Annotated in this window: 58 protein-coding genes and 1 tRNA gene (1 of these 59 cut by a window edge); 40 read left to right on the top strand and 19 right to left on the bottom strand. The window is 53.0% G+C overall.

Annotated elements, in window-relative coordinates; translation table 11 throughout:
* The 17 genes from EKN00_RS01115 to EKN00_RS01035 form a co-directional block, all read left to right on the top strand.
* Positions 1-857, top strand: the 3' portion of a protein-coding gene (locus EKN00_RS01115) for an L-threonylcarbamoyladenylate synthase (RefSeq protein ID WP_127848297.1). Its footprint begins 151 nt before the window's first position; the window shows 857 of its 1,008 coding nt (coding positions 152-1,008); the start codon falls outside the window, past its left edge; it ends in the stop codon at positions 855-857.
* 278 nt (positions 858-1,135) lie between these two features.
* Complete coding sequence (gene upp / locus EKN00_RS01110) at positions 1,136-1,765, top strand: uracil phosphoribosyltransferase (RefSeq protein WP_127848296.1); 630 nt, start codon at positions 1,136-1,138, stop codon at positions 1,763-1,765.
* Positions 1,766-2,178: 413 nt separating this feature from the next.
* Positions 2,179-2,877, top strand: coding sequence for a F0F1 ATP synthase subunit A (gene atpB, locus EKN00_RS01105; protein WP_127848295.1), 699 nt, complete (start codon positions 2,179-2,181; stop codon positions 2,875-2,877).
* A 79-nt stretch (positions 2,878-2,956) separates the two neighbouring features.
* A complete protein-coding gene (atpE, locus tag EKN00_RS01100) occupies positions 2,957-3,169 on the top strand; it encodes a F0F1 ATP synthase subunit C (RefSeq protein ID WP_127848294.1) in 213 nt (70 codons plus the stop codon).
* Between the two features lie 51 nt (positions 3,170-3,220).
* Positions 3,221-3,730 carry a F0F1 ATP synthase subunit B gene (gene atpF / locus EKN00_RS01095; RefSeq protein ID WP_127848293.1) on the top strand — a complete coding sequence of 170 codons (510 nt, stop codon included), beginning with the start codon at positions 3,221-3,223 and terminating at the stop codon, positions 3,728-3,730.
* Position 3,731: 1 nt separating this feature from the next.
* Complete coding sequence (gene atpH, locus EKN00_RS01090) at positions 3,732-4,277, top strand: ATP synthase F1 subunit delta (RefSeq protein WP_127848292.1); 546 nt, start codon at positions 3,732-3,734, stop codon at positions 4,275-4,277.
* Between the two features lie 20 nt (positions 4,278-4,297).
* On the top strand, positions 4,298-5,818 hold the full coding sequence (atpA, locus tag EKN00_RS01085; RefSeq protein ID WP_127848291.1) for a F0F1 ATP synthase subunit alpha: 1,521 nt from the start codon (positions 4,298-4,300) through the stop codon (positions 5,816-5,818).
* A gap of 12 nt (positions 5,819-5,830) precedes the next feature.
* Entirely contained in the window at positions 5,831-6,754 is a 924-nt protein-coding gene (locus EKN00_RS01080) for a F0F1 ATP synthase subunit gamma (protein ID WP_127848290.1), read from the top strand.
* A 135-nt stretch (positions 6,755-6,889) separates the two neighbouring features.
* Positions 6,890-8,314 (top strand): F0F1 ATP synthase subunit beta, encoded by a 1,425-nt coding sequence (atpD, locus tag EKN00_RS01075; RefSeq protein WP_127848289.1) that lies wholly within the window; start codon positions 6,890-6,892, stop codon positions 8,312-8,314.
* A 15-nt stretch (positions 8,315-8,329) separates the two neighbouring features.
* Complete coding sequence (locus EKN00_RS01070; protein WP_127848288.1) at positions 8,330-8,761, top strand: F0F1 ATP synthase subunit epsilon; 432 nt, start codon at positions 8,330-8,332, stop codon at positions 8,759-8,761.
* Between the two features lie 315 nt (positions 8,762-9,076).
* Positions 9,077-9,283, top strand: coding sequence for a hypothetical protein (locus EKN00_RS01065; RefSeq protein ID WP_127848287.1), 207 nt, complete (start codon positions 9,077-9,079; stop codon positions 9,281-9,283).
* Positions 9,284-9,405: 122 nt separating this feature from the next.
* Positions 9,406-9,642, top strand: coding sequence for a DUF1146 family protein (locus tag EKN00_RS01060; RefSeq protein ID WP_127848286.1), 237 nt, complete (start codon positions 9,406-9,408; stop codon positions 9,640-9,642).
* A 138-nt stretch (positions 9,643-9,780) separates the two neighbouring features.
* On the top strand, positions 9,781-10,770 hold the full coding sequence (gene mreB, locus EKN00_RS01055; RefSeq protein WP_127848285.1) for a rod shape-determining protein: 990 nt from the start codon (positions 9,781-9,783) through the stop codon (positions 10,768-10,770).
* A gap of 109 nt (positions 10,771-10,879) precedes the next feature.
* A complete protein-coding gene (locus EKN00_RS01050) occupies positions 10,880-11,044 on the top strand; it encodes a DNA-directed RNA polymerase subunit beta (protein ID WP_127848284.1) in 165 nt (54 codons plus the stop codon).
* Positions 11,045-11,068: 24 nt separating this feature from the next.
* On the top strand, positions 11,069-11,293 hold the full coding sequence (yidD, locus tag EKN00_RS01045; RefSeq protein WP_421825365.1) for a membrane protein insertion efficiency factor YidD: 225 nt from the start codon (positions 11,069-11,071) through the stop codon (positions 11,291-11,293).
* 62 nt (positions 11,294-11,355) lie between these two features.
* Positions 11,356-11,577, top strand: a complete 222-nt coding sequence (locus EKN00_RS01040; RefSeq protein ID WP_127848282.1) for a DUF2969 family protein — start codon at positions 11,356-11,358, stop codon at positions 11,575-11,577.
* 199 nt (positions 11,578-11,776) lie between these two features.
* The gene (locus EKN00_RS01035) at positions 11,777-12,940 is read left to right on the top strand and encodes an FtsW/RodA/SpoVE family cell cycle protein (RefSeq protein WP_479680738.1); all 1,164 of its coding nucleotides are present in this window, start codon (positions 11,777-11,779) and stop codon (positions 12,938-12,940) included.
* Between the two features lie 193 nt (positions 12,941-13,133).
* Here EKN00_RS01035 and EKN00_RS01030 read toward each other — a convergent pair whose 3' ends face one another.
* Positions 13,134-13,553 (bottom strand): hypothetical protein, encoded by a 420-nt coding sequence (locus EKN00_RS01030; protein ID WP_127848280.1) that lies wholly within the window; start codon positions 13,551-13,553, stop codon positions 13,134-13,136.
* A gap of 612 nt (positions 13,554-14,165) precedes the next feature.
* Between EKN00_RS01030 and EKN00_RS01025 the strand changes: the two genes are divergently transcribed.
* The 3 genes from EKN00_RS01025 to EKN00_RS01015 all read left to right on the top strand — a co-directional run bounded on the left by EKN00_RS01025 (position 14,166) and on the right by EKN00_RS01015 (position 17,536).
* On the top strand, positions 14,166-15,002 hold the full coding sequence (locus EKN00_RS01025; protein ID WP_164847982.1) for a MetQ/NlpA family ABC transporter substrate-binding protein: 837 nt from the start codon (positions 14,166-14,168) through the stop codon (positions 15,000-15,002).
* 787 nt (positions 15,003-15,789) lie between these two features.
* Complete coding sequence (locus EKN00_RS01020) at positions 15,790-16,848, top strand: methionine ABC transporter ATP-binding protein (RefSeq protein WP_127848278.1); 1,059 nt, start codon at positions 15,790-15,792, stop codon at positions 16,846-16,848.
* Between the two features lies 1 nt (position 16,849).
* Positions 16,850-17,536: a methionine ABC transporter permease gene (locus EKN00_RS01015; RefSeq protein ID WP_127848277.1), complete on the top strand. Its 687-nt coding sequence runs from the start codon at positions 16,850-16,852 to the stop codon at positions 17,534-17,536.
* 127 nt (positions 17,537-17,663) lie between these two features.
* Here EKN00_RS01015 and EKN00_RS11075 read toward each other — a convergent pair whose 3' ends face one another.
* The 3 genes from EKN00_RS11075 to EKN00_RS01005 are packed head-to-tail and all read right to left on the bottom strand — an operon-like array spanning position 17,664 to position 19,788.
* Positions 17,664-17,789, bottom strand: a complete 126-nt coding sequence (locus EKN00_RS11075; protein WP_277749618.1) for a hypothetical protein — start codon at positions 17,787-17,789, stop codon at positions 17,664-17,666.
* Between the two features lie 39 nt (positions 17,790-17,828).
* A complete protein-coding gene (locus EKN00_RS01010; protein WP_127848276.1) occupies positions 17,829-18,515 on the bottom strand; it encodes a YjjG family noncanonical pyrimidine nucleotidase in 687 nt (228 codons plus the stop codon).
* 37 nt (positions 18,516-18,552) lie between these two features.
* Positions 18,553-19,788 carry an aminopeptidase gene (locus EKN00_RS01005; RefSeq protein ID WP_127848275.1) on the bottom strand — a complete coding sequence of 412 codons (1,236 nt, stop codon included), beginning with the start codon at positions 19,786-19,788 and terminating at the stop codon, positions 18,553-18,555.
* A 374-nt stretch (positions 19,789-20,162) separates the two neighbouring features.
* Here EKN00_RS01005 and EKN00_RS01000 point away from each other — a divergent pair, with 374 nt between their 5' ends.
* A complete protein-coding gene (locus EKN00_RS01000; RefSeq protein WP_127848274.1) occupies positions 20,163-20,768 on the top strand; it encodes a TetR/AcrR family transcriptional regulator in 606 nt (201 codons plus the stop codon).
* 467 nt (positions 20,769-21,235) lie between these two features.
* Here EKN00_RS01000 and EKN00_RS00995 read toward each other — a convergent pair whose 3' ends face one another.
* The gene (locus EKN00_RS00995; RefSeq protein ID WP_127848273.1) at positions 21,236-21,700 is read right to left on the bottom strand and encodes a flavodoxin; all 465 of its coding nucleotides are present in this window, start codon (positions 21,698-21,700) and stop codon (positions 21,236-21,238) included.
* 321 nt (positions 21,701-22,021) lie between these two features.
* Here EKN00_RS00995 and map point away from each other — a divergent pair, with 321 nt between their 5' ends.
* From map to galU, 4 genes are all read left to right on the top strand, one after another.
* Entirely contained in the window at positions 22,022-22,813 is a 792-nt protein-coding gene (gene map, locus EKN00_RS00990) for a type I methionyl aminopeptidase (RefSeq protein ID WP_127848272.1), read from the top strand.
* A 153-nt stretch (positions 22,814-22,966) separates the two neighbouring features.
* The gene (locus EKN00_RS00985; protein WP_127848271.1) at positions 22,967-23,977 is read left to right on the top strand and encodes a YihY/virulence factor BrkB family protein; all 1,011 of its coding nucleotides are present in this window, start codon (positions 22,967-22,969) and stop codon (positions 23,975-23,977) included.
* Positions 23,978-24,089: 112 nt separating this feature from the next.
* Positions 24,090-25,187 carry a phosphomevalonate kinase gene (locus EKN00_RS00980; protein ID WP_127848270.1) on the top strand — a complete coding sequence of 366 codons (1,098 nt, stop codon included), beginning with the start codon at positions 24,090-24,092 and terminating at the stop codon, positions 25,185-25,187.
* Between the two features lie 316 nt (positions 25,188-25,503).
* Positions 25,504-26,418, top strand: a complete 915-nt coding sequence (gene galU, locus EKN00_RS00975) for a UTP--glucose-1-phosphate uridylyltransferase GalU (protein ID WP_127848269.1) — start codon at positions 25,504-25,506, stop codon at positions 26,416-26,418.
* Between the two features lie 86 nt (positions 26,419-26,504).
* Here galU and EKN00_RS00970 read toward each other — a convergent pair whose 3' ends face one another.
* Positions 26,505-27,272: a tyrosine-protein phosphatase gene (locus EKN00_RS00970; protein WP_127848268.1), complete on the bottom strand. Its 768-nt coding sequence runs from the start codon at positions 27,270-27,272 to the stop codon at positions 26,505-26,507.
* Positions 27,273-27,604: 332 nt separating this feature from the next.
* Between EKN00_RS00970 and EKN00_RS00965 the strand changes: the two genes are divergently transcribed.
* The 3 genes from EKN00_RS00965 (at position 27,605) to EKN00_RS00955 (ending at position 30,365) form a co-directional block, all read left to right on the top strand.
* Positions 27,605-28,492: an LCP family protein gene (locus EKN00_RS00965; RefSeq protein ID WP_127848267.1), complete on the top strand. Its 888-nt coding sequence runs from the start codon at positions 27,605-27,607 to the stop codon at positions 28,490-28,492.
* A gap of 480 nt (positions 28,493-28,972) precedes the next feature.
* A complete protein-coding gene (locus EKN00_RS00960; protein ID WP_127848266.1) occupies positions 28,973-29,656 on the top strand; it encodes a VIT1/CCC1 transporter family protein in 684 nt (227 codons plus the stop codon).
* A 10-nt stretch (positions 29,657-29,666) separates the two neighbouring features.
* A complete protein-coding gene (locus EKN00_RS00955; protein ID WP_127848265.1) occupies positions 29,667-30,365 on the top strand; it encodes a VIT1/CCC1 transporter family protein in 699 nt (232 codons plus the stop codon).
* Between the two features lie 918 nt (positions 30,366-31,283).
* Here EKN00_RS00955 and EKN00_RS00950 read toward each other — a convergent pair.
* The 3 genes from EKN00_RS00950 to EKN00_RS00940 form a co-directional block, all read right to left on the bottom strand.
* The gene (locus tag EKN00_RS00950) at positions 31,284-32,189 is read right to left on the bottom strand and encodes a MucBP domain-containing protein (protein WP_127848264.1); all 906 of its coding nucleotides are present in this window, start codon (positions 32,187-32,189) and stop codon (positions 31,284-31,286) included.
* Between the two features lie 159 nt (positions 32,190-32,348).
* A complete protein-coding gene (locus tag EKN00_RS00945; protein ID WP_127848263.1) occupies positions 32,349-32,648 on the bottom strand; it encodes a DUF1827 family protein in 300 nt (99 codons plus the stop codon).
* Between the two features lie 271 nt (positions 32,649-32,919).
* Positions 32,920-35,127, bottom strand: coding sequence for an ATP-dependent Clp protease ATP-binding subunit (locus tag EKN00_RS00940; RefSeq protein ID WP_164847977.1), 2,208 nt, complete (start codon positions 35,125-35,127; stop codon positions 32,920-32,922).
* Positions 35,128-35,628: 501 nt separating this feature from the next.
* Here EKN00_RS00940 and EKN00_RS00935 point away from each other — a divergent pair.
* From EKN00_RS00935 to ptsP, 3 genes are all read left to right on the top strand, one after another.
* Positions 35,629-35,817, top strand: a complete 189-nt coding sequence (locus EKN00_RS00935; RefSeq protein ID WP_127848261.1) for a hypothetical protein — start codon at positions 35,629-35,631, stop codon at positions 35,815-35,817.
* An 88-nt stretch (positions 35,818-35,905) separates the two neighbouring features.
* Positions 35,906-36,172, top strand: coding sequence for a phosphocarrier protein HPr (locus EKN00_RS00930; RefSeq protein WP_127848260.1), 267 nt, complete (start codon positions 35,906-35,908; stop codon positions 36,170-36,172).
* Positions 36,172-37,893 (top strand): phosphoenolpyruvate--protein phosphotransferase, encoded by a 1,722-nt coding sequence (gene ptsP, locus EKN00_RS00925; protein WP_127848259.1) that lies wholly within the window; start codon positions 36,172-36,174, stop codon positions 37,891-37,893. The genes EKN00_RS00930 and ptsP overlap by 1 nt, the downstream gene beginning before the upstream one ends.
* A gap of 95 nt (positions 37,894-37,988) precedes the next feature.
* Here the strand turns inward: ptsP and EKN00_RS00920 are convergent, their stop codons facing one another.
* Complete coding sequence (locus tag EKN00_RS00920; protein WP_127848258.1) at positions 37,989-38,498, bottom strand: hypothetical protein; 510 nt, start codon at positions 38,496-38,498, stop codon at positions 37,989-37,991.
* A 99-nt stretch (positions 38,499-38,597) separates the two neighbouring features.
* Between EKN00_RS00920 and EKN00_RS00915 the strand changes: the two genes are divergently transcribed.
* The gene (locus EKN00_RS00915) at positions 38,598-39,335 is read left to right on the top strand and encodes an MBL fold metallo-hydrolase (RefSeq protein ID WP_127848257.1); all 738 of its coding nucleotides are present in this window, start codon (positions 38,598-38,600) and stop codon (positions 39,333-39,335) included.
* 135 nt (positions 39,336-39,470) lie between these two features.
* Positions 39,471-40,178 (top strand): adaptor protein MecA, encoded by a 708-nt coding sequence (locus EKN00_RS00910; protein ID WP_127848256.1) that lies wholly within the window; start codon positions 39,471-39,473, stop codon positions 40,176-40,178.
* Between the two features lie 276 nt (positions 40,179-40,454).
* Here EKN00_RS00910 and EKN00_RS00905 read toward each other — a convergent pair whose 3' ends face one another.
* The 3 genes from EKN00_RS00905 to EKN00_RS00895 all read right to left on the bottom strand — a co-directional run bounded on the left by EKN00_RS00905 (position 40,455) and on the right by EKN00_RS00895 (position 41,948).
* Entirely contained in the window at positions 40,455-40,763 is a 309-nt protein-coding gene (locus EKN00_RS00905) for an AzlD domain-containing protein (RefSeq protein WP_127848337.1), read from the bottom strand.
* A 4-nt stretch (positions 40,764-40,767) separates the two neighbouring features.
* Complete coding sequence (locus tag EKN00_RS00900; protein ID WP_127848255.1) at positions 40,768-41,484, bottom strand: AzlC family ABC transporter permease; 717 nt, start codon at positions 41,482-41,484, stop codon at positions 40,768-40,770.
* Between the two features lie 68 nt (positions 41,485-41,552).
* Positions 41,553-41,948, bottom strand: coding sequence for a hypothetical protein (locus tag EKN00_RS00895; RefSeq protein WP_127848254.1), 396 nt, complete (start codon positions 41,946-41,948; stop codon positions 41,553-41,555).
* Between the two features lie 468 nt (positions 41,949-42,416).
* Here EKN00_RS00895 and EKN00_RS00890 point away from each other — a divergent pair.
* The 3 genes from EKN00_RS00890 to EKN00_RS00880 all read left to right on the top strand — a co-directional run bounded on the left by EKN00_RS00890 (position 42,417) and on the right by EKN00_RS00880 (position 45,024).
* A tRNA-Gly gene (locus tag EKN00_RS00890) sits at positions 42,417-42,487 on the top strand.
* A gap of 217 nt (positions 42,488-42,704) precedes the next feature.
* Positions 42,705-44,387, top strand: a complete 1,683-nt coding sequence (argS, locus tag EKN00_RS00885) for an arginine--tRNA ligase (RefSeq protein ID WP_127848253.1) — start codon at positions 42,705-42,707, stop codon at positions 44,385-44,387.
* A 178-nt stretch (positions 44,388-44,565) separates the two neighbouring features.
* Complete coding sequence (locus EKN00_RS00880) at positions 44,566-45,024, top strand: arginine repressor (RefSeq protein WP_127848252.1); 459 nt, start codon at positions 44,566-44,568, stop codon at positions 45,022-45,024.
* A gap of 182 nt (positions 45,025-45,206) precedes the next feature.
* Here the strand turns inward: EKN00_RS00880 and EKN00_RS00875 are convergent, their stop codons facing one another.
* The gene (locus tag EKN00_RS00875; protein ID WP_127848336.1) at positions 45,207-46,025 is read right to left on the bottom strand and encodes an RluA family pseudouridine synthase; all 819 of its coding nucleotides are present in this window, start codon (positions 46,023-46,025) and stop codon (positions 45,207-45,209) included.
* A gap of 197 nt (positions 46,026-46,222) precedes the next feature.
* Between EKN00_RS00875 and EKN00_RS00870 the strand changes: the two genes are divergently transcribed.
* Positions 46,223-48,307: a PBP1A family penicillin-binding protein gene (locus EKN00_RS00870; protein ID WP_421825359.1), complete on the top strand. Its 2,085-nt coding sequence runs from the start codon at positions 46,223-46,225 to the stop codon at positions 48,305-48,307.
* Between the two features lie 42 nt (positions 48,308-48,349).
* The gene (locus EKN00_RS00865; protein WP_127848251.1) at positions 48,350-48,688 is read left to right on the top strand and encodes a YlbF family regulator; all 339 of its coding nucleotides are present in this window, start codon (positions 48,350-48,352) and stop codon (positions 48,686-48,688) included.
* Positions 48,689-48,798: 110 nt separating this feature from the next.
* Here the strand turns inward: EKN00_RS00865 and EKN00_RS00860 are convergent, their stop codons facing one another.
* The 5 genes from EKN00_RS00860 to EKN00_RS00840 form a co-directional block, all read right to left on the bottom strand.
* Positions 48,799-50,139: a C1 family peptidase gene (locus EKN00_RS00860; RefSeq protein ID WP_127848250.1), complete on the bottom strand. Its 1,341-nt coding sequence runs from the start codon at positions 50,137-50,139 to the stop codon at positions 48,799-48,801.
* Positions 50,140-50,198: 59 nt separating this feature from the next.
* Positions 50,199-51,521: a C1 family peptidase gene (locus tag EKN00_RS00855; RefSeq protein ID WP_127848249.1), complete on the bottom strand. Its 1,323-nt coding sequence runs from the start codon at positions 51,519-51,521 to the stop codon at positions 50,199-50,201.
* Between the two features lie 277 nt (positions 51,522-51,798).
* The gene (locus tag EKN00_RS00850; RefSeq protein WP_421825364.1) at positions 51,799-52,635 is read right to left on the bottom strand and encodes a YitT family protein; all 837 of its coding nucleotides are present in this window, start codon (positions 52,633-52,635) and stop codon (positions 51,799-51,801) included.
* 49 nt (positions 52,636-52,684) lie between these two features.
* Positions 52,685-53,368 (bottom strand): ribose-5-phosphate isomerase RpiA, encoded by a 684-nt coding sequence (rpiA, locus tag EKN00_RS00845; RefSeq protein ID WP_127848248.1) that lies wholly within the window; start codon positions 53,366-53,368, stop codon positions 52,685-52,687.
* Between the two features lie 50 nt (positions 53,369-53,418).
* Positions 53,419-53,742: a GNAT family N-acetyltransferase gene (locus tag EKN00_RS00840; protein ID WP_277749619.1), complete on the bottom strand. Its 324-nt coding sequence runs from the start codon at positions 53,740-53,742 to the stop codon at positions 53,419-53,421.
* Positions 53,743-53,943: 201 nt separating this feature from the next.
* On the opposite strand from EKN00_RS00840, the gene EKN00_RS00835 reads away from it, so the two are divergent.
* Complete coding sequence (locus EKN00_RS00835) at positions 53,944-54,486, top strand: dCTP deaminase/dUTPase family protein (protein WP_127848246.1); 543 nt, start codon at positions 53,944-53,946, stop codon at positions 54,484-54,486.
* Between the two features lie 27 nt (positions 54,487-54,513).
* A complete protein-coding gene (radA, locus tag EKN00_RS00830; protein ID WP_127848245.1) occupies positions 54,514-55,932 on the top strand; it encodes a DNA repair protein RadA in 1,419 nt (472 codons plus the stop codon).
* Positions 55,933-56,758: the final 826 nt, after the last annotated feature.

Raw genomic sequence — 56,758 nt, 5'->3', positions numbered from 1 at the left:
AGGGTCGCCCCTCGGATAACCCGCTGATTGTCACGGTGGCGGACCCGGAGACCGTCAGCAAGTTTGCCACGGTCACACCCGAAGCCAAGAAGCTGATGGACAAGTTCTGGCCGGGACCGTTGACCATCATCCTACCAATCATTCCGGGCGCACTGAGCATGAACGTCACCGGCGGCCTCAAGACGGCGGCCTTTCGCGAACCTGACAACGACGCCACCCGGGAACTGATTCGCGCGGCGGGCACGCCAATCGTGGGGCCATCCGCGAACCTGTCCGGCAAGCCAAGTCCAACCACCGCGCAGCATGTGCTGCACGACATGGACGGGCGCATCGCTGGGATTCTCGACGATGGGCCTTGCCGGGTCGGCGTGGAATCCACCGTCATCGACATGTCCAGCGACGTGCCGGCAATTTTGCGTCCCGGTGCTGTCGACGAGGAAATGCTTGAACCAATTATCGGCCAGGTTGCCACCGACAAGCACAAGGTCGGCGCCAAGGAAACACCCAAGGCTCCGGGGATGAAGTACAAGCACTACGCTCCGGATGCACAGGTGATTATCGTGGATGAGTTGAGCCAGTTTCCGGCGGCCATTGCGTGGGCCAAGGCGAAGGGTTACGACTTTGGCGTCCTGGCCACAGATCAGGTGCTGGCGGACTACGCGGCGGGTTTGCCGCAGTACTCGCTGGGCCAAGATTTGACCAGCGCCACCCGTGACCTCTTTGCGGGCCTGCGCTACTTCGACCTTCACCCCGACGTGCAGGTTGTCCTGGCGCAGGGCTTTGATGATTCCGGCTTCGGCGCGGCGTACATGAACCGGCTGGGTAAGGCGGCTGGGGGAGAACACTTCGCAGACTAAGAGAGCGGAGTGCACTACTTCTGAAATAAGGACGGCATCAAATTAACTCACCGCACAAAGGCGGGTGCACTCCGGCAGATTCTGCCAGTTTGCACCCGCCTTTGTGTTTAATTAATGGTAGGAAGCAGCAAAACTCTCACGCGGGGTTAACGTTAAACCAAGATATCTGGTAAAGGTTGAAAAAAATCGGGGGTCATTGCTGATTTTTCGCACCCATTACCCTATAATGTTCAAGGGCGTGTGCGTGGCACGCACGATAGATAGGAGAGATATTTAACATGGGTAAATTTACCGTTTTGAACCACCCGCTGATTCAACACAAATTAACGATTATTCGTGACAAGAATGTTGGGACCAAGGAATTCCGTGAGGTTGCTAACGAAATTGCTGAATTGATGGTATATGAAATTACCCGTGATTTACCTCTAGAGGACGTTGAAGTCGAGACGCCAATGGGCCACAGCGTACAAAAGCAGCTCGCCGGCAAGAAACTCGCAGTTATTCCAATCCTGCGTGCCGGCCTCGGCATGGTTGACGGGGTGCTCGAACTGATTCCAGCGGCCAAGGTTGGTCACATTGGAATGTACCGCGACGAGAAGACCTTGAAGCCACACGAATACTTCGTGAAGATGCCAACCGACATCGATCAGCGTGACCTCATCATCGTTGACCCAATGCTTGCTACCGGTGGGTCCGCAATCATGGCAATCGATGCCCTCAAGAAGCGCGGGGCTAAGTCCATGCGCCTCGTTGTTCTGGTTGCCGCTCCAGAAGGCGTTAAGGCTGTGCAAGAAGCACACCCTGACGTGGACATCTACGCCGCAGCCCTCGATGACCACCTGACCGAAAGTGGCTACATCTTCCCAGGTCTCGGTGATGCCGGTGACCGGTTGTTCGGAACCAAATAATCCACCTAGAAAGTCTTTGCCACAAACGGCAGGGACTTTTTTTGCAGCAGCGCGGCGCAGGCAACAACCATTTGCCGCGAAACTTTATGAAAACATAACTGAAAAGGGGGCACGACCAAAAATATTTTTTCGACTTAACACCACATTTATGACAATGTGTCGGAATTATTTTTGCACATTTGCGGGTGGAAACCGTTGTTAACCTTAATCTACGGGGATAGGCGCCGCTTACAAGGCGGATGCGCGAAATCGCCTTGGCGCCGCGCTTTTTCCTTTGTCTTTTTGGGGTTAAGGTGGTAGAGTTATCAGTGTATTTTGTGGGGACTCTACAAAATCCGTATTTAGAAAGTTTTGTCCCACTCAGATGATAAGGATCTCTCTGGGCAACAAGTTTTCGTAAGGAGGTGAATTCTGTGAACGATAAGTATCCCTACCTAGTAGTAGGGCCGGTACGGTTTAACTTAGCCAATGACATTCCGATGTTAGTTTCTGCAATCATCGTGTTTGCGGTTGTCTTCTACCTGTCCCGCAAGCCAAAGCTGCGTCCGGACGGGAAGCAGAACCTGCTTGAATGGGTCATTGACTTCACGAACGGTCTTGTTAATGGCGAAATGCCGGGCAAGCAAGGTGGTTTCTTCCAGCTTTTCGCGTTTACCATGTTCCTGTTTATCTTTGTTATGAACCAATTAGGTCTTTTCATTGATGTGAATATTAACGGAGTATCATGGTTCCACTCGCCAACAGCTAGTCCATTAATCACCATGACGCTTGCGTCTACTGTTTTGTTCTTAGCCCACTACTGGGGTGTCGAGAACAAGGGGTTTGCTGGTTACGCCAAGCGTTACCTGAACCCAATGAACTTACTTGAAGAATTTACCAACTTCATGACGCTCTCTCTGCGTCTGTACGGTAACATCTTCGCTGGTGAAATTCTCATAACGCTGATCCGCAACATGGCGTTATCTGGCGTTGTACCGATTTTGAGCTTCCCAGTCGGGTTTGTCTTTGAAATGGTCTGGATGGGATTCTCAGTTTTCATTGGCAGTATTCAAGCTTACATCTTTGTAATACTCTCAACGGTGTACACGTCTCACCAAGTTGTCTCAGAATAATAGTTTGTAATCGAGTGCGGGCCAACGGGCAAATCCCGACGGTGCATGCCGCACTCACATTTTAGGAGGAAATTGACTCATGAAAGAACTCGCAACAGCTATCGTAGCTGGTATGGCAGCCCTGGCTGCAAGTATTGGTAACGGTCTTGTTATCAGCAAGACCATTGAAAGTATGGCTCGCCAGCCTGAACTTTCCGGTACACTCCGGGGGACCATGCTTCTTGGTGTTGGTTTGATCGAAGCTGTTCCTATCATCGCTATCGCTGTCTCCTTCCTTATCCTCTTCATGTAATTTACGTGACTCAGGGTTACGGATTTTTCAGATAAGAAGGGAGTGGCATAGATGAATTACGGAATGATTAGTGCCGCTGCTGAAGGCCTCACTTATGGGGACACAATCTTCGGGCTCGTCACCTTCATCGCTCTGGTGCTCCTCGTTGGTAAGTTTGCCTGGGGCCCAGTCACCAAGATGATGGCTAAGCGCCAAGACAAGATTACCTCTGACCTGGATTACGCGGATCAGAGCCGTGATGAAGCAGAAAAGCTCCTTGCTCAGCGCAAGAGCGAACTGCAGAACACCCAGGCGGATGCCGTGAAGATTATCAACACGGCCAAGGCCAACGGTGAAACGCAGGGCAAGAAGATTGTTGCTGACGCTCACGCGGAAGCAGCGGACCTGAAGACCAAGGCCGAAGCAGACATTGCTCAGGCCAAGCAGGACGCTTTGAATAGCGCACGTGATCAAGTTGCCGACCTGTCAGTTGCAATTGCAAGCAAAATCATTGGCAAGGAACTGACCGCAGGCGACCAGCAGGCCCTCATTGACGATTACATCAAGGGGCTAGGTGATTAACATGGCGCTAACAAACGCGGTAGTTGCCCCGCGGTACGGTGCGGCTTTGTACACACTGGCCAGCGAGACGAATCAGGTCGAACTGATTAACGAAGAATTACAGCAGCTCCAAGCTGTTTGCGATGCTACGCCTCAACTACTCGCCGCTTTGGACGCTCCCGAGCTGACTCCAGCGGTTAAGCAGGATCTGGTTGACCTCCTCAAAAAGGGCGCCTCCCAGACGGTTCAAAATCTCGTCCAGATGCTGTTCGACTACGGCCGCATTACGGCCCTGCCAGCAGTTATCAACGATTTTGGCCAGCAGGCAAGTGCAGCAGCCGGCATGATCTTCGGGACCGTGACGACTGCCTTGCCGCTGACGGAGCAGCAGGAAAAGCAGCTCAGCGCCGCAGTTGCGGCTAAGCTGTCAGCAAAAACAGCACACCTGACACAAGTGGTTGACGCGAGTGTTATCGGTGGTGTGCGGGTAGAGGCAGCAAACCGCGTGATTGACGGGACGGTATCACACCGCATCGACCAAATCCGCGCGGCATTGCTGGCACATTAGATTAGTTAAGAGGTGAAGTCATGGCTATCAAATCAGAAGAAATTAGTGCGCTAATTAAAGAACAGTTGGCGCAGTACCAGACCGACCTCGATGTTGAGGAAGTCGGGACCGTTACCTACATTGGTGACGGGATTGCCCGCGCTCACGGTCTGGACAACGCCATGTCCGGGGAACTTTTGCAATTCGCAAACGGTTCATACGGGATGGCGCAGAACCTAGAAACAAATGATGTTGGGATTATCATCCTTGGTGACTTTGACGACATTCGTGAAGGCGACACGGTTAAACGTACCGGCCGCATCATGGAAGTCCCAGTCGGCGAGGAATTGATTGGCCGCGTGGTTAACACGCTGGGTCAACCAATCGATGGTCTTGGCGAAATCAAGACCACAAAGACCCGTCCAGTTGAAAGCCCTGCTCCTGGGGTTATGCAGCGTAAGTCCGTTTTCGAACCACTGCAGACTGGGCTCAAGGCGGTTGACGCCCTCGTGCCAATTGGCCGTGGCCAACGTGAATTGATCATTGGGGACCGTAAGACTGGGAAGACCAGTATTGCGATTGATACGATCATCAACCAAAAGGGTCAGGACATGATCTGTATCTACGTTGCTATTGGGCAGAAGGATTCAACTGTGCGTGCACAGGCTGAAACCCTGCGCAAGTTTGGCGCGATGGATTACACCATCATCCTTTCCGCTGGCCCATCCGAACCAGCACCAATGCTTTACCTGGCACCATATGCCGGCGCCGCAATGGGTGAAGAATTCATGTACAACGGCAAGCACGTCCTCATCGTTTACGATGACCTGACGAAACAGGCTTCCGCTTACCGTGAAATTTCCCTGCTGCTCCGTCGTCCACCTTCACGTGAAGCTTACCCTGGGGACATTTTCTACACGCACTCCCGTTTGCTTGAACGGAGCGCGAAGTTGAGCGATGAACTTGGTGGTGGGTCAATGACCGCACTGCCAATCATCGAAACCCAAGCCGGTGACGTTTCTGCTTACATTCCAACGAACGTTATCAGTATCACCGACGGGCAAATCTTCCTGCAAAGCGACCTGTTCTACGCAGGCACACGTCCAGCTATCGACGCCGGGACTTCTGTTTCCCGTGTTGGTGGGGACGCGCAGTTGAAGGCAATGAAGAAGGTTGCCGGGACCTTGCGTCTTGACCTTGCAAGTTTCCGTGAACTGGAAGCCTTCAGCCAATTCGGTTCCGACCTGGATGCGGCAACGCAGGCTAAGTTGAACCGTGGCCGCCGGACCGTTGAAGTACTGAAGCAGCCTCTGCACAAGCCATTGCCTGTGCAGCACCAGGTTGTTGTGCTTTACGCTTTGACCCATGGTTTCCTTGATGCTATTCCTGTTCCTGATATTCAGCGCTACGAATCCGAAGTAGTTGACTACTTCGAAAGCAACGCTGCTGACCTGCTCAAGCAGATTGTGGAAACTGGGAAGTTGCCAGACACTGACAAGATGGATGCAGCACTCAAGGCCTTTACTGATGGTTTTGCGCCTTCTGCTGACACCACCAAGTAGGGGGGCAGGCACATGGCTGATTCTTTAATTGACATCAAGCGGCGCATTGCGTCGACGAAGAAGACCCGCCAAATCACGGCGGCCATGCAGATGGTCTCCGGGGCGAAGCTGTCCCAAGTGGAGAAGAAGTCCAGTGCATATCAGATTTACGCTGACAAGATTCGCACCACCGTTACCCACCTGGCCCAGAGCCAGTTGCTGAGTATGGCGGCCGAAAAGCGGCTCAAGGGTGAAGACGACAACGACCAGGACGACAAGCGCGTCGTGGTTGCTGACCTTCTCCAAGAGCGGCCAGTCAAGAAGGTTGGTTACCTGGTCATGACGAGTGACCGGGGCCTGGTCGGCAGTTACAACAGCAACGCCCTCAAGCCAATGCTTGACGTCCTTGCTAGCGACGAACACCCATCCAGCGTTCTTGCTGTTGGTGGGGTCGGTGCTGACTTCTTCAAGGCACGGGGCGTGGATGTTGCCTACGAATTCCGGGGCATTTCTGATGTGCCAACGTTCAACGAAGTCCGTGAGATTGTTAAGACAGCCGTTTCGATGTACGACAATGAAGTGTTCGATGAGCTTTACGTGTGCTACAACCACCACGTGAACTCACTGACCTCCGTTTTCCGTGTTGAAAAAATGCTGCCAATTAACGACCTTGACCCGGCTGAAGTTGAGGACACACCGGTTTCCTACTTGACTGAACCCGACTTGGACTCTGTCCTCGATGCGGTTCTGCCACAGTACGCGGAGAGTCTGATTTTCGGTGCCATCATGGACGCGAAGACGGCGGAACACGCTGCCTCCATGACTGCCATGAAGAGTGCAACCGATAACGCCGACAACCTGATTGGTGATCTGTCGACCCGTTACAACCGGGCCCGTCAGGCACAAATCACGACTGAACTGACCGAAATCGTTTCTGGTGCCGCAGCGGTTGAATAAACCTCTGCAGTCCAGGATTCGGTCAGGAGAAGCTTTGCAAATAAGCTAGATTAAAAAATACAACGTTCCTGCGTGCCAGAGCTGATCATAACTGGTCAGTTGCGCCGCGCAGGAACCCCAGGGAGGACACAGACATTGAGTAATAGTACAGGGAAAATCGTTACCGTTATCGGCCCTGTCGTCGATGTGGCCTTTCCCATTAACGATTCCATGCCTAAGATTAATAACGCCATGAACATCAAGAGGCCCGACGGTTCAACGCTTGTCGTTGAAGTTGCCGTTGAACTTGGTGACGGTGTTATGCGGACCATCGCGATGGCCAGCACTGACGGCTTGCAGCGCGGAATGGAAGTAACCGATACTGGTGCTCCAATCTCCGTGCCTGTTGGTAAGGACACGCTTGGTCGCGTGTTCAACGTTTTGGGAGAACCAATTGACGGTGGCGAGGCATTCGGTCCCGACCACAAGCGTGACAGCATCCACAAGAGTGCACCTAAGTTCGAAGACCTGTCCACGAGTTCCGAGATTCTCGAAACCGGGATTAAGGTTATCGACCTCCTCGCCCCATACCTTCGTGGTGGGAAAGTTGGTCTGTTCGGTGGTGCCGGTGTTGGTAAAACCGTTCTGATTCAGGAACTCATCCACAACATCGCTGAACAACACGGTGGTATCTCCGTGTTCACCGGTGTTGGTGAACGTACACGTGAAGGTAATGACCTTTACTTCGAAATGAAGGAATCCGGCGTTCTGGAAAACACCGCCATGGTCTTCGGTCAAATGAACGAAGCTCCTGGTGCCCGGATGCGGGTTGCACTGACCGGTTTGACCATCGCTGAATACTTCCGTGATGTTGAAGGCCAGGACGTGCTCCTGTTCATCGATAACATTTTCCGTTTCACCCAAGCTGGTTCAGAAGTATCCGCGCTGCTCGGCCGTGTGCCTAGTGCCGTTGGTTACCAGCCAACTCTGGCTACGGAAATGGGTCAGTTGCAGGAACGGATTACTTCCACCAAGAAGGGTTCCGTTACGTCTATCCAGGCCGTTTACGTGCCTGCCGATGACTACACTGACCCTGCGCCTGCAACGACGTTCGCCCACTTGGATGCAACGACTAACCTTGAACGTCGCTTGACCCAAATGGGGATTTACCCAGCTGTTGACCCACTGGCTTCATCTTCCAGTGCCCTGACCCCAGAAATCGTGGGTGAGGAACACTACGAAGTTGCAACCAAGGTGCAGCAGGTTCTCCAGCGTTACCAGGAACTGCAAGACATCATCTCCATCTTGGGGATGGATGAATTGTCCGACGAAGAAAAGCTGATTGTTTCGCGTGCGCGTCGCATCCAGTTCTTCCTCTCCCAGAGTTTCAACGTTGCTGAACGATTCACCGGGATTAAGGGTGCATACGTGCCCGTTGAAGAAACCGTTAAGGACTTCAAGGCAATTCTCGATGGTAAATACGACGACGTTCCTGAAGAAGCTTTCCGGCTTGTCGGGGGCATCGATGACGTGCTGGCAAAGGCGAAGACTCTTGGGTATGACCCTGAAGCAGCTAAGTAGTAGGAGGGGATAGGCATGGCCGACGAGCAGCAAGTTCTGACGGTGAATATCGTCACTCCGGATGGCATTGTGTATGATCACCACGCAAAAATGGTGGTTGTCCGTTCGGTAGACGGTGATCTCGGCATTATGGCTAACCACGAGCCAATCGTGGCCCCCCTGCAGATTGGTGAAGTTCGCGTTCAACGCCTTGATAACCCTGGTCACGAAGACCGGATTGCGGTGAACGGTGGCTTCATGGAAGTCGCCCACAACACGGCTTCCATCGTAGCCGATTCTGCTGAACGCGCGCGGGACATTGACCTCACGCGTGCACAGGCTGCGCGTGAGCGTGCCGAGCGCAGAATTGAAACTGCCAAGCAAGAGCAGAACAAAAACGATTTGCGGCGGGCACAGGTTGCATTGCAACGTGCGCTTAACCGGATTAACGTTAAGAGCTCAAAATAGTAATATGCAGAACCGGTCTCCGTTGGGGGCCGGTTTTTGTGTGCCCCGGGAACTGACGGAGCGGCGGGCAGCGGCTGCGGTCGTGGGCAGCTTCAATGCGAACAGAGCGGAGTGGGGCGTTTAGAAGGTGAGCATCACTGGCGCTGCCCATTGTACTAACATCGGTAAACCGATGAGTACAAGTGGCAGCGTGCTTCGCGAATTGATGGCGGCTTTTGCCATCGGTTTGCGGAGCGGGTTGAGCGGAACCTTCTGCCCCACGGAGCTCGACTACATCGTGGGTCTGCTATCGTGCTTTACACAGGATGCGGGGAAATGCGCCGGACTGCAGTCAACGAGCTACCTCGCCGTGACGGTGCCCCTGCTGGCGGGCACTTGGTGTACAGCAAGACTAGTTACCGGTCCGCGGCAACGTCGACCTCCCGCTCAAAATTTGGGGTGCAAGAGTATTCCGGGAGCGAAGCCGGGGGTCCGAGCGAGTTCAAGGCCGCCGAGATTAAGGAACTAGGGTATGGCGTTTAGCGCATATAAAGATGGTTGCTCAGGGTTTATTTCTAAAAATACGCATAAGCATACAAAAAACCGCCAAATCGCCTTTAAGCGATGGGCGGTTTTTGCTATGATTGCACCTGGAGGATTTCGCAATGACACAATCGTTTGGTGTTACGGCACTGGTGACAATCATTTCACACATGTTTTTCATCATGCTGGTTTGGCGCACTCTGATTGCGCTGCGACTCGAAAAAATATTCCGGCCGGGCCACACCCGTGAGGTGCAAGTCTTAATGTTATTCATTGCAATTGGTCTTGGGTATCTGGTCTCGAGTTGCTTTCTGTCATTCGTTGGCGCCTTCAAGAATTTACCGTACCTGTATCGCTAGGGGCACGTGCAACGCCGCATTAGTTACGGCGGTTAATTAATTGATTATTCCGGCCTAGCGCTGGCGCCACACTTGTACGGATGGTGGCAACGTATGGTATAATAAAAAGTCTAGTTAAACTCGAGGGGAGCATTGGTAATGGCAAAAGATATCGGGATCGACCTGGGGACCGCAAACGTCCTCATCAACGTGAAGGGCAAGGGTATTGTTCTGAATGAACCTTCCGTTGTGGCAATCGATACCCAGACGGGCAAAGTGCTCGCTGTTGGTGCCGAAGCATACAAAATGGTGGGACGGACGCCGGGGAACATTCGGTCCATTCGCCCACTCAAGGACGGCGTTATTGCCGACTTTGATATCACGGAAGCGATGCTTGAATACTTCATCAACAAGCTGAATGTTAAGGGCTTTTTGAGCAAGCCTAACATTCTCATTTGTGCACCAACCAACATCACGTCTATCGAACAAAAGGCCATTATCCAGGCTGCCGAGAAGTCCGGCGGCGGGAAGGTCTACCTTGAATTCGAGCCCAAAGTCGCAGCTGTTGGTGCGGGTCTCGACATTTTCCAGCCACAAGGGAACATGGTCATCGATATCGGTGGTGGGACCTCTGACGTCGCCGTATTGTCGATGGGCGAAATCGTGACGAGCCAGTCCCTGCGTCTTGCTGGGGATAAGATGGACGCAGCCATTGTGAGCTACGTCAAGGCTAAGCACAAGCTGCTCATTGGTGAACACACAGCCGAACAACTGAAGATTCAGATTGGCGCGGTATACGAAGCCGACAAATCTGTGTCCATGGAAGTTCGCGGCCGCGACATTGCGACCGGTCTGCCACGCGAAGTTGAAGTTACCGCGTTGGAAGTTCAGGAAGCACTCCATGACGTCATGAGCTCCGTGATTGCGGCAGCCAAGGAAGTTCTGGAGAAGACGCCACCTGAATTGTCTGCGGACATCATTGACCGTGGGGTTATGCTCACTGGTGGTGGGGCCCTGCTGAAGGGCATCGCCAAGCTGTTTGCTGACGAACTGCACGTGCCAGTGCTGCTCGCCGAAGACCCGCTGGACGCCGTCGCACTTGGGACTGGTGTCTTGCTCGACAACATCGCGCACCACAAGCAGTACTAATCATTCGGGGTGCGCGTGTTGCAATGGCAGCACGCGCACTTTGCATGCGGCGCGAGTAATTTTGGCGTCATCTTGACCGAACACCGGCCAATTCACAAGGAGGCACCCCATGGATGCATTTTCCCGGGTTATCCGGCGGGCATTATTAATTCTTGGTATCGGGATTATCTTAATGATTGTGGGTTCGATGATTGGTTACGCAATCGGTGGGGGGAACCCCTTTGCCGTTTTCGTGCCCAGCACCTGGGGCCACATCATTGATTTCTTGAAGTAGGCGATTGCAGTGAAAACAGTTGTAATGGCCCTCATCCGGTTCTATCAGCGGGTCATTTCGCCCGCGTTCCCGCCAACGTGCCGCTACCAGCCAACTTGCAGTCAGTACTCGCTGGAAGCAGTCAGCCGCTTCGGTGCCATCCGGGGTAGCTTGATGGGGATTGCGCGCATCTTGCGGTGCAACCCGTTCGTCACTGGCGGCAGTGATCCGGTACCAGACCAATTTAGTTTGAAACGAAACCGCGTTTAAGCGGAGAGTAAATTTTGCGACCGCAGCGGTTAAAGCAGGCGCGGCGGGTAGAAAGGAACGACATGGCTAAAGAGAAGAACATCAACATCACGATGGACAGCATCCAGCGTGCGGGCAAGACCGTCTCAGTGCTAATGGATGGCGAAAGCGAAATCGGTTCAATCGAACCTGCTGACGCAAAGTTCGCGGCATACCTATCAGGCAACGCAGATCCCCAGCTCTTTAAGAGTGAAGAGGAAGCCGTTACGTACCTGTTGTCGGCTTACCACTTGCACAAGCACTAAACAAAGAGGTGGTTACCCCAGGTAACCACCTCTTTAACTAGACATGTAAGTGCCGCGATTATTAGGTTGCGGCGAAGATTTAAGCCCATTAGGAATTGTGCTAATGGACGTAAAAGGATGTGGGCACTTGAATAGACAAGAAGGCAAGAACGAAGCACCGCAGCAGGATCGCATCGATTACGGGATTTTGCTGACGATTATGCTCCTTGGGCTGATTGGGATGGGTGCCATCTACATGGCCACCAAGAACGACGGGTCGCAGGCTGCCGCGGTTAAAGCGGTGGTCATGCAGGTTGTGTGGTACGTTATCGGTGGGATTGGGGTCATCTTCATCATGCGCTTTGACGCGGAGCAGTTGTGGCGGATTGCGCCGATTCTGTACGGACTGGGGATTTTCCTGCTGGTTGCCGTGTTAATTTTCTACGACCGGGGAACCGCCGCGAGCACGGGGGCCAAATCCTGGTTCAAGCTTGGACCAATCACGTTCCAACCCAGTGAGGTTATGAAGCCGGCGTACATTCTCATGCTCAGCCGGGTCGTCACCCTGCACAACTCGCAGTTCACCCACAATTTCCATAACGACTGGGTATTGATTGGCAAAATGGGGCTGTGGACGCTGCCCGTTGCGGTTTTGCTGATTGCTCAGCATGACCTTGGGACCACGCTGGTCTTCCTCGCGATTTTCTCCGGGGTTGTCCTGGTTTCCGGGGTCACCTGGCGCATCATTGCCCCAATTGGTGGGGGCGCGATTGCCATTGGTGGTTCGGCGCTGTACCTGGCCGTGACCGACTGGGGGCAAAAGCTGCTGGAGCACTTTGGGTTCCAGGCGTACCAGTTTGCCCGGATTCAGTCGTGGCTGAACCCCTCGGGAGCCACTGATGGTAACTCCTACCAGATTTGGCAGGCGATGAAGGCCATTGGTTCCGGCCGGATGACCGGGACCGGGTTCGGCAACCTCAACGTGGTCGTGCCCGTGCAGGAATCCGACATGATTTTCTCCGTTATCGGCGAAACGTTTGGGTTTATCGGCGCCGGCATTTTGATTTTGCTGTACTTCCTGCTGATATACCAAATGATTCGGGTTACCTTCGACACGAAGAACGAGTTTTACGCGTACATTTCCACGGGTGTCATCATGATGATCCTCTTCCACGTGCTGGAAAACGTGGGGATGAACATCGGGGTGCTGCCACTGACCGGGATTCCGCTGCCGTTCGTTAGTCAGGGGGGTTCGTTCCTGCTGGCCAACCTGTTCTCGGTGGGGATGGTGCTGTCGATGCGGTACCACCACCAGAGCTACATGTTCAGCCAGACCGAAGAGTTCTCGGGCTCGGGCCAGGGTTCCGATTTGGTGGAAAGGTAGCGGGTTCGCTGCTTTTTCGGGTAAGACAATTTAAAACTGATTCAAAAAATGGCCGTCCGCAATTGATGTGGACGGCCATTTTGGGCTGGCAGAGCGAATATGTTGATTGATTCGTTAAAGGTAGAAAGCACAGTCGATTGAGTTTGCAAAAAAGGGTACTACAACCGCAATGACAGGGCAGCAGTCGCGTTAATTATTGCTTGTTCAAATACTTTGCATACTGATCAGGCGTCTTTGCTTTTGGCTTGGCGCTTTTCGGACTGATGATTGTGAAGGTGAATTCACTCCCGTTTGGTGTGATTTCGTAGTTGTCATTGGCCGTGCGCACCAGGACCAGGGCGTTGTCCGGCGTGATGCCGAAACGCTGCTGCTGCGCCGGGGAAAGCTGGACCAGGGTTCCTGCCTGGGTGCCCACCTTGCTCGAGAAGTCGTGATTGAGCAGGTTGCCGAGGACGCCTTCAATTGCGCCGGTCATCTGCATGAATGGCGAATACGTTTTGTTTCGGAGCATCAGCACCGAGCTGACCAGTTCCGCCGCTGTACCGGTGACATTGAATTCTGGTTCTCCGGTCGTGAGCGCACTGAGCAGTGAATTGACGTCTGTGATTTCCATGACGAACCTCCAAATTATGCGATAAGATTATTATACAGGTTCTTGAAAACGGATTACAGGAATCCAAACTGAAATTTTGTCAGAAAATCGGCCACTTTTTTAATCCAAACCAAATTGTTAACTAATTGCGATTTTCACCGTTGCGGCGGCGATTGGCCGAATATACCAGTGGTTGCGGACTGCAGGAAAATGGCAAAATAATTTTGAATCAGAGGTTTTTGATGATAAATAGTGTTGACACTCAGGAAAAATGTGGTTATCATACAGTCATTGATAAGACGATAAACGAAGACGTGGGAGAGCGAACTAACACGACCTTAACAGAGACCCCGGATGGTGAAAACGGGGAGGTACGGTGGTTCAAAAATGGCCTACTGATCGGTGCACCGAACCTCCGGGTAAGGCTGCAATGGCTGGCATCCATTAAAGTGCACACGGGTTGTTTGACCCGTTAGTGAGGTCCCTGACTGCAGCAGGGACGACTTAGAATGGTACCGCGTTAATTCGCTTCTAACTTTGGTTAGGGGCGAATTTTTTTATTGCCATTGCAGTATCTACTTCCACAACTTCGATTTATCGTTTACCTAAAAAAGCCCACACACAATTTGGAGGATATACATTATGAAGAAAAAGATTATTTCACTCGCAGCCGCAGCATTGCTTATTCCATTGACGCTCGCAGCATGTGGTAACAGCAGCTCCAAGACCAGCAAGGAAACCACCGTTAAGCTTGGGGTTATCGGTTCCGACGCTGACGTTTGGAAGCCAGTTGCTCAGCGTCTCAAGAAGCAGAACATCAACTTGAAGCTTGTTCAGTTCACCGACTACAACAAGGTTAACCAGGCCGTTGTTGATGGTGACCTTGACCTGAACGCAATCCAGCACTACGACTTCTTCAACAACTGGGAAAAGTCCAACAAGGACAACAGCCTCGCAGTTATCGGCCGCACCTACATCGGCCCACTGCGCGTTTACTCCAACAAGATTAAGAAGCTCAGCCAGCTCAAGCAGGGTGCAACGGTTGCTGTTCCTAACGACCCAACCAACGAAGGCCGCGCACTGATTCTGCTCCAGACCGCCGGCATCATCAACCTGAACGGCAACAAGGCAGAACCAACAACCCGTGACATCAAGAGCAACCCAAAGAATCTGAAGTTCACCCCAGTTGACGCTTCACAGACAGCACGTTCCCTGAGCTCCGCCGACGCGGCTGTTGTTAACAACGACATGGCCCTGAACGCAAAGCTCGACCCAGATGACGCTCTGTACGTTGAAAAGATCAACAAGGCAAGCAAGCCATGGATCAACATCATCGTTGCCAAGAAGAGCGAAAAGAACAAGGCTGTTTACAAGAAGATTGTCAAGGCATACCAGACCGACGCTACCAAGAAGCAGATCAAGAAGATTTACGACGGTTCAACGATTGCGGCTTGGGACGCGAAGTTCTAAATAAACACAGTGCGCAGCCGCCTGTTCAGAAGTTGAGGATTAACGGCAAGGTGGCCGTGATTGGCGCACTTTGCCAATCATGGACAGCTTGAGGTTAACCGCAGACTTCTAGGCGGCGGAGCACGACTAAGAAGAGGTTGCGCAGCCGCCTGAACAGAAGCTGAGGATTAACGACAAGGTGGCCGTGATTGGCGCACTTTGCCAATCATGGACAGCTTGAGGTTAACCGCAGACTTCTAGGCGGCGGAGCACGACTAGGGTAAGGTTGCGCAGCCGCCTGTTCAGAAGTTGAGGATTAACGGCAAGTTAGATATGATTGGCGCACTTTGCCAATCACGGACAGCTTGAGGTTAACCGCAGACTTCTAGGCGGCGGAGCACGACTAGGGCAAGGTTGCGTAATCGCCTGTTCAGAAGCTGAGGATTAACGGCAAGGTAACTATGATTGGCGCACTTTGCCAATCGTAGTTAGCTTGTGGTTAACCGCAGACTTCTAGGCGGCGGAGCACGACTAGGACGAGCTTACTCGTCCAGCCAGAAACCACTTTCTAACACATTCACCCCTTTCCGCAAATAGCCCTTCAAAAATTCGCAAGTTATTCGCCGTTAGTGGTAAAATATGCATTGACGATATCGCATCGGGCTTATCCATTTCGGGTAGGCCCGATGTTGGTGTCAGGGCTAAGTTAGCGCTTTACTAATTAGTTAGGGTTAGGCACGAATAAATAGAGTCCGGTTGGGGCGGCTGCTGTCACCAGCAACACTGCCACCAACCCTCAGGAGGAACAATGAGCGAAGAAGTAGTCATTTTCGACGACGTTGACGTCGTCTTCAAAGAAAAGAAAAAGAAGGCCGTCCACGCGGTAAACCACGTTTCGCTGAGCGTTAATCGGGGCGACATTTACGGGATTGTCGGGTACTCCGGTGCTGGGAAGTCCACGCTGGTGCGCCTGATTAACCTGTTGCAGCGGCCAACTAGTGGTAGCGTCACCGTTCTTGGCGATGACATGATGAAGCTTTCGGCCAAGGAGTTGCGGCAGAAGCGGCGGAAGATCGGCATGATTTTCCAGCATTTCAACCTGATGGCAAGCCGGACGATTGCCGATAACGTGGCGTTCCCGCTGCGTGGCACCATGCCCAAGGACGAAATCAACAAGAAGGTTAGCGATTTGCTCGAATTAGTTGGCCTGTCCGAGCGGGCGAACGCGTTTCCGGCTGAATTGTCTGGGGGCCAAAAGCAGCGTGTCGGGATTGCCCGTGCGCTTGCGTCAGATCCCGAGGTGCTCATTTCCGATGAAGCAACCAGCGCGCTGGACCCGAAGACGACCTCATCAATTCTGGAATTGCTGAAGTCGCTGAACGAGAAGCTGGGACTGACCATCGTTTTGATCACTCACCAGATGGAAGCCGTGAAGCAGATTTGCAGCCGGGTCGCCGTGATGGACGCAGGTGCCGTAATTGAACGCGGCAGTTTGCTCGAAATCTTCGCGCACCCGCAGCAGCAGCTGACCAAGGACTTCATCGACACGACGATGCAACTGGACGCCACCCTGAAGGCTATCAGCAAGCAGCCCGCCGTGCAGAGCCTTGGGCCCAAGGAGCGCCTGGTGCGCCTGACCTACGTTGGCGCCAGCACCGACCAGCCGCTCATCGCCACGCTCTATCGGGAGTACAACGTCACCGCCAACATTTTGTTCGGGGACATTCAGAGCCTGCAGAACACGCCATTCGGGAACCTGATTGTGGTGCTGAATGGTGAGGCGGACGATATCGACAAGGCCCTCGCGTACCTGAAGGCCGGCGACGTCACGGTGACGAACGTCAAATTAGCAGCGGAGGAGGATTAACATGAATATTATTGAAAAATTCTTCCCTAACGTTGTTCCGCTTTGGAATGGTGACGGTGGGGTGGTTGAGGCCATCAACCAGACCATTTACATGACGGTGTGGACAACCATCGTGGCTGGAATCATCGGCCTGTTCGTCGGCATCTTATTGCTCTTGACCGACGAACACGGATTGCTCGAAAACCGGCCATTTTACAGCGTGCTGGACAAGCTGGTTAACATTTTCCGGTCGATTCCGTTCATCATCCTGTTGGCGGCGTTGAACAACTTCACGCGCCTGATTGTGCACACGGGGATTGGCCCAACCGCCGCGCTCGTGCCCCTGGTTGTGGGGACGGCTCCATTTTACGCACGGCAGGTGCAAAACGCCCTGCTGACCGTTGATGCCGGCGTCATTGAAGCGGCCCAGGCCATGGGTGTTTCACCCCTCGGCATTGTCTTTCGGGTGTATCTGCGTGAAGGACTGTCCGAGCTGATCCGCGTGTCCGTCCTGACGATTATCAGTATCATCGGTCTGACCGCGATGGCCGGTGTCATTGGTGGTGGTGGTCTCGGGAACCTGGCCATCAATACCGGGTACCTGCGCTACGAGAACGACGTCATCTGGGTCAGCCTGATCTTCATCCTGATCATGGTGTTCATTGTTCAATTCATCGGCGATTTCTTTGCCCGCAAGACGCACCATTAACAAGTAAGCAAAAAGGCATTCCGGCACGGCACATTGGCCTTGCGGGGATGCCTTTTTTGTCTGCACTGATTGTTCCGAAAACCAAAAAGGGCCGCCGCGCGTAAATGCGCAGCGGCCCGAGTTCTTGTTAGCCCTTGGTTCCGTGAATGAGGGTGATGATGCCCGTTGCGAGGGCAAGGCCACTGGCAAGTACGGCTGTGCCCGCTGCGGCAGTGGTGATGATTCCGAGGATGGTTGTTTTGTTATCGTACATGATTCGTCCTTTCCGGCTAATGCGGCCGTGAAGTGCGCGTTAGCCAATCAGTAAATCGCCCAATTGTGTTAGTGAATTAACTTCGTGGGTCGGGGTTAGTTCGGTCAGGTTGGTTTGGTGCTTGCGGTTCACCCAGATTGTCTGCAGGTGATAGTTGACGCCGCCACGGATGTCGGAGTTCAGGCCATCGCCAATCATGATGGTGTCTTGGCGGTCAATCTGCGGTTCACGCTTGAAGATGGCATCGAAGAATCTTGGGTCAGGTTTATCGTAACCGATTTCTTCCGACATATAAACCCCGTCAAACAGGGGACCAAGGTGGCTGTGCAGGAGGCGGTTGTGTTGCGTCGCCGCGTTGCCGTTGGTGCCGGCCAGCACGCGGTAGCCAGCGCCGCGCAGGTGTTGCAGCAGGCTCTTTGCCCCTGGCACCTCATCGAAGCCGTTGTTCAGGAACTGCCGGTATTCCTTCTCGGCTGCGTGGGCGTCCAAATCGGGTTTGTGAATTGCCTCCGCAAACCGTTCGAAGCGGATGTCGAGCAGCTGCGCCCGCGTTAGTTCGCCGCGTTCCAGCGCTGCCCACAAGGAGCTGTTGACCCGCTTGTAGGTCGTGCGCGTCTGCTCGTTGTCAGTGATGCCAAAGTCCGCGAACACGCCGCTCAAGCCCTTCTCCTCGCTCGCAGTGAAGTCGAGGATGGTGTCATCTAAGTCAAAAATCAAAGTGGTCAAACATTTTACCCCTTTCTGATGCCATTATTGTTGCAATTTATGCCCAGTCACCGCCGCGGAAGATTGGGACAATCTGGCCATCCTTGGTGATGCCGTCGACGTCCATCTGGTTCGACCCCATCATGAAGTCAACGTGGGTGTCGGCGTGGTTCAGGCCAACTTTTTCCTGTTCCTCTTCGCTCATCTCGACGCCGCCCTCAACGCAGAACGGGTAAGCCTCGCCGAGTGCCATGTGGTTGGAGGCATTCTCGTCGAAGAGGGTGTTGAAGAAAATGATGCCGGATTGTGAAATCGGGGATGGGTCCGGAACAAGGGACACCTCGCCGAGGGAACGTGCACCGCGGATCTCCAGCAGGCCGTCGAGGGTTTGCTGGCCCTTGTCCGCCTTGCCGCTGATGACCTCACCGTTCTTGAAGGTAAAGTGCATGCCTTCAAGGATGTTACCGGCGTAGGCCAGGGGCTTGGTTGAGCTGACCGTGCCGTCAATGCGGTGGTGGTCCGGCACCGTGAAGACTTCCTCAGTTGGCATGTTCGGCATGAAGTACTCACCGCGCGGATTTTCGGACCCCGCTGCCTTCCAGATGTGGTTCTGCGGCAGGCCCACGGTTAAATCGGTGCCGGGGGCGGTGTAGTGCAGTGCATCCAGCTGCAGGCTTGTCAGCCAGGTTGCCTTTGCGTCCAGCTTGGCCACGTGCTTGGCCCAGGCGTCTTCGGGACTGTCGTTGTAAATACGCGTGGTCTTGAAGATTTCATCCCACAGCTGGTCTTGCGCCGCTTCTGGGGTCGCTGCGTCAGGGAAGACCTTCTGGGCCCACTTGGGGCTGGCGGCCGCGAGGATGGTCCAGCTGATCTTGTTGGTGACAATGGCATTACTCAAGTTGGCGTAGGCCTTCTGGTGGCCGGCGTTGTACTGGGCCACCCGCTTTGCATCGATGCCCGCCAGGTTGTCGGGATCATCGCTCTTGATGGTGATGCGCTTGGCGTTTTTGGCAACCCAGTAATCGTATTGGGCCGCGACGAATGGTGGCTGGCTTGTCAGGCGGTCCTCATCGAGGTTGGCGAGGTCAAGGCGCTTGATGGTGTCGTCGGTCCACTGAACGTCAACCTCAGCGGCTCCGGCCTTGTAGGCGCTGGCCACGATTAGACGGGCGAGTGGTGCCTGGTCAATTGCGACCTGCACGTAGACGGTGTCGCCGGGTTTAACGGCCACGCCAGTTTCGACGGCGAGGTCGGCGTATTTCTTCAGGTTCTCGGCGAAGTTCGGTAATGTCATGTTGATGCCTCCAGAGTTGAATTTTGGTTACCTCAAGTTTAGCATAGCGGGGCCCAGAATGAACTTAAAAAAGCGTTTACGCATTTTGGGTCAGGTTTGGTCGAATTCTTGGCTGGAGCGAACCATTTGGGCAATATCGATAGAAGATTCGTGGTGCCAAATTAGGCGGCCAATTGTCCATTTGGTTATCTTAGTCGACCCTAAATTTTAACAAATTGCCATTTTTCGGACAAAAAGGGCGAATTATACGAAAAAATTTGCATTATGATTCGAAAATAGTATTGTTATCTTTCGTAGGTTTGTTAAAATACAATTAATAACGGTAAGTGTCCGGGGGGATGGCTTACCGCGAATTTATCCGGGGGGATTAACTAATGGCACGTCACAAATCCATCACGCGCGATCAAATTCTGAACGCTGCGTACAAGTTGGTTGTCGCGGAGGGCTTTTCGAAGTTCACCGCACGGAACATTGCTGCACAGATCGGCTGCTCCACTCAACCAATCTACCTTGAGTTCGACAATATGGCCGAATTGCGTAATGCAATTATGGACCGGATTAAGGCCGAACTCACCGAGAAGTTTTACAAGGTCTACACACACGACCCAATCATCGACATGGCGCTCACGTACATTGACTTTGCACTTGAGAACCACAATCTCTACCAGGCGGTCTTCGTTGAAGATCACTTCGGGGTTGATGACATGCGCCAGTTTGCAATTAGCGCTGCATTGAACCGGTTTGAGAGTCGTGAAGAGGCTAAGAACTTGTCGGCCACGCAAAAGAACAACATCATCACCGGGTTGTGGATTGTCGCAACTGGGATTGCCGATTTGATGACGTCCGGTTTCGTCTCGATGAGCCATGCGCAGATGATTGATATCCTGCAGACGGTTATCAATGTCTTCATTGAAAACGGCTCCTTGTCCGGCCACGCTGGCGAAGATATTATCGCTATGGCAATGGCACAAAACAAGTAAATGCAAAGGACTCCAGTAATGGGGTCTTTTTTAGTGCCCAAATTCGCGGTTTTTGCCCACTTTTAAGCAAAAGTTATCTTCGCAATAACGGTTGCATCGCAAAGTTTAGGGCTTAACAAAAGCTGTCAAGACACCGATGCAACGGCATTCGTCCCGGAATCCGCAAACGAAACAAGATTTCAGGTACTAGTGGCTAAACACGAAAAATAGGTGACAAAGTAGGCTTTAAACGAACAAAACGAACAAAGTGTTCATATAGAGCAGAATCAACAATAACATTTAACTTTGTTAACGGTTGGCGGCCGCGTGACGATTTGCTGGTCATATTTATGTTATCTATACGTTGTTTTATGTAAAAGCAGGGGGACAATCGACGTTTTCTCAACGTTTCATGTCCCCCTGAGGTGGTTCTACGGTTGTGCAAGCAACAATAGAAGATTGTGCGTAACTGTTATTATATTTTGACGCTATTTAGATAGTTCTGCCTGCTTATCGACAAGGCTCTGGGCGAATGCCTCAAGGTGCTCAATGTCTTCGGCTTCAGCGGCGAGGTCAATCTTGAGGTTTTCCGCGCCCTTGGTGGCTCCGGTTTGGGCAAATGCGTCGGCGTACATATCGACCGCGGTGGCGAAATCCTTGTAGAACCGGTCACCACTACCAGTCGTGCCGTAGACCTTGCCCGTCAGGTCGATTGACTGCAGCTCATCGTAGAAGTCCATGCCTTCTTCAGGAAGCAGCCCCTCGGCACCGTCGCTGTACGTGTATGCGGCCACGACGCAAATGTCCGCGTCCTGGAAGTCGCCGGCAACGGCCTGTGTGATCTCGGTTAATTCGGTCTCCACGCCGCGGTCTTCTAGGGCCTCCTGAACGATTTCGGCAATCTCCTGGGTGTTCCCCGTCATGCTCGCGTAAACAATTTTTGCAGTAGCCATTTTGTCCTCCGTTATCAATTATTGATAGTGATATTTTAGCATACAACGCAAATGTTGGTCGGGCTCAGGGAAGATAATTACACGTCCAGGACCGGGACAGCGGCAATAAACCTGTGGGGTGCTTGCTGCTTTGGCCGGGGCAATGTGACTGGTGCTTAATTATTGGGAGGCTTTGGTGTATGATTGATTAGGTGTTTTCAGAATCTATTCACGATGCGGTGCCACCCAGTTCAGGCTTCAGCGAACAACGTGGATGTGCACCGCGACGATGTGAAGATAAGTTAGTGTGCAGCATCTGCTGCGCACGCAGGAGGTCAAATTTTGATTACGATTAAGTCAGAACGTGAAATCGAGGGTATGCGTCGTTCCGGTGCCATCCTTGCCGGGATGCACATCGGTTTGCGCGATATCATTAAGCCCGGGATTTCTAGCTGGGAAATTGAAGAGTTTGCGGTTAAGTACTTCGCCGACCGGGATGCAATTCCCGCTGAAAAAGGTTTTGAAGGTTACAAATACGCAACGTGTGTGGCGGTCAACGATGAGGTTGCCCACGCGATTCCCCGCAAGGACCTCATTTTGAAGAACGGCGACATCGTCAAGGTCGACACCGTGGTCAACAAGGATGGCTACTTCAGTGATTCTTGCTGGACATACGCTGTCGGCGAGATTAGCCCAGAAGCACAGCGCCTCATGGATGTGACCAAGAAGGCTCTGTACCTCGGGATTGACCAGGCGGTTGTCGGCAACCGGATTGGTGATATCGGTGCGGCAATTCAGAAGTACACCGAAGAGGAGAATGGTTACGGCGACGTGCGCGACTTGATTGGCCACGGCATTCAGCCAACCATGCACGAGGCACCAAACGTTCCGAACTACGGTGTTGCCGGTCGGGGCTTGCGGCTGAAGGCGGGTATGACCATCACCATCGAACCAATGATTAACATTGGCACATGGCGTATCTCGGTCAAGGAAGTTCCCGATGGCGACTGGGAGTACTACACGAGCGCTGACGGTTCCCTTTCCGCCCAGTACGAGCACACCTTGGTCATCACGAATGACGGGCCAAAGATTCTGACCAGTCAGGATCCCGTTGCGGACGCTAAGTACCTTTAATTCGCGCACGAGCGGTTTTTAGGCTAAAATACAATAGGATTATAAGTGGACCCGGAGACTTTTCGGGTCCATTTACGTGTGTCATTCAGCAAAGCGGCCCCGCGGTGGGTGCGCCCAGCAGGTGACGGTTAGCGGCAAACAGAAGGACTAACGATGAAGAAGCAGACCTTTGTTGCCCGTGTTCGCAGGCACGAACACAGTGGCAATCAATTGGTACCAATTGCACGCCGGAAGATTAGTTTGAAGGCCAAGATGGTTTCGATCCTTGGCCTCTTTTGGCGCAGGTTGGGTGAATCCCAGATTAACGAAACTTCCGCCGCCATGGCGTACTACGCGATTTTGTCGTTGTTTCCGACGATGCTGTTTGCCATCAACGTGGTTGCCCACATCAACATCGATTTTTCGGGTGCCCGCGAAATCATCGACCAGCTAGTGCCGGAAAACGTCGTGAACACCATTTTGCCGATTGTGCATGACCTGCACGTCAACGCCAGCACAACCTGGCTGTCCGTTGGGGCAATTGTGACCCTCTGGGCGGCGAGCTTGGGGTTAGCCGCCCTGCGCAACGGGTTTAATCGGGCGTACGGAATCACCCGCAGCCCGCAGAACTTCATCGTTAGCCGCATGGTGGCAATGGTGATGATGGTCGTGCTGCTGGCGGCGGTGGTGGCCACGATGGTTGCCTTCGCCTTTGGTCAACAGTTCCTTGAATGGCTGATTGAGCAATTGAACTTATCCCCGGTTTGGCTGGCCACCTTCCAAACTTGGCGGTGGCCGATTGCCGTGGCCGTGCTGTTTGTCGTCTTGGTCATTGTCGATTTCTACCTGCCGAATGCGCGCATGCGGTTCTGGACCGTTCTGCCTGGGGTGGTCATCACCGGGGCTGGTCTGCTTGGGTTCACGCAGGTCTTCTCGATTTACATTCGGTATTTTGGTCAGCGATTCACCACGTACGGGACACTGGGGGCGTTTATCGTCATTTTGCTCTGGCTGTTCTTCATGTCCTTCATCGTGACGCTCGGCGTGGTTGTCAACTCGATTATCAATGAGACGTTTTACGGCCGCGCCCAAGCTGTGGGGAGCAAGGTGTGGTCAGCGGTTGGCCGCCTGGTGCGCCGGGTGATTGACCTTGTGCAGGCGCGCAAAACATCACAGAATGGTTAAATTTGGGGTGTGACGCGGGCTTTTGCCTAGCACGGCTAATTGGAAGTAGTATAATTTGTTTCTTGGAGTGTAATAGCACTAATTATGGATTCTGTGGAAGGGGTTTGGCAGTTTGGTAACAGCGAAGGCGCCGGGCAAATTGTATATTGCCGGTGAGTATGCAGTGGTGGAAACGGGGTTTCCCGCAATTTTGGTTGCACTCAACCAGTTTGTGACCGTCACCATTGAAGACGCGGACCAATATGGAAGTATTATCAGTCACCAGTATCAGGAGAACTCGCTGTACTGGCGGCGCGATGGGGATGAGCTGGTCTTCGATAACCGCGACAACCCGTTCCACTACATTCTCTCCGCAATTCGGTTGACCGAAAAATACGCGCGTGAATGTGGCTTGCCCCTTGGTCTGTACAATCTGGAAGTTGATTCGGACCTAGATTCCGACGACGGTAAAAAGTACGGCCTAGGGAGTTCCGCGGCGGTTACAGTGGCCACGGTCAAGGCACTGAACGAGTACTACAACCTCGGCATGGGCCCCGAGAACGTCTACAAGCTGGCGGCCATTGCGCACCTTGATGTTCAGGGTAACGGCTCGCTGGGCGACATCGCAGCCTCCGTGTATGGCGGCTGGCTGGCATACCAGTCATTCGACAAGGAATGGCTGGCCTCTGCCCGGCGCCGGCACAGCCTGACTGATCTGCTGCAAATGCCATGGCCCCAATTAAAAATTGAACTGTTGGATGCACCGGCCGAGATGCGCCTCATGATTGGCTGGACAGGTTCACCTGCGTCAACTTCGCGGCTCGTTGACAAGATTGCCGATGCCAAGAGTGAACAGTGGGGCGAATACTCCAGGTTCCTCGATGGCAGCCGCCAAGTACTTGAGAAGATGGTCCAGGCCTTTCGCGACGGGGATCTTACCGGTATCCAGGATGGGCTGCGGGCGAACCGCGTTTTGCTTGCAAGCCTGGCAGATTTGTCCGGTGTCCAGATTGAAACCCCAGCACTGACCAAGTTGCGCACGCTCGCTGAACAGGCGGGGGGCGCGGCGAAGTCGTCTGGTGCCGGTGGTGGGGATTGCGGCATCGTCCTCATCAACAAGAATATTGATACCACCAACCTTTTGGCCCAGTGGACGGCAGCACAAATTGAACCACTGCCACTGCGGGTCCACGAGGTGTCCGAATCCGAGTTCCATAAGGTTCAGGGGTAGGTCATTTAGCTGACGTGTAGACGTTGGCTATTTTTGTGCGGAAAAGTGGGGCCCTCACCAGCGTGGAGGATGGGTTTTTGCTTTGTTTCTGAAAACGGTCAATAGCGAACTTGAATTCAATGAAAGTAGCACTTACTAACACGTGCTGTTATGCGGCATGGTAGCGTCAAGGCATGGTGCATGGCCACTGAAAAATAACGAAAAACTGTGTCGAGCTCGTTGCAAGTTATCTTTTTGCCTACCAGCGCCGCGTCGAATCGGTTAAAATGGAATTATCAATTGTTACGGGAAACCGCACATAAAAGGAGAATGTCCAATGAAGGTACGTAAAGCTGTCATTCCTGCTGCTGGGCTGGGAACACGATTCTTGCCTGCAACCAAGGCACTTGCTAAGGAAATGTTGCCAATCGTTGATAAGCCAACGATTCAGTTCATCGTTGAGGAAGCCAAGAAATCTGGGATTGAAGACATCCTGATTATCGAAGGGAAGAACAAGCGGTCAATCGAAGACCACTTTGACTCCGCTCCTGAACTGGAACAGAATCTTGAAGCCAAGCACAAGGATGCCCTGCTGAAGATGGTCCACGAAACGACCGATATCGGGGTAAACCTGTTCTTCGTTCGTCAGCCATACCCACGTGGTTTGGGTGATGCGGTGCGTCTGGCTAAGTCCTTTGTTGGTGACGAACCATTTGTCGTTATGCTCGGGGATGACCTGATGGAAGACAAGGTGCCACTGACCAAGCAGCTCATTGACGAATACGAACGGACGCACAGTTCAATTCTCGCCGTTAAGCGCGTGCCGCACGATGAGGTTTCCGCATACGGGGTGATTGACCCAAGTGCAGAGGTGCACCCAGGTTTGTTCAACGTAAGCCGGTTTGTGGAAAAGCCTGCCGTCGAGGACGCACCAAGTGACCTGGCAATCATCGGCCGTTACCTGCTCACTCCAGAGATTTTCGACATTCTGGACAAGCAGAAGCCGGGTAAGGGCAACGAAATTCAGCTCACCGATGCCATCGATACGCTGAACAAGACTCAGCGCGTGTTCGCCCACGAGTTCACGGGTTCCCGCTACGATGTCGGTAACAAGTTCGGCTTCGTGCAGACGACCATCGAATACGGCTTGACTCACCCAGAAGTTAAGGACCAACTGCGCCCTTACATTCTGCAGCTTGCCAAGGAATTGGCCGCTCAAGACGCAAAGGCGAAGACTAAGACCCAAAAGTAACGCGAGGCTTCAGGGTACGACCATAATTTAGAACAAACAAAAATCGCCGTGAACACAAGATGTGTCCGCGGCGATTTTTGTTTGTTCTAGTATTTGGCGAAGAAGCGTTTCTTCTTGATTGGTGTTTGCCGGAAACGTTGCACTGGATCCCCGTTGACCAGGGCTTTCGCGTTGTTTTCGAAGGTGTCCGCGTACTCAGCACCGTGTTCCTTGGTTAAACGGCGGAACGCGGCGCTCATTTCGTAATCGCGATTCTTCAGGTGGTGGGCGTCTGAGGCAAAGACGTGCGCGAGGCCATTGTTGATGATGTCGTCAGCGAAGGCCTGCACACTCTTGCCGAAAGTACCCACGTACGAGCTGGCCGTGACCTGGCTGTAGCAGCCCCGGTTGATGAAGTCGTAGAGGAGCTCGGGGTGCGCCATGAATTTTTCGTTGCGCTCCGGGTGAACAATGACGGGGGTGATGCCGCGCTGCATTACTTGGAACAGCATGTCGGTTGCGTAGGTGGGGATATCATCATGCGGGAACTCAATCAGTATGTAGGTCCCGTTTTCGTCCGTGGTGAGAATGTCTGCGTTATCGATGGCGCTCAGCAGGTCGCCGCTGATGTGGACCTCTTGGCACGGGAAGACGGTGAGGGGGATGCCGGCTTTGGTCAGCTCCTCCTGGAAGGCGTCCGTGCGGTTAATCACGTCCTGCGCGTGGTTCATGTACCGGCCGTTCATGTGGTGCGGCGTCATCAATGCGTGGGTAATGCCATCCGCAACGGCGGCGCGTGCAAGTTCTAGTGAATGCGCCATCGAGCTGGATCCGTCGTCAATGCCTGGCAAAAGGTGGCTGTGTACATCAATCAATGTTTATTCCCCCGATATTTTTTCGTTAATAGGGACATTATACGCCACGAACGGGCGGGGACAAAAGGCGGACGTTGGGAAAGTGGGTCCCGTAAATGATGAATTTTTTGTAATCTTTCAATTATTTTTCTACATAAGGTTGAAAGTTTCACTGCACAACTGGCATAATTAACGCGGTAATGCCGAAAATCAATGGGGATAACGGCGGATATGCAGATATTTTTACATTAATGTTACTAACATGGGGTTATTTAACGCTGGGGTTACCAATCTCGGCATACTTCACGGTATAATGAATTGACAATATTTGAACACATTGGAGAATACTTACGATGAAGAAAATCATTTTACGGGTTTTGGCGGTCTTGCTGGTGGCTGTTGTTGGGGTTGGCGGCTACTTCTACTACCAGGTCCACCACACCGCGTCTGAGGTTTATTCTTGGGACAAGAAGAAAAACAAGACTTCAGACACGAAGACCGGCGAAGGCAAACCAGTCACCTACCTGCTTATGGGGACCGATACTGGTGCCCTTGGGCGTAGTTACAAGGGTCGGACCGACACCATGATTGTGATGGTTCTGAACCCGAAGACCGACACAACGACCATGGTTTCCATTCCGCGTGACACCAAGATTGATATGGATGGCGTCCCAGTCAAAATCAACGCGGCATACTCATACGGTAGTTCCGATTCCGCGGTTAGCGCGGTTGAAAACCTGATTAACGTGAAGATTAACGGTTATCTGCTCGTGAACATGGGCGGGCTAGAGAAGCTCGTTAACGCGGTTGGTGGGGTGACGGTTACGTCGCCACTTTCCTTCACCTATGAAGGCAAGACATTCAAAAAGAACCAAACTTACCAGTTGAACGGTGCAGACGCACTGAAGTTCTCCCGGATGCGTTACGATGACCCAGATGGTGACTATGGCCGTCAGCGCCGGCAGCAACTTGTCATTAGTTCAATTATCGGCAAGCTGAAGGATAACCCTTCAAAGGTGCTTAGTGGTAGTTTCTTGGACGCGGTAAGTGAAAATATCCGGACGGACGTTTCACTTAACTCAGTCAAGAACCTTGCGCTCAAGTACAAAGAAGCAGCTGGTAACATCAAGATGGATCAGATGCGTGGGACCGGCAAGCGCATCAACGGGTCAGACTTCCAGATTCAATCCAGTAAGGAAATTGCCCGTGTGCACAAGATTTTGAACGACGCGGCTAAGTAGGCTTTGCACCGCAGTCGAATAGAAGAGGATGACAAACCGTCACGATTGACGGTTTGCCATCCTCTTTTTTTCTGGGCGCCGTTGCGGGAAGTTATGTGCCAGTGTCGTAATTTTTTTGCTTGAGTGAGTAATTGCTTAGGACCACTGACGACCAGCTATAATGCATATTTGCAGAAAATATATTACTTAGGACAACATAACTAAATCCCGGACGTGGCGCCATTTAGCCAACAACTGGTTATATAATAACGCTGGTGCTTGCAGATATTACTTCAGGTGCTATGATGGTTACTGTAAATTGTCTTGCAATCCAGGGGTTAGGTCAGGATTGAACGTAGCGGACACCGTACTGACTTTGGGTGCGGCGTCCCGAGCAAGCACGCTGCCGAATGTGGGTGATTTGGACCGTGAGTAATTATTGCGGACCTTTCAAGTTTACAAAGGCCAGCGTGCCGCGAAAAATTCTGTGAGGTGGAACAGATGAAGAAACGCAAGATGACTCTTGCTGAACAAATCAACTTAATCCGTGCTGGAGTAATGGGTGCCAACGATGGGATACTGTCAGTTGCCGCGATTGTTCTGGGTGTGGCGGCCGCGAACACGAGCAACGCGACCGTGTTGCTTGCGGGGATGGCGGGGATGCTCGCCGGAACCATTTCCATGGCGATGGGCGAATATGTTTCCGTTCACGCGCAGCGCGACGCCGAAAAGCGGGCGATTGCGGACGAACAGGTTCGGCTCGCAGTGAATGCGGATGGCGAACAAGAATTTGTCATCAACAAGTACATGGAAACAGGCATCAGCCGCGACCTCGCGACCAAGGCGGTAAATGAAATGTTCGCGACGGCGCCACTGAACACGGCGGTGCGTGAACGCTACAACATCGACCCCACAGCCACCACGTCGGCAGTTGGCGCCGCGATTACGTCCATGATTTCGTTCCCACTGGGTTCCCTGCTGCCAATGCTCATGATTACGCTGGCACCGGCAGAGTGGCGCATAATGGGCACGATTGGCGCGGTGATCGTTGCACTGGCGATTACGGGCTCCATCGCCGCCAAGTTGGGTAACGCCAATGCGCTGCGGGCCACGGTCCGGAACGTCATTGCTGGTTTGATTACGATGGCTGTCACGTACGGTGTTGGCCACCTGTTTGCACGTTAGGGGGCGCAACATGGCAGATACAACTGAAAAAGTGGTAAAAAAAGAACAGTCACTAGCGATGCGGGCCAACACGTTGCGTGCCGGTGTGCTCGGGGCCAATGATGGTATTTTGACGGTCGTCGGGGTCCTGTTCTCAGTCGGGGCGGTGACCACCAACTCCTTCACGCTGTTCATCGCAGGCCTGGCTGATCTCCTGGCCGTGGCCTTCTCCATGGCCGGCGGGGAGTACGCCAGTGTTAGCTCCCAAAAAGACACCGAGGCGTCGGCGGTTGCCAAAGAGTCAAAATTACTGGAGACCAACTTTGCCGAAGAGCGCGAGGCGGTTATTGCCGACTATTCAAACCGAGGCGTGAGCAAGGCGACTGCCGCCGAGATTGCGGACGAGTTGCTGGGCAGTCAGCCACTGAAGACGGTGGTCGGGGTCAAGTATGATCTGGACCCGAATGAGCTGATGAACCCATGGATGGCAGCTATTGCTAGTCTAATCTGTGCTGCCTTGGGTGGGGCGTTGCCGCTGCTTGCACTGACGTTCCTGTCCGGGATTATGCGATGGATTGGGACGATTATCGCCACGGTCATTGCCGTTGGGCTAACCGGGCTGTTCTCGGCGAAACTTGGACACGGCTTTGTGCGGGCGGCGGTGGTGCGCAACATCATCATCGGCATCATCACCATGTTCATCCACTACGGCGTCGGCAGGCTGTTCTAGCAGCTGTCGCTGTCCGGCAGCGTAAGTGGTTTTGATGAGCTAGACCAATGAGGAGGCTCCGCGTTGTGGGGTTTGGCCTCCAGGTCCGGGCTGGGCCTCGGGTGTGCCGCCCAGCCGTGGCAACAAGAATAGAGGTTGTGACGACCGCGGTTTTTGCGGTTGGCACACCCTCTATTCTTGTGGGAAAAATTTAGATTTGTGTGAGGAGCTGTCAGGTCTGAATTACAAGATGAAACGAGCGTAAACATGCTAAGTATCGTACACACCTAATACTAACTGCGACGATGCAAAGCTAAATTTTTAGTCTGGAGACGGCGCTTTTCCGGCTCCAGACGACCGCCACAGCGACCACGGCGAAGCACACCCGAGGCCCAGCCCGGACCTGGAGGCCAAACCCCACAACGCTCCGCTGGATAGAAAGTGACATCCAGTTGCCTCGTATCGGTAGACTATATATCTTCTATGAAGCGTGATGGATTCCGGTATGACAGTTATTTCTGTTTTATACGGTGCCGTTGTAAGATTTATATTCTAACCACGTTGTAGCGACTGGGCGGGGTCGGTGCGCGTGTAGTGCGGCTGGGATTTTCCTGTGAAAGCTATGGTGAGAGAAGACCGGTGAGGGTTTTGCATCGGGCTTCTCCACACCATAGCCGGCAAAAATTAAGACCCGCTAGGAGAACAAGGTTTCCCAGCAGGTCTTAACAATACGTATTAAGTTTGTAACCCGAAGAGCGGGCATGCGGGGCTCAATTTTTAGGTTGAAGACCAGGTTTTGGGGGCTTCAACCGGCCGCACGGAAAATCCCAGCCGCACGGAACGCGCACCGGCCCCGCCCAGTCGCGGCCCCTATACCACTCAGCAACTCATACCACCAAAACGACTGACGCTGCCGGACAGCATCAGTGCTTAGCTGATTCATCGTGGCAGAAACGGATTTTGCTGGTGGGCTCTCGTGTTGGTGTTTGTGAGCCACTGTGCGCCGCCTAAGCTGAGCCACACCTGGTGGTCGGTAGTTGTCTGTGCGGCCGCAAAGACGCGCCAGAAGGTTCCCTGGGGCAGGATTGCGGGTAGGGGCACGTTACTGGCGGGGGACTCGTAGACTTCTTTTTCAGTCAGTAGCTCAACGTAGGCAACATCCGGCAACTTAATTGGGACGACCGGGACAATGTGGTAGGTGAAAGTAATCACACGGACGTGTTTTGTGAACTGGCCGCTAATCTGAGCGTCACCTTGAACCAAGCCCTTGAAGTAGTTCAGGCACGATGCCGTGTAGTCCGCGTCAAGTGGTCCCGTGAGATGTTCCGGTGGGCACAAGAGCTGGCCGTCCTGATCGCGGTGGTACACGATTACCGGGGCACCGTTGACCCGCACGTAATAGAGGACAATGGTCAGGCGCCGTTTGGGGAAGGTGGGCGTAAAACCAACAATGCGGGCGAAAATCCAGTCTTCTAGCTGCGGATAATTGAGTGCGAGCCGTTCGCCTGGGTGGCCGCTAATCATGGTTGGATTGGCAATCCGCTTGCCGGTATCCGCATCGTGGTAATCAATGCGCACGCGAATGCGTCTGCTTTTGCGGACCGGCCGTGGCTGGCGCATTTGAACGTGCTGTTGCTCAGGCTCGTTAGGTTGGTCAGACTTTTGCGGTACTGGCCGCATTTGCTCAATTGTTTTGGCTGAATCTGGCTTGAGGTTAACCGCAGCGGGTTCAACTGGTGTCTGCCGAATATTAATTTTCTTATTGCGGTGAACGTGACGACGGTGCCTAATCGAGCGCGGGGACTCGGGACGTGCACGTTGCCACAAGTAATCAGATATTTGCATTGCACATTCCCCAAATGCCCAGTGGACATTGCTTTCTATGAAATAATCGGTGGTGCTTAATCGTAAAATATATGTACGTCAGTCGGTCAGTATGCGAAAATACACACTAAAATAATCCGCGCCACGCGAACTATTTTAGTGTGTATCCCGGCAGATAGTTTAGACTGACGCTGCAGAACTCTCAGGGGTACGAATCGTTACTTCAGCTAAGTGCCGCGAACGAAGTACCTTGACATCCTTGATGCCCTTTCCAGCTAATTCCTTTAAAGTAAAATCTATCTCACCATTCTGGATGTTACGACGTTCGTTAGTGAAGAGTACTTCTTGGTGGTGTGGCGATTCCGTAAAGACGACCGTCGTCTGACCCAGGGAGTAGACTTGCACGAGCTGAGCGTTGGTGTTCGCTAACTGTTGCGAGACTAGGTGTGCGTATGAGTTGGTGACATCGATAAGCCGCATCGTGTATCAGTCCTTTCGATTCCTTTGTATATGTTAAGTATAAGGTAACGCGGACCGACTTTCCAGTTTTTTTGTAATCGGATTCACTAATGTGGACAAGAAGTGGTGAACACCTGCACATGTGGATTGGAATTGGCAGTGGGGCCCATGTGGTGGAAGCCGGTCCGGCCAATTCTCTTTTTAATTTAGATGATTATGTGCACACCTTTTTGATTATTGCGCACAAAAAAAGCCGTCACGACTTTTTCGATCATGTGACGACTTTTTTAATTTATTTCTCAGCAACTGCTGGTGCAGCGGCGGCGGTGACGGTGATATTGCCATCACTCATCCGTGCTTCCAGTGCGGTCACGTCTGGGTGATCGAGGTAGTAGTCCGCAATGCGGTCCTCAATCTGTTCTTGAATGACCCGGCGAAGTGGACGTGCACCCATGGCTGGGTTGTAACCCAGTTCCACGAGCTTCTCCTTGACTGGTGCCGTTACGCGAATGCTCAGCCCCTGCGCCAAGATGTTCTTGTTGGTGTCATCAATCATCAGGTCGACAATCTTAAGTAGACTGTTCTTGCTGAGTGGTTGGAACTCAACAATGTCATCGAAACGGTTCAGGAATTCAGGCTTGAAGTAGTTACCCAGCTGCGCCAGGATGCTGTGGGTGGTGCCGTTGATGCTGGCAGAGAACCCAACGTTGGCTTCGGCGTCCGTTGCCCCGGCGTTCGTGGTCATGATGATAATCGTATCCTTGAAGGAAACCACACGACCCTGACTGTCCGTAAGACGGCCATCGTCCAGAATCTGCAGGAACATGTTCATGACGTCAGGGTGCGCCTTTTCGATTTCGTCGAGCAAAATCAAACTGTATGGGTTACGACGAACCTTTTCGGTCAGCTGACCAGCTTCCTCGTAGCCAACGTAGCCAGGAGGGGAACCGATGAGCTTAGACACACTGTGCTTCTCCATGTATTCCGACATGTCGAAGCGAATCATCGAATCCTCAGTCCCGAACAGGGCGGAAGCTAGCTGCTTGGCGAGTTCAGTCTTACCAACACCAGTTGGGCCAACGAACAGGAAACTGCCGATTGGCCGGCCGGTCTTGTTGAAACCGATGCGGTTGCGGCGAATTGCGCGGGCAACCTTATCAACTGCTTCGTTCTGTCCAATAACCTTGCTTGCCAAAGTCGGAGCCAGACTCTTCAGTTGCTCCTGTTCTTGGTGCTTAAGTTCGCCAACAGGAATGCCGGTCTTTTCCTCGACAATCTGTTCCATGTCCTTCTCGGTGACCTTGGGCTGCTGGTCTTCAGGCAAGTCCGCCTGATCCTTTTGCATCTTCTCGAGCTTAGTTACCTGGTCGCGGTAAAATGCGGCCTTTTCGTAGTCCTCACTCTTTAGGGCGTCCTGCTTCTGGGCTTCGGCATCCTTAATCTTCTTGTCAATCACTGCGGGGTCAATCGCCGTGATGGTCAGATTCTTGCGGCTACCGGCTTCATCGAGCAAGTCGATTGCCTTATCAGGCAGGTAACGGTCCTGAATGTAGCGGGCAGATAGCTGCACCGCCGCATCGATGGCGTCCTTCGTGTAGTGGACGTGGTGGTACGCTTCGTAGCGTGGCTGGATTCCTTCCAGAATCTTGACGGTTTCCTCGGTCGATGGTTCGTTGACCGTAATCGGCTGGAGCCGCCGCGCTAAGGCAGAGTCCTTTTCAATCGTCCGGAATTCGTTGCTGGTGGTGGCCCCAACGAGTTGGAGTTCGCCCCGAGCAAGTGCAGGCTTCAGAACGTTACCCGCGTCCATTCCGCCTTCAGCGTTACCGGCACCCACGATTTCGTGGATTTCGTCGATGAACAAAATGATGTCTTTGCGCTTCTTGAGTTCATCAAGCAGCTGCTGCATGCGCTGTTCAAACTGACCCCGCATGCTGGTGCCCTGAACGAGGGAAACAACATCGAGCCGGATGACCTGACGATCTTGCAGCTTTTGTGGTACCTCGCCGTTTGCAATCTTCAGCGCAAGGCCCTCAACAACAGCGGTCTTACCAACTCCGGCCTCACCAATGAGGACGGGGTTGTTCTTTGTGCGCCGGTTGAGAATTTCAATAACACGGGCAATTTCCTTGTCCCGCCCGATAACGGGATCAATTTCGCCGTTCTTGGCTTGGTCAGTCAGGTTAACCCCGAACTGGGCCAGTAAGCCGCCACCGCCATTGCCGTTGCCTTGTCTTCTGCCGCGCATCTGCTGGTTGCTGGTGTTGCCGCTTTGCGGACTGCCTGCTCCCGCATTGTCGCCACTCATGGCGCGGAAAATATCGTCCAGGCCGTTAAACCCGAACGGATCGTTTGCCTGGTTAGTCGACTGCTGGTTCATATTCTGCTCCTTCAATTGCTGGTAGCAGTTCTGACATAGGTTGACTTCTTGGCGGGAACCGTTGACGTTAGTGTACAGATGAATCGTTGCTGGATTCTTTTTGCAGTTCTCACACAACACTATTTGTCACAACCTTTCTATAGATGGTGTGCGGCCGCAAAGGTCAAAAACACATTTGCTTTTATTTGACCTTTCTTGACCATGACCATAGTATAACTCAGAGCCAAATATTTGCAAGCACTCTAGACCCGAGAGTGCTAATTTTGTTTCAAGGCAAATTAGCAGTTGTGTCCGGCAGCGTTTTTAACGCCCTGAAAGTGACTTTCGCTAGCGGCAATCGGGCGGATGGCCCAGCGAAATTAGCGAGACGGGGGAGTATACCAGCTGCTGCACTGGCCGGCCAAAAGGGGACTTGTGCACCGGCCAAAATTAAAGTTTAAGAAAACTTTTTCACAAAATTCACCTTTGCGGATAATCGCCGGCACTTTGGCATTTATTTCGGATTAGTACCGTATATGCCTAGGAATAATCCAGAAATTTTGCAAAAATGAAAAGGCGTGCATTGTCTTGTAACCGATTGCGTGTTAAACTAATTTGCATTCTGAAAAGGAGGTATCATTCGTGGCAACTGACTATGTCGAACTTATGGACAAGCTGCGCGCTGGCGAGATTGAGGAGATTGAAATCGACTCGACGAACTTCATGGCCTTCCGTGACGCCTGGACGAATTATCCAGAGCGCAAGGAAATCGTGGGGACAGCAAAGCGTGGTGGGAAAATCATTTACCACTATGTGTCCGCCAACGCGTAACCGCTCTTATAAAAGACTTGTTAACCGCTCGTAAAAATGGTAACCTTTACAGGAATTGATTTTAACCAGACCAAAGGAGAGATTTTTCATGGAAACTCGTGAATACAACGTTATTGCAGCTAGTGGGATCCACGCCCGTCCAGCAACCTTGCTTGTTCAGGCAGCAAGCAAGTTTACCTCAGACATCAACCTTGAATACAAGGGCAAGTCTGTAAACCTTAAGTCCATCATGGGCGTTATGAGCCTTGGTGTTGGCCAGGGTGCCGACGTAACCATCTCTGCTGAAGGTGCCGACGAAGCTGACGCAATTGCAGCTATCGACGACACGATGAAGAAGGAAGGCCTGGCTGAATAATGACCAAGGAACTCCAGGGTATTGCCGCGTCCGACGGGATTGCTATCGCTAAGGCGTACATGCTCGTTCAGCCCGACTTGTCCTTTACCAAAACAACAGTTGAAGACACAGCAGCCGAAACGGCGCGTTTTGATGCCGCTATCGAAGCTTCCAATGCTGACCTGAAGCTCATCCGTGCAAAAGCGGTTGAATCACTCGGGGAAGAAGAAGCTCAGGTGTTCGATGCCCACATGATGATTCTGGCCGACCCTGAGTTCACTGGTGCTGTTAAGTCTAAGATTGAAGACGACAAGGAAAACGCTGAACAGGCACTTTCAGATGTTTCTTCAATGTTCATTGCTACATTTGAAGCAATGACCGACAATGCATACATGCAGGAACGTGCAGCGGATGTCCGCGACGTTTCCCAGCGTGTACTCAGCCACCTGCTTGGTGTTCAGCTGCCAAACCCAGCGCTCATTGACGAAGAAGTAGTTGTGGTTGCCCACGACCTTACGCCAAGTGACACTGCTCAGCTCAACAAGAAGTACGTTAAGGCTTTTGTCACCGATATCGGTGGCCGGACCGCGCACTCTGCGATTATGGCTCGTTCTCTTGAAATCCCAGCTGTTGTTGGGACCCAAGACATCACGAAGTCCGTTAAGAACGGTCAGCTGCTTGCAGTTGATGGTTTGACCGGGCAGGTTGTGGTGGACCCAGATGCAGATCGTCAAGCTAAGTTCGAGAAGGAAGCTACTGACTACGCAACCAAGAAGGCAGAATGGGCTCAGCTCAAGACTGCATCGACGGTAACGGCTGACGGTAAGCACTTCGACCTTGCTGCTAACATTGGTACGCCTAAGGACCTCGATGGGGTTCTGGCTAACGGTGCCGAAGCAATTGGCCTGTACCGGACTGAATTCCTGTACATGGACTCTGCTGAACTCCCTAGCGAAGACGACCAGTTCGAAGCATACAAGCAGGTTGTTGAAACAATGAACCCTAAGCCTGTGGTTGTGCGCACAATGGATATCGGGGGCGATAAGCACCTGCCATACATGCCACTTCCAGAAGAAATGAACCCATTCTTGGGCTACCGTGCAATCCGGATTAGTCTCGACCGGCAGGAAATCTTCCGCACCCAGTTGCGTGCACTTCTTCGTGCATCCGCATTTGGTAAGCTACGGATTATGTTCCCAATGATTGCGACACTTCAGGAATTCCAGGCAGCTAAGAAGATCTTCACTGAAGAAAAAGAAAAGCTTGTTGCTGATGGCGTTAAGATTTCTGACGACATCCAGCTCGGGATTATGATTGAAATCCCAGCAGCTGCTGTCCTTGCAGACCAGTTTGCTAAGCAAGTTGACTTCTTCTCCATTGGGACCAACGACCTGATTCAATACACGATGGCTGCTGACCGTGGTAACGAACACGTTTCTTACCTCTACCAGCCATACAACCCATCCATTCTGCGCCTCGTCAAGCACGTTATTGACTCGGCACACGCAGAAGGCAAGTGGGTCGGCATGTGTGGTGAAGCAGCTGGTGACCCAATCATGGTGCCACTCCTGCTTGGCCTCGGCCTCGACGAATACTCCATGAGTGCAACCTCCATCTTGAAGGTTCGTTCCCTCATGAAGAAGCTGTCCACCGAAGACATGAAGAAGCTCGCTGACACAGCGATTAACGAGAACATCTCCAACGACCAGAACAAGGCCCTTGTAGAAGAGAACGTTAAGTAATGTCAGACCATACGAAAAGCCCCCACGCATTGCGTGAGGGCTTTTTTGTATATATTGCGCGTCGTTGCGGCAAAGATTCACTGCCGAAGCACGTGTTAGTCCAGGTATTCGTGTGGTGCGAGCACCTTGTAGCCCGTCTCGTGGTAGCCGCCGGTCTGCGCCGCGCGGTCCATGTACTTGCGCATTGGTTCGAATGCAGGGGTTTCCTTCAGTTTGAAGAAGTCCGTGCTCCGTTCCCAGGACGTAATCAGGACGTACTGAATGCGTTCGGACTGCGCGCGGCCAAGGGTGATATTGCCGATGCCGGGGAAGTGGTCCTTGGCGTTGAAAATCTTGTCCATACCGTTAGTGAATAATGTTTCTTGATCCTTGGTGATGTAGAAATACATGAACTGGATGAACTCACCATATTCGATGGTGCCAGTTGTGCGTGCAACGGTGAATCTGATTGGGACGCTAAATTGGCCTTGACCGGACATATCGAGCAACATGAAGTTCTGTGTGCTGGCGCTAGGCTTGAGAAGGTACGCCGGTTGCGGTACCTTAGAAATAAGGGTGTTTAAGAACTGTTGTGAACCGAAAACTGTTTGCAATGATTTGGTCATCGTTACACCTCCTTAACTCATTATATCGCTTTCACGGCTGTTTAGGCGGTAAACAGGTGACTTTTAAGGATGACAGACTTAGCCGGGAGGAAAACTAATATGCAAATTCGAATTCTAGGATATTATGGGGGTTACCCCGCAGATGGCATTGGCACGAGTGGCTACCTGGTAACCAGCGGGGACTTTAACCTGCTGATGGACGCTGGTAGTGGGGTGCTGCTGGAACTGGAAAAGCATCTGGACCCGTTGCAGCTGGACGGGGTGCTGCTGACACACTACCACCACGACCACACGGCTGACGTGGGCACGCTGCAATACTACTGGCAGCTGCGTCCCGGCGACAAGAAGGAGCCAGTCTTGCCAATTTACGGGCACACGAAGGATCCACTCAATTTTGCCGCGCTCACCTTTGGCAACTTCACGAAGGGCGTCGGTTATGCGGGTGAGTCTAGGCTTGAAGTCGGACCGTTTACGCTGACCTTCCTTGAAACCGAGCACCCGGTTCCAGCGTTTGCGGTACGCATTGTTGAGCGGGCAACAGGCAAAATCGTGGTGAACACCAGTGACACGCGCTACTTCGCCGGTCTTGCACCATTTGCCCAGGGGGCGGACTTGCTGATGGCGGACACGAACTTCCGCAACAGTAAACCAAAGCCGCGCTGGCACTTGACCGGCGGCGAGGCGGGCCAGGTCGCCGCGGATGCTGGGGTCAAGGAATTACTCTTAACGCACCTACCGCAAACTGAAGATCTAGAGGCGCTGCGGCAAGAGGCTGAAACAGCGGCTGGAAGCATCCCGGTTCTGCTTGCAAGTGATGGGCCGGTATTAACAATTTAATACGATTATACATTTTTAAATAATAAAGAGTTTATATTCCGAACGTTTGGTGTTACACTGATATTTCGAGTGTTAAAGAACAGATTAGACGATTTTCCAATGTGAAAACGTCGCTGAAAGTTAGGGGGAGACATCATGGAAATGGAACGAATTAACGATGATACGATTCGTGTTTTCATGGACACACAGGAGCTCAAAGACCGGGGAATTCAGATGGGTGACCTTGTGGCAAACCACAAGCGCATCGAGAAGTTCTTCTATGGTGTTCTTGAGGAAGTGGATGTCGACCACACTTTCACAGATAACAGTGCCGTAACCTTCCAGGTGATGCCAAGTGGTGAGGGCCTCGAGATTTTCATCTCCCGGACCGCCCTTGGTGACGATGATGATGCCCTTGAAGATGCCCCGGACGATTCCGGCAGTGGCGAGATGCCAACGGACAAGTTTAGTCGCCTCGCCCGGGAGACACTAGCCAAGTACACCGACAGCAAGCCTGCTGCGGATAAGGCCGACGTCAAGGATGAAGAGGACTTCGAATTCTTCGGCGATGGTGACAGTGCCGCGTTGACGTTGCAGCTGCCAGACTTTGAGGCAATGATCAACCTGGCCAAAGAGCTCCGGCTTGAAGGTGGGGTAAGTGACCTGTACAAGTTCCGCAACCAGTACTTCCTAGTGCTGCGGTTCTACAGCAACATGGTTAGCGAGACTGAGGCGCAGGTCCAGATGAGTATTGCAAACGAGTACGGGTTCAGCACAAACGTGACTCCGGAGATGCTTGAGGAGCACGGCGACCACGTCATGGCCACCAGCGCACTGGAAACAACCCGGTACTACTTCGCATAAAACGTAATTAGCAAAACTCCGAGCACAAATGTGCTCGGAGTTTTTTTGCATTTTCATTGTCTGCGGGCCGCGCCCAGTGGCTACGGAGGGTGAATTAATGGCCGGCATTGATTCAAAACAAGGCAATAAGCTGTAATATTGGATTCTTACTTATGCTTTGTTCTGGCTGACGTTTTCATTTTTGCGGTATATTGTACCCAGCGAAGCACACTCGAGGCCCAGCCCGGACCCGGAGGCCAAATGCCGGGGCGTGGAGCCGCTAGCTCATGGCCAACCTTACATGATGTAGCGGATAAGCGCGAGGGAGATGACGCCGACGACGGCGATGACTAGGAGTGATCTGGTCAGGATCGCCGCGATGAAGCAGGGAATTGCTGCCAGTGTGTTCGGTACGTTGAGCGTTGGCAGCGAGCCCAGGTGCTGGACGAGGAGATTATCGAACAGCAGCGCGCTCATGATGGCGACTGGCACGAAGCTGAGGAAGTCGACCATCCAGCGGGGCATCCCCCATTTTTTCAACACGACGAACGGCAGCACCCGGCACAGCCACGTGACGAGGCCGGTCGTGATGATGACCAGTAACATGTAACTAAATGTTGGTGTTTGCACGGCGACGGACCCCCATTCCAATTAGGCAGGTGACGATGGTGACGACAAGGACAAGCAGACTGCTGGGAATGAAAATCATCCCAACGTAGGTCAAAACAAGCACGAGGAGCACCAGCTCAACCTGAAAGCTGAACTTCATGCTGTGGTCACCAATCATCTGCAGATACAGCAGCCCGATGAACATGGCCACGAGGGCGTAATCCAGTCCGAATTTTTCTGGATCTGGAATTAGGCTACCAATCAGGTTACCCGCAACTGAGGCCGCGGCCCAGGTCGAGTAGGCAAAAATGTTGGCCGCGGTTAGCCAGGGGTAGCTTAATTTGTGGTCGGTGAAGTTGAGCTTGCTCATCGAGAGCGCAAAGGTTTCGTCCGTGAGCAGGGTGCCGACCGCAATGTTCTTGCCCATGCTTTCGTCGGCGAAATACGGGGCAACAGTCATGCTGGTCAGCAACATTCGCGCGCTGAGCATGAAGACGGACAGGACAATCGAAATGAGGGGACTCTGCGCGGCGACCATGCTGACAATGACGAACTGGGCGGCACCGCTATATGTAATGAGGGCGAGCAACAGGGCAATCCAGACGGACATGTCCGCGGCCCGGCTGACAATCCCGAAGGCCAGGCCAATGCCGATGTAGCCGAATACGGTGGGCAACGTGTCTTTCAGGCCGGTGCGAAAAGTTAAATCAGAATTCATAGGTTTGGCTCCTAACACTGTCGAATTAGTAAAAATAGACCGCAACAGCGGTCTATTTGATTGGAATATTAAGCATGGTTAGAGGAAAGGGGCTTGTCGTCATATTCAACCAAGTGCGATAGCTTTGCGGCCTGACTGCGAATTTCGTCAGGCAGGGTTTGCGCAATCGTGAATGTCGTGGTCATCTTGTGCGGATTGAAATCCCCGGGGACAGTCACAATGGAGTAGAAGGTGTTCGCGGCATTTTCCGGAATCCCAGACAAGGTATAGGCGGTGAGTTCCGCTTCGTCCTTGGGCAATTGGTTCAGATAATCGGCAAGTGCGCGGTAGGAGTAGTAAACCGTCTCTGCGTACGTCACCCCTGAAGCTGAGACATGCGGAATGTTCAAAAATTCAATTGTGTATCCGTTGTCTGTTTTGACGTTTTTTGCAACGAAGAAGTAACGCCGTTCATTTTTAGCCATATCTATCCCTCCTCCTACTTCTAAAATTATAACATGGTTAGAGAAAATAGCCAATACTATTAAAGCTCTAATCAGGATTTTTCTTATGATTGTTGAAAGTTCGGTATTGTGACAAAAAGTCGTGCACAACAGTTTCTAATTTTGCCACAAGCCGCGCCATCCGTAAATAGGAAAGAGAGAATCTGGAGTCACTTTATTAACAACTTTAGAAACTACTCTGGCAACTTAACGGCTCACGATAATTTGTCGGAAAAATGCGACGATTTTGCGGGACAAAATGCGCCTTTTCCGGATGCTTTTGATGAAACTTTGCTGAATGGGTCGTGAGATTTGTCCCCGAATTCCGGGCACTTTGGCTGGATGACTGTGAAGTTTCACCCTGGTTTAGCGGCAGGGGCATTGCGTCACTTTTTTTCACAAAGGGGTTGGCAAAGGTTTGGTGCCCGTGCTATACTACATTCTGTTGTTGCGGTCGTAGTTTAGTGGTAAAACTCCAGCTTCCCAAGCTGGTGTCGCGAGTTCGATTCTCGTCGACCGCTTCATCCCAACCTAATGATAGAGAGGAACCGGACAGCGCCATTTCAGTGAGCTTACTGCAGTGCGATGTAAGCATGAGCAATCCGGGGCGCGTTCTTGAAGGTTTACAATCTAACATTAGAGTGGGCGGTAACGCCAACAAGAGTGGTACCGCGGGCAGGTGGCTCGTCTCTTCTATTTTGAAGAGGCGAGCTTTTTTTATATTCTAGGAGGTTAATGATGGATTTCAAACAACAAGTAATTGATGCGATTACCGCTGCTTTGGGCGATGAGCTGACGCAGGAACAGATCACCAAGCTGATTGAAACACCGAAGAGCAATGATCTTGGGGACTATGCATTCCCAACGTTCATTCTGGCTAAGAGTCGGCACATGGCGCCGGTGAAGATTGCTGCCGAACTTGCAGATGCAATTGATGCCAGCCAGTTCGAAAAGGTGGTCGCAACTGGCGCATACGTGAACTTCTTCCTCGCCAAGACAACCTTTGCCAAGGAAGTGCTGGCTACGATTGCGGAGCAGGGCAGTGACTACGGTAAGCAGGACCTCGGTCACGGCAACGTGCCCATCGACATGTCCAGCCCCAACATCGCTAAGCCAATGTCCATGGGGCACCTGCGTTCGACGGTGATTGGGAACTCCATCGCCAAGATTTTGACCAAGGTCGGCTACACGCCAATCAAGATCAACCACCTGGGTGACTGGGGGACACAGTTCGGGAAGCTCATCGTTGCCTACAAGAAGTGGGGCAGCGAAGACGCAGTTAAGGCCGACCCCATCAAGAACCTGCTGGAATACTACGTGCGCTTCCACAAAGAAGCGGAAACCCAGCCAGAACTGGACGATGAAGCACGCGCCTGGTTCAAGAAGCTTGAAGACGGCGACGCGGAAGCAACCCGCCTGTGGAGCTGGTTCCGTTCCGAAAGTCTGAAGGAATTCAAGCGCATTTACGACATTCTCGGCGTTGAGTTCGACAGCTTCAACGGTGAAGCCTTCTACAACGACAAGATGGACAAGGTCACGGATGAGCTTGAGGCAAAGGGTTTACTCCAGGAGAGCCGCGGTGCCGAAATCGTTGACCTCAGCAAGTACGACCTGAATCCGGCTCTGATTCGCAAGAGCGATGGCGCAACGCTGTACATGACGCGGGATCTGGCTGCGGCCATTTACCGGCACGATGAATACCACTTCACCCAGAACCTGTACGTCGTTGGGATGGAACAGACCGAACACTTCAAGCAGCTCAAGGCCGTGCTCAAGGAAATGGGCAAGGACTGGTCTGATGACATTCACCACATTCCGTTCGGCCTGATTACCGCCAACGGGAAGAAGCTGTCCACGCGTAAGGGGAACGTCATCCTGCTCGAAAAGGTGCTCGGCGAAGCGGTTGATTTGGCGAAGGTGCAGATTGCTGAAAAGCACCCAGACCTGAAGAACGCCGATGAAGTTGCGGATGCAGTCGGTGTTGGCGCCGTGGTCTTCCACGACCTGAAGAACGAACGGGTTGACCAGTTCGACTTCAACCTGGAAGAAGTGGTTCGGTTTGAAGGTGAAACGGGCCCATACGTGCAGTACACGAATGCCCGGGCTAACTCCATCCTGGCCAAGACGGACGCCAAGGCAGATGCGACCGTCACCCTTGATGACGCCAACGCATGGCCAGTCCTGAAGCAACTCGGTGCTTTCCCAGACATGATTGCACGCGCAGCCAAGGAATACGAACCATCCGTGATTGCCAAGTACGCGCTCAAGCTTGCCAAGACCTTCAACCAGTACTATGCACACACCAAGGTTCTTGTTGATGACGCGGGCTTGCCAGCACGTCTGGCACTGGTTCAGAGTGTTTCCGTTGTTCTGACAGAATCCCTCAACCTGCTCGGCGTTAAGGCACCTAAAGAAATGTAATGAATCGGGCAACGCGGCGGGTAGTCGGCGCGTTGTCCGATTTATCATTTTACAGTAGATTGATTTTTATACATTATTTTGCATATTATCAGCCGTAATGGTGTATAATTAACATATGAAATTACGCAGTGCGCCTGGTGATTCGTATCTAGACGCGCTATCAAAGGAGGAACCGATATTGAAAAAGGCAGAGCGGCAAGAAGCCGTAGCCAAGATTATCGGCACCAAGGTTGTTCAGACGCAGGAACAGCTGCTGAAGGAACTCCAAAAGGCAGGGATTTTTGCAACGCAGGCGACCGTTTCGCGGGATATTCGCGAAATGCGCATCGTCAAATCCAAGGACCTAAGTGGCAACAGCCGGTACACAATTTTGCAGCAGGGTAACATCAGCCTCACCGAGCGGCTTAACAGCACCGTGCGCGAGGTCGGCGTGAGCATTACCCGGGTGATGTTCATGAACGTGATTAAGACATTACCAAGCAACGGGAACTTGCTGGCCGCACTAATCGACGACGCTGATTTCCCCCAGGTTGCGGGCACTGTGGCTGGGCACGACACGATTGTGGTCATCAGCCCAGATGAACAGGGCGCCATCTGGTTCAACGAGCAGTACAACGACGCAATGCGGGTTGACTAACGCTGCGCTTTGATTTCGGGGGCGTTTGTTGCCGCGTTTACTTTGAAGCCGAAATGAACATGAATGAGCAAGGCCCGCAGCGGGGAGCAAATCCTCACTGCGGGCCTTGTTTGTTGCCGGTAATGCTGCTGAGTTTGGCTGAGCGCGCACTGCTAGTCTTATATTTAGTTTGAACAGGTAACCTAGTGCTGCGCTTTGCCCATACTTGGTACTTCGAAGTTCGCTGGGCAACTGATTGTAAGTTGCTCATCCGCAAATGGCCGCGTCAGGGTCATCGTGGTGGCATGCAGGTACATGCGTGCTGCCGATTCGGTGCCGTACAGTGGATCGCCGATAATGGGGAAGCCGATGTGCGCCAGGTGGACCCGCAACTGGTGGGTCCTGCCCGTTTCGAGGGTGAGGGCGACGGTTGCATACGGGCCGAAGCGGTGCAAAACGCGGTAGTGCGTTCTTGCCGGCAAGCCATCTTCGCGGACCTCGCGCCGGCGAATGTCGTCATCCATGTGGCCGATGGGGGCGTCGATGGTGCCAGCGTCCGGAATGTCGCCGGACACAAGCGCGGAATAGGTTCTGGCCGCGGCCTTGGTGGCGAGCTGGCGGTTAATGATGGCCTGGCTGAGCGGATCTTTGGCGACCAGCAGGATGCCGCTAGTGGCCATGTCGAGCCGGTGGGTGATGAAGGCCGGCTGCCCCAGGTAGTGGCCAATTCGCGCAATCATCGTGTCGGTGTCCGTGTCCTTGTTGGGGTGGGTTTTGAGGCCCGCGGGCTTATTCACCGCCAGCAGCTGGTCGTCTTCATAAATCACGGCGATGGGCCCGGGGAATGGCTTAACGGTAGACTCCTCGCCCGCATAGTGCAACTCGACGGTGGCGCCGGCCGCTACAGCTGCACTCATGGGCTGGTAGGTGCCGTTCACCGTAATCCCCTCGGTCATGCGCAACTGGCCCTGCAGGTGCTTGGGGATGAGCCAGTGCTGCATTAGCGCACGGACGCTGGGCATCGCGGGCACATCATAAATTTTTTGGTAAAAATCGGTCAAAAGTCGCACCTCAATTAGTGAAGGAATATGTAAAGTAGTACATGGGCGGCGGGGCGGCCACGATTTTATGCTAAAATTAGATGGTTATCGCCCCGTTTTCATCGTTAAGAGTTATTATAACGAAAATATTGACAAAAAACTGAAGGGAAGTGAAGTTCGTGGATTGGCAGCAAATTCGTGCGTGGGTCAAACGGGTCATTGCGGCTGCTTGGCACTGGCTCGGCCGGATTCAGCGGCGGTTTCAGCTTGTTCGGTGGTTCATTTTGATCATGCTCACGTTCATCTTGGTGTTGTCCGCGTACTTCACCTACAAGGCCAAGACGTCAAACGTCGAGAACATCAAGAGCAGTTTGCAGACGAAGACGACCGTCTACGACCAGGATAACAAGTCTGCGGGTAATTTGTATTCCCAAAAAGGAACTTGGGTCGAACTGGACAAGATTTCCGTCAACGTCCAAAACGCGGTCATCAGTACCGAAGACCGCAGCTTTTACACCAACCTTGGTTTTGACATCAAGGGGATTCTCCGGTCGGTCGTGAAGCTAATTATCAACCGCGGGGCCATCACCGGTGGGGGGAGTACGCTCACCCAGCAGCTGGCCAAAAACACCCTGTTGACCCAGAAACAGAGTTTTGCGCGTAAGGCCCAAGAACTGTTTCTGGCCGTACAGATCAACAAGGTTTACTCGAAGAAGGACATCCTGACGATGTACCTGAACAACGCCTACTTCGGTAACGGGGTGTGGGGCGTGGAGGACGCGTCCCGGCGCTACTTTGGCAAGTCCGCGAGCCAGCTCACTGCTGGGGAGGGGGCAACGCTGGCGGCAATGCTGCGTAGTCCTAGTTTTTACAACCCAGTCGACCACATGGACCACGCGATTAGCCGCCGGAACCTCGTCTTGGACCTTGAAGTGGAGGCTGGTCACCTGACCCAGAGTCAGGCGAACGCGGCCAAGCAGACGCGGCTCGTGCTGCGGAACACGTACAAGGCCGACAATGCGGACCGGTACCCAGACTACTTCGATGCCGTCATCAGCGAGGCAATTAAGGATGGCGTTTCCGAGAACGACATTTTGAATAAGGGCTACAAGGTTTACACTACCTTGGACCAAACCTACCAGCAAAAGATGGATAACACGTTCCAGCGCAGTTGGTTGTTCCCAGCAAACGCAAGCGACGGGACGCAGGCACAGGCCGCCTCCATTGCGGTTAACCCCCAAACCGGTGGGGTGCTGGCCGTAGTCGGTGCGCGGGGCAAGCACGTCTATCGCGGCCTGAACTACGCGACGTCGATGTCGGGCCGCTCACCGGGTTCGACCTTGAAGCCGCTCATGGTTTACACCCCGGCGCTTGAAAGTGGCATGCACTACGACACCGAACTGTCGGACGAAAAGCAGAGTTTCGGGGCGGACAACTATACGCCAACGAACGTTGATGGGGTGTACCAGAAATCCATGCCGATGTACCTGGCGCTGGCCAACAGTGTCAACGTTCCCGCCGTGTGGACGCTCAACAAGATTGGCCTGCAAAAGGGAATTAACAGTCTGGGCAAGTTCGGCATCGACCTCGATAAGTCGGACCGGAACCTGTCGGCGGCCCTCGGTGGGACCAGCACCAAGATTACACCGGAGATGCTGGCGCGCGCCTACTCGACGTTCGCAAACAACGGGAAGATTCCGGAGACCCATTTCATCCGCAAGATTGTCGACGCGACCGGCACGGTGGTTTACCAGGATAACAGCAGTAACAAATCAATTATTAGTAGTTCCGTTGCCAAAGAAATGACGAGCATGATGATTGGCACGTTCAATTACGGATCGGCAGCCAAGGCTAAACCAAATGGCTTCACGGTCGCCGGGAAAACCGGGACCAGTCAGGTTTCCTGGACCACTGCCGGCCAAAAAGACGAGTGGATTGTTGGTTACACACCTGATATTGTGGTTGCAACCTGGACCGGCTTTGCATACACTGATAAGGACCATTACCTGACGGGTGCGGGCGGAACGGTTAAGACCATCTTCAAGGACGAAATGGAAGGCATTTTGCCGAACACGCCGCAAACCAGTTTTGGCACGTCTGATGCCCAATCAATGGCACGCAGTAACGGTACGGATACTGGCACGGATAACGGCTCCAGCAGCGATGTTTGGGGCGATGTCCAGGACAGCGTGCAAAAGGGTGTGGAAAGCGCGAAGGAAACCGTTGGCAACTGGGTCGACGGAATCAAGTCACTATTTCAGTAGCCGGCCTGCGCAACCGGATAGTCATTATTAGGAGGAGCCCCCATGATTAACATTTACGACACAGCCAACGAGATGGCTGAAAACTTGCAGAAGACCGAACAGTTCGAAGCCTTGAAGCACGCCTTCGATATGCTCAAGCTCGACGCGGTTGCTTACGGCCTTTTCAAACAGTTCCAGGACAAACAGCTTGAACTGCAGCAAAAGCAGGCTCAGGGCCTCGAATTTGCCCCAGATGACCTGTCTAAGCTTCAGGAATTGGGCGACAAGATTAAGGACATCGAGCCAATCAAGGAGCTCATCCAGAAGGAACAGGCATTGGCCCAGTTGATGGACGAGATGAACGCCATCATCAGCAAGCCAATCGCTGACTTGTACCGCTAAACCAAAAAGCCCCAGCCGCTGACATTGCGGTTGGGGCTTTTGTTATGGCGTTCGGCGTTCGGTCAAAAAAACACCCAGACGATTGCCTGAGTGTTTTTTGCGTAACGTGCTTATGCAAGTGCGCCCATTGGATCCCATGGTGCAAGGAGGGTTGGCTTGTCGTATTCAGCCTTGATGACAGCGTTTTGGTCATCGGTGAGGAACTTCTTGTTCACAACAACCTGGTAGACGTATTCGTCGAACCAAGCATCGGAAGCAACGAAGTAACCCTTCGTGCCGACCTTGTCGCCCCAAGAGTTCTCAACCTTCCACTTGGTTGGCTTGCCGTTCACGATGTCGACACCGGTCAGAACCATGGCGTGGGTCATGAGGGACTGAGCGTAGTCGAGGCGTTCGCCCTTGGTCATGGCGAAGGAGGTGTTGAACAGGCCGTCCTGGTCGTAGATGCCTGGGTTCATAATCCCAACCTGACGATCGGATTCCTTACCAACATCACTACCGAACCAGACAGATTCGCCGGCTTCGAGCTGACGGATTGCCGCTGCCTTGAAGTCTTCGATGGACAGGTTCAGGTGGCGAACTTCACGGCCGCCGATAACGTTACCCAGCATTTCAACCGTGTACAGGTGGTCAAAAGGCTTGTCGGCGGTTGGGGAGTTGATGAGTGACTGGTAGTCGTCAAGGTTCCAGCCGATGTACTTGTCGTAGAAGGACTTAGGGGTCAGGCCCTTGTCGATGTGGTAGTTCTTGTCGTCATCACGGTATTCGAAGTCGAATTCCGTTGGTGGGTTGCCAAGCGTGTAAGCGAGGATGCGGTAAACTTCGGACAGGAACTTGTTCTTGGTTTCTTCGAGTTCATCCTGACTTGCGCCTTCGCTAACGAGCTTCCGCAACGCAACTGCATCGCGACGCAGCTTGAGGTTCAAGGTTGCGTTCAGTTCGTTACTCTTGGAAGAAGAGTAGGTTTCGGGCATCACGGACTTAGGCACGATACCGTACTTGTCGATGAGTGCCGTCAGCATGTCCCACTGACCACCATCTTGTTGTGGGGTGGTGAGCAGGAAGGCAACCTTGCGTGAGTCGGTTGGCTGGTCGGCGGTGGCAATCACGTTTTCGTAGAAGTAGTTGGACTTTTCAAACTTGTCCCAGAAGAATGTGTAGTTCTGAGAAAGTTCGAAGTCCTTGAGCTTGAACTGAGCCTGGATGGAGTGACGCATCGTGTTGAGGGCGGCGAACATCCAGCAACGGCCAGACTGCTTCTGGTTGGAAACAGCACCGGTAGTCAAATCGATGGAGAAGGTTGGTGTAAGTTCAACCTTGCTGGCCGTGTCCTCGGATGTGGCCAAAATCCCGTTGTTCATTACGGCTTTTTGCAAAGCACTGGATGCGGGCGTTGCGGCGAGATCCTTAGCGTACTGAGCAATATTTTCTGAAGAAATTGCTTTCGTCATTAAAAGTTCACTCCTTAGTTTTGAATATCATTATAGATTCGTTAAATAGTGTAACACAATTAGCGTAAACTGTCCCAGATTGGCAGGTCAATTGCGTCCTTATCGAGGGCCGCCTTGATTTCGGGACTGAGCAGACTCTTCTTGATGACAACCTCGTAGGCGTAATCGGTGAACCACTGTTCATCCGCAACAAAGTAGCCGTCGTGCCCGTTTTCCTTGCCCCAAGAGTTTTCGACCTTCCACTTGGTTGGCTGGCCGTCAACGAGGTCAACACCGGTGAGCACCATTGCGTGCGTCACTTCGGCCTGGCGCGTTGCAAAGCGGTCACCCTTGCTCAGTGTCATGTTGGTGTTGAACAGTGCGGACAGGTCGTAAAGGTTGCCTTCCAGCGTGCCACTCTTGCGGTCGGAGTTCTCGCTGACGTCATTACCAAACCAGACCGTCTCACCGGACTTAATCTGGGCAATGGCCATGGCTTCGAGGTCCTTTTGCGGAACGTTCACGAAGGTGACGGGCCGGCCGCCGACAACGGTGTCCTGACTTGGCATGTGGTATGGCTGGTAGTATTCCTTGCCGGCCTCTGGTGTGCTGGCGAGGGTCACGTAATCATCCAGGTTCCAGCCGATGTACTTTTCGTAGAAGGTTTTAGGCGTCAAATCGCGGTCAATGTGGTAATTGTTGTCCTTATCCCGGTACTCGAAGTCGAACTTCTGGGCTGGTTCGCCGTAAGCGTAGGCCAAGATGCGGTAAATGGTACTCAACTGGCTTTGCTTCAAAGCTTCAACTTCCTCGTCTGTCGCGCCGTCAGCAATTGCCTTGCGCAGTTCAATCGCATCCTTGCGCAGCTTGAGGGTGAGCGTTGCGTTCAGGGCGCCGGTGCGGGAGGAGTGGTACGTCTCGGGCATCACGGACTTGGGCACAACGCCGTACTTAGCAATCAGGGCTGCGGCGTTGTCGTACTGACCGCCATCGCCGTTTGGGTCCGCCAAGTAGGCCGCAACGGTGCGGTCGGTGATGGGCTTGTCCGCGGATTCGATGATGTGCTGCAGGAACAGGTTGGATTTTTCCAACCGGTCGTAGAATGCGTTGAACGCCTGGGAGAACTCCAGGTCCTTAATGCCGAATTTTGCACTCGTAACGTGGCGCATTGTGTTCAGCTCTGAAAACAGCCAGCACCGCCCCGATTGTTTCTGGTTGGTAACGGCATCGGTGCTGATCTCGTCAGAAAAGACGGGGCTAAGCGCGCTTTTACCGAGAATGTCACGGCTTGCGGCCAGTGGTCCCACGTTCTGCACCGCCTTGGCGAGGGCACTGCTGCCGGGGGTTTTAGCCAAATCCTGCTTGTAAGCGGCAATCTGGTCAAAACTAATACTTTTTCCCATAATTCAGACCTCCTATGTAAACTGGGTTAATTCCTTGTGTTCGTAGCTATGCCAATGGTGGCAACGTACACAAGTGTACCCTATTTGGTCGGGGAGTAAAACATTAATATGAGAGAAAAATGGCGAAAGGGGGAGCAAACGGACACTAGATTCAAAGTGAACGCAAAAAGCCACCAAGGGGAGAGAATGTGTCCGCCTTGGTGGCTCGTTAATTATTGGTTTGCAGCAACGCACGGGCAAAATACCCCGGCGTGCGTGGCAGAATTGGTAGCCAAAACTACAGCAGTTTGGTCAGGTGGACCCCGCGCACGCTGCGCACCTGATCAGCCACGATGAGGGCATTTGCGTCCAAACTGCTGACCAGACTTAATGCCTGGGGCCAGATTTTGGATGTGCAGATGAAGTAGACCACATCCTGGTTCGTGCCGCTGTGAAAGCCCGTTGCCTTCAGCATGGTCACGCCCTGGCCGAACTGTTCGGTCAGCGCACTAGCGATGGCCTCGTGCTTACTGGAGATAATCATGAGCGACCGCTTTGCCCCGAACCGGTCGAGGTACATGTTGAGGACGACCGCCGAGACGTACAGCTCGAGCACCGTGAGCAACATGTTCTGAAAGCCGATGATGAACCCCGACGGAATGGCCACGCACAGGTCGAACATGAGGGTGGCCGTCCCGTTTTTGATGCCGAGGTACTTGTTGACGATTTTGGCCAGGATGGTGCTGCCCGCGATGGTGCCATTCGCCCGCAGAATCACACCCATGGCGATGCCCATGAGCACCCCGCCGAAGATTGCCGGAATGATGGTTTGGCTGGTGTGGTAAGTAAACAGCACGGGCAGGTGCAGGAACAACGAGATGCAGGCCACCGCCCACAGGGAATAGAAGACGGTCGCCTTATCGAGGAAGCGAAAGCCGATGAGCATGATGATGCCGTTCAGCACCAGGTTCGTGAGCGCCGGCGGAATATTCAAGGCGTAATAGCCAATTGTGGTGAGGCCGGTGACACCACCTTCACCAATCCGGCTGGGGATGAGCAAGTAGTTGATGGCAACGGCGTAAAAGATTGCGCCGAGGACGATAAACAGCGCATTGCGGAGAATGTGTTTCAAGATGTTTCCTCGATTCAACGTCGTGGGGTAGTTCGCGCAAACTCAGACGCGCTTAACGGGCCTTGATGACCTTCGCGCCGTCCTGGGTGCCGACCACGATGGTGTTAACGAGGTCAAGGAACAGACCGTGTTCCAGAATACCGGATTGCGAATCCAGAAAATGTGCGAGCAAGTGGGGGTGCTTGATTGCGCCCATGTGCAGGTCAATGACGTAATTTTTATTGTGGGTCAAAACGCGCTTGCCGTCAGCGTCCAGCCGGAAGTGGGGGTGCAATCCCTCAGCCTCAAGCCGCTGGAAGACGCGCTCGCAACCGAACGGAATTACTTCCGTTGGGAGCGGGAATTTGCCCAGAACTTGGACGAGTTTGCTCTCATCGACAATCCAGATGTTGCGGTGGCTGTTAATCGCCACCATTTTTTCAAGCGTGTGCGCTGCGCCACCGCCCTTAATGCCCTGGTAGTGCGCGTCGATTTCATCGGCACCGTCAATTGTGAGGTCAATGTGGTCGACTTCGTTCAGGTCGAGCATCTTAATGCCGAGGCCGGTTGCTTGGTCGGCGGTGCGGCTACTGGTGGCGACGGCCTGAATGTGGAGGCCCTCAGCCTGAATGCGGCGCGCAATCGCCTCAACGAGGAAGAAGACCGTTGACCCGGTTCCGAGACCGATTGTCATGCCGTCTTCAACAAACTCGGCGGCGCGCTCTGCAGCAACTTTTTTCAATTCACTTTGATCCATGATTGTCCTTTCGTAATTGGGCGTGAAGCAAATTCACGCGTGCGTTTGGTTTACTTGGTGGGGCGCAAGACGTCCGCGTATTCACTGCGGCGCTGGAACTCCTTGGCCGCAAACGTGCACAGCGGTTCAATCAGGAAGTTATCGCGCCGGGCCTCATCGACGACCAGCTTAACCAGTTTGCCCGCGATGCCCTGTCCGCGCAAACTGGGGTCAACGTAAGTCCGTTCGATAACAACGTTTTTGCCATCATCAATCCGCGGATAGACAACTTCAGCGAGTAACTTGCCGTCCGGACTGGTGATAAAGTAGCGGCCATCTTCGTGCTGGAATTCCATTTGTTCAAACCTCCATTGGTTGACACGCCTGCATAATATCCTAATTTTACCACATTTATAAATTAGCCAGACAGGGCATTAATGGGCGGTTACTCAACGCGCGGGCGTGGTTCGGAAACAGATATTGAGTTGCCAGCCTAGGTACCGCGCGCAATTGTCACACATTCGTTGTGTTGCACGTGTTCACCCGGTGGGCCTGCCGTGATAGACTGGAAGCATTAACAGAATGTGAGGGCAACCATGGCAAAGCGTGGATTTGAAATAGTAAGTAAGTACAAGGACGACGGGCTCAATTTACCGGTCCGGACAACGAAGAATGCAGCTGGGTATGACTTTTTTGCGCGCGAAGATTTCGTGCTCAAGAGTATCTGGCGGTATGACTTCATCCGGCTTTTTCGGCTGATTAAGAATGAGCACCCACTGACGGGCGAGGATTTCACCCGCGCGGAGAAGGTATTGAAGCCAATGCTCGTGCCAACGGGGATTAAGGCGTTCATGCAGCCGGATGAGGTGCTGATTCTGGCTAACCGCAGCAGCAATCCGCTCAAGCGCGGGCTGATTTTGCCCAATGGTGTCGGGGTGATTGATGCTGATTACTACAATAATAAGGATAACGAAGGCGAAATCTTCTTTCAGCTCGTTAACCTGAACCCACGCGACGTGGTGATTAAAAAGGGCGAGCGGCTTGGTCAAGGTATCTTCATGCCGTATCTTGCGGTTGATGGGGATGACGGCGCCGCCGCAGCGGAACGTAAGGGTGGCTTTGGCTCAACCGGCTTCTAGACAATTTGCGCAATAACGGAGGTAATCATGGCAAAAACACGAACACGTTATGTTTGTGAGAACTGCGGCAACGTCTCGGCCAGCTACTTAGGGCGCTGCCCCGAATGCGGGGCGTGGAATACGATGGTTGAAGAAACCGTTGCACCCGAACCGACAGCAGCCAGCAAGCCACGCACCAACATCGACGGGCACAAGGTTGTACCGCAGCGGATGAACTCCGTAACAGCGCAGCGTGAATCGCGCGTGACAACCAAGTTGGCGGAGTTGAACCGCGTTCTTGGTGGCGGGATTGTTCCGGGGTCCTTAATCCTGATTGGTGGTGACCCGGGGATTGGTAAGTCAACGCTGCTGCTGCAGGTGAGTGGCCAATTGTCTGCCGACCACGGCACGGTGCTGTACGTCTCGGGTGAAGAAAGTGCTAGCCAGATTAAGCTGCGGGCAGAACGCCTGGGCGTGGCTGATTCCGGCATGTATTTGTACCCGGAAACGGACATGCCGAGCATCATGGGTGCGGTCGATGATCTCCAGCCGGACTACCTGATTATTGATTCCGTGCAGACGATGAACGTGCCAGACATGAATTCAGCGGTCGGGTCGGTTGGCCAGATTCGTGAGGTGACGGCCGAGCTGATGCGTCTGGCCAAGAGCAAGCAAATCACGATTTTCATCGTTGGCCACGTGACCAAGGATGGCGCAATCGCTGGGCCCAAGATTCTGGAACACATGGTGGACACCGTCCTGTATTTCGAAGGTGACATGCACCACACCTACCGGATTTTGCGTTCGGTGAAGAACCGTTTTGGGAGCACGAACGAAATTGGTATCTTTGAAATGCGTCAGGGCGGCTTAACTGAGGTGGCCAATCCGTCCGAAATTTTCCTCGAAGAACGGCTTGCGGGCGCAACCGGCTCGGCGGTCGTTGTCTCGATGGAAGGAACACGACCAATCCTGGTGGAAATCCAGGCATTGATGACCCCGACGATGTACGGAAACGCGAAACGCACGAGTAGCGGCCTGGACCACAATAAGGTCAGCCTAATCATGGCGGTCCTCGAGAAAAGGGCGAACCTGCTGCTGCAGAACCAGGATGCCTACCTCAAGGCGACCGGTGGCGTGCGGCTGGACGAACCTGCAATTGACCTCGCCATCGCGGTGGCAATTGCCAGTTCGTACCGCGATGAGGAAATCCCCGCGACTGACTGCTTCGTTGGCGAAATTGGACTGACGGGCGAGGTGCGGCGCGTGAACCGGATTGAAGACCGCGTGCGCGAGGCGGCAAAACTCGGATTCAAGCGCATCTTCGTCCCGAAGAACAACCTTCAGGGGTGGGACGTACCGACCGACATCAACGTGGTCGGCGTCACGAGCGTCGCGGAGGCGCTGCACAAGCTATTCGGGAATACAGGAGCACGCCCACCACGCGGCATCGTCAACGAAGGGTTCTAATCTCTAACCACATGGCGTCTTTTGGCGTTCACACATTGTTACGCGGTCGGGCTCCGCGCTGCGGGGTTTGGCCTCCGGGTCCGGGCTGGGCCTCGGGTGTGCTTCGCCCGGGTCGCTGTGGCGGTCGTCTGGAGCCGGAAAAGCGCCGTCTCCAGACTAAAAATTTAGCTTTGCATCGTCGCAGCCTGAGTCTAACTCGTTCGCTACGTAGCGATTAAATTTTCGGTCTATCTCGTAATCAACATTCTGACAGCTCCTCAATGCAAATCTAAATTTTTCCCACAAAGAAAAGAGGTGTGCCAACCGCAAAAACCGCGGTCGTCACACCTCTTTTCTTTGTTGCCACGGCTGGGCGGCACACCCGAGACCCAGCCCGGACCCTCCGACCAAACCCCACAACGCTCCGCTGGATAATGGTATAGATTCAGGACCCAACACCAGCTTCAAAGAGGGAAAACTGAGCAAGCCTGAGGGAATTACCTTGGTTGTGAATTTCTCAGTTGTACTTAGAAATCGGGAACAAGGACTTTAACCACGTTGTAGCGACTGGGTGGGGACGGTGCGCGTGTAGTGCGGCTGGGATTTTCCTGTGAAAGCTATGGTGAGAGAAGACCAATGCGGTTCTTGCATTGGGCTTCTCCACACCATAGCCGGCAAAAATTAAGACCCGCTAGGAGGACAAAGCTTTTCCAGCGGATCTTAACAACACGTATTAGTCTCGTAGACCCCAAGAAGCAGATGCGGGGCTGAATTTTCTACCGTTAGTCAAGCACAATCCCCGACATTACAGTATTTTTCTTTTATTATCTTTAGCTGAATGTGCCGT

The organism is Lacticaseibacillus hulanensis (assembly GCF_004010095.1).
Lineage (GTDB): Bacteria > Bacillota > Bacilli > Lactobacillales > Lactobacillaceae > Lacticaseibacillus > Lacticaseibacillus hulanensis.
Note: the sequence above shows the minus strand (reverse complement) of the source record. Positions and strands in the feature narration are given on the sequence as shown.

What these genes read in the sequence shown, in the direction of transcription:
- argS (WP_127848253.1), top strand. Translation starts at nt 42,705, where the DNA reads ATGGATTTCAAACAACAAGTAATTGATGCGATTACCGCTGCTTTGGGC.
- EKN00_RS00875 (WP_127848336.1), bottom strand. Translation starts at nt 46,025, where the DNA reads ATGCCCAGCGTCCGTGCGCTAATGCAGCACTGGCTCATCCCCAAGCAC.
- EKN00_RS01030 (WP_127848280.1), bottom strand. Translation starts at nt 13,553, where the DNA reads ATGGAAATCACAGACGTCAATTCACTGCTCAGTGCGCTCACGACCGGA.
- galU (WP_127848269.1), top strand. Translation starts at nt 25,504, where the DNA reads ATGAAGGTACGTAAAGCTGTCATTCCTGCTGCTGGGCTGGGAACACGA.
- EKN00_RS00965 (WP_127848267.1), top strand. Translation starts at nt 27,605, where the DNA reads ATGAAGAAAATCATTTTACGGGTTTTGGCGGTCTTGCTGGTGGCTGTT.
- rpiA (WP_127848248.1), bottom strand. Translation starts at nt 53,368, where the DNA reads ATGGATCAAAGTGAATTGAAAAAAGTTGCTGCAGAGCGCGCCGCCGAG.
- atpF (WP_127848293.1), top strand. Translation starts at nt 3,221, where the DNA reads ATGAATTACGGAATGATTAGTGCCGCTGCTGAAGGCCTCACTTATGGG.
- EKN00_RS00895 (WP_127848254.1), bottom strand. Translation starts at nt 41,948, where the DNA reads ATGGCTAAAAATGAACGGCGTTACTTCTTCGTTGCAAAAAACGTCAAA.
- EKN00_RS00855 (WP_127848249.1), bottom strand. Translation starts at nt 51,521, where the DNA reads ATGGGAAAAAGTATTAGTTTTGACCAGATTGCCGCTTACAAGCAGGAT.
- EKN00_RS01015 (WP_127848277.1), top strand. Translation starts at nt 16,850, where the DNA reads ATGAATATTATTGAAAAATTCTTCCCTAACGTTGTTCCGCTTTGGAAT.
- EKN00_RS00950 (WP_127848264.1), bottom strand. Translation starts at nt 32,189, where the DNA reads ATGCAAATATCTGATTACTTGTGGCAACGTGCACGTCCCGAGTCCCCG.
- EKN00_RS01035 (WP_479680738.1), top strand. Translation starts at nt 11,777, where the DNA reads ATGCTCCTTGGGCTGATTGGGATGGGTGCCATCTACATGGCCACCAAG.
- upp (WP_127848296.1), top strand. Translation starts at nt 1,136, where the DNA reads ATGGGTAAATTTACCGTTTTGAACCACCCGCTGATTCAACACAAATTA.
- EKN00_RS00910 (WP_127848256.1), top strand. Translation starts at nt 39,471, where the DNA reads ATGGAAATGGAACGAATTAACGATGATACGATTCGTGTTTTCATGGAC.
- EKN00_RS01040 (WP_127848282.1), top strand. Translation starts at nt 11,356, where the DNA reads ATGGCTAAAGAGAAGAACATCAACATCACGATGGACAGCATCCAGCGT.
- EKN00_RS00930 (WP_127848260.1), top strand. Translation starts at nt 35,906, where the DNA reads ATGGAAACTCGTGAATACAACGTTATTGCAGCTAGTGGGATCCACGCC.
- EKN00_RS00955 (WP_127848265.1), top strand. Translation starts at nt 29,667, where the DNA reads ATGGCAGATACAACTGAAAAAGTGGTAAAAAAAGAACAGTCACTAGCG.
- EKN00_RS00985 (WP_127848271.1), top strand. Translation starts at nt 22,967, where the DNA reads ATGAAGAAGCAGACCTTTGTTGCCCGTGTTCGCAGGCACGAACACAGT.
- EKN00_RS00900 (WP_127848255.1), bottom strand. Translation starts at nt 41,484, where the DNA reads ATGAATTCTGATTTAACTTTTCGCACCGGCCTGAAAGACACGTTGCCC.
- EKN00_RS01060 (WP_127848286.1), top strand. Translation starts at nt 9,406, where the DNA reads ATGACACAATCGTTTGGTGTTACGGCACTGGTGACAATCATTTCACAC.
- EKN00_RS00945 (WP_127848263.1), bottom strand. Translation starts at nt 32,648, where the DNA reads ATGCGGCTTATCGATGTCACCAACTCATACGCACACCTAGTCTCGCAA.
- EKN00_RS01020 (WP_127848278.1), top strand. Translation starts at nt 15,790, where the DNA reads ATGAGCGAAGAAGTAGTCATTTTCGACGACGTTGACGTCGTCTTCAAA.
- EKN00_RS01080 (WP_127848290.1), top strand. Translation starts at nt 5,831, where the DNA reads ATGGCTGATTCTTTAATTGACATCAAGCGGCGCATTGCGTCGACGAAG.
- yidD (WP_421825365.1), top strand. Translation starts at nt 11,069, where the DNA reads ATGGCCCTCATCCGGTTCTATCAGCGGGTCATTTCGCCCGCGTTCCCG.
- EKN00_RS00920 (WP_127848258.1), bottom strand. Translation starts at nt 38,498, where the DNA reads ATGACCAAATCATTGCAAACAGTTTTCGGTTCACAACAGTTCTTAAAC.
- EKN00_RS01065 (WP_127848287.1), top strand. Translation starts at nt 9,077, where the DNA reads ATGCGCCGGACTGCAGTCAACGAGCTACCTCGCCGTGACGGTGCCCCT.
- EKN00_RS01000 (WP_127848274.1), top strand. Translation starts at nt 20,163, where the DNA reads ATGGCACGTCACAAATCCATCACGCGCGATCAAATTCTGAACGCTGCG.
- radA (WP_127848245.1), top strand. Translation starts at nt 54,514, where the DNA reads ATGGCAAAAACACGAACACGTTATGTTTGTGAGAACTGCGGCAACGTC.
- atpA (WP_127848291.1), top strand. Translation starts at nt 4,298, where the DNA reads ATGGCTATCAAATCAGAAGAAATTAGTGCGCTAATTAAAGAACAGTTG.
- EKN00_RS01005 (WP_127848275.1), bottom strand. Translation starts at nt 19,788, where the DNA reads ATGACATTACCGAACTTCGCCGAGAACCTGAAGAAATACGCCGACCTC.
- EKN00_RS11075 (WP_277749618.1), bottom strand. Translation starts at nt 17,789, where the DNA reads ATGTACGATAACAAAACAACCATCCTCGGAATCATCACCACTGCCGCA.
- EKN00_RS01070 (WP_127848288.1), top strand. Translation starts at nt 8,330, where the DNA reads ATGGCCGACGAGCAGCAAGTTCTGACGGTGAATATCGTCACTCCGGAT.
- ptsP (WP_127848259.1), top strand. Translation starts at nt 36,172, where the DNA reads ATGACCAAGGAACTCCAGGGTATTGCCGCGTCCGACGGGATTGCTATC.
- EKN00_RS00960 (WP_127848266.1), top strand. Translation starts at nt 28,973, where the DNA reads ATGAAGAAACGCAAGATGACTCTTGCTGAACAAATCAACTTAATCCGT.
- EKN00_RS01050 (WP_127848284.1), top strand. Translation starts at nt 10,880, where the DNA reads ATGGATGCATTTTCCCGGGTTATCCGGCGGGCATTATTAATTCTTGGT.
- EKN00_RS00915 (WP_127848257.1), top strand. Translation starts at nt 38,598, where the DNA reads ATGCAAATTCGAATTCTAGGATATTATGGGGGTTACCCCGCAGATGGC.
- EKN00_RS00995 (WP_127848273.1), bottom strand. Translation starts at nt 21,700, where the DNA reads ATGGCTACTGCAAAAATTGTTTACGCGAGCATGACGGGGAACACCCAG.
- EKN00_RS00905 (WP_127848337.1), bottom strand. Translation starts at nt 40,763, where the DNA reads ATGTTACTGGTCATCATCACGACCGGCCTCGTCACGTGGCTGTGCCGG.
- EKN00_RS00865 (WP_127848251.1), top strand. Translation starts at nt 48,350, where the DNA reads ATGATTAACATTTACGACACAGCCAACGAGATGGCTGAAAACTTGCAG.
- EKN00_RS00835 (WP_127848246.1), top strand. Translation starts at nt 53,944, where the DNA reads ATGGCAAAGCGTGGATTTGAAATAGTAAGTAAGTACAAGGACGACGGG.
- mreB (WP_127848285.1), top strand. Translation starts at nt 9,781, where the DNA reads ATGGCAAAAGATATCGGGATCGACCTGGGGACCGCAAACGTCCTCATC.
- atpE (WP_127848294.1), top strand. Translation starts at nt 2,957, where the DNA reads ATGAAAGAACTCGCAACAGCTATCGTAGCTGGTATGGCAGCCCTGGCT.
- atpH (WP_127848292.1), top strand. Translation starts at nt 3,732, where the DNA reads ATGGCGCTAACAAACGCGGTAGTTGCCCCGCGGTACGGTGCGGCTTTG.
- EKN00_RS00860 (WP_127848250.1), bottom strand. Translation starts at nt 50,139, where the DNA reads ATGACGAAAGCAATTTCTTCAGAAAATATTGCTCAGTACGCTAAGGAT.